50 protein-coding genes, 1 tRNA gene and 3 pseudogenes (1 of these 54 cut by a window edge) are annotated in these 56,785 nt (G+C 69.3%); 31 read left to right on the forward strand and 23 right to left on the reverse strand.

The features are described 5' to 3' along the window. Positions 1-317 precede the first annotated feature (317 nt). From ACZ3IC_RS22715 to ACZ3IC_RS22725, 3 genes are all read right to left on the reverse strand, one after another. Positions 318-839, reverse strand: coding sequence for an NUDIX domain-containing protein (locus tag ACZ3IC_RS22715; RefSeq protein WP_467418580.1), 522 nt, complete (start codon positions 837-839; stop codon positions 318-320). Between the two features lie 208 nt (positions 840-1,047). After that, positions 1,048-1,701, reverse strand: coding sequence for a peptidoglycan recognition protein family protein (locus ACZ3IC_RS22720; protein ID WP_467418582.1), 654 nt, complete (start codon positions 1,699-1,701; stop codon positions 1,048-1,050). A 719-nt stretch (positions 1,702-2,420) separates the two neighbouring features. Continuing rightward, positions 2,421-3,314: a DMT family transporter gene (locus ACZ3IC_RS22725; RefSeq protein WP_467418584.1), complete on the reverse strand. Its 894-nt coding sequence runs from the start codon at positions 3,312-3,314 to the stop codon at positions 2,421-2,423. Positions 3,315-3,518: 204 nt separating this feature from the next. On the opposite strand from ACZ3IC_RS22725, the gene ACZ3IC_RS22730 reads away from it, so the two are divergent. Continuing rightward, entirely contained in the window at positions 3,519-5,174 is a 1,656-nt protein-coding gene (locus tag ACZ3IC_RS22730) for an FAD-binding dehydrogenase (protein ID WP_467418586.1), read from the forward strand. Positions 5,175-5,481: 307 nt separating this feature from the next. Here the strand turns inward: ACZ3IC_RS22730 and ACZ3IC_RS22735 are convergent, their stop codons facing one another. Then, positions 5,482-5,931 (reverse strand): ASCH domain-containing protein, encoded by a 450-nt coding sequence (locus tag ACZ3IC_RS22735; protein ID WP_467418588.1) that lies wholly within the window; start codon positions 5,929-5,931, stop codon positions 5,482-5,484. A 230-nt stretch (positions 5,932-6,161) separates the two neighbouring features. On the opposite strand from ACZ3IC_RS22735, the gene ACZ3IC_RS22740 reads away from it, so the two are divergent. Both ACZ3IC_RS22740 and ACZ3IC_RS22745 read left to right on the forward strand, forming a co-directional pair. Then, entirely contained in the window at positions 6,162-6,827 is a 666-nt protein-coding gene (locus ACZ3IC_RS22740; protein ID WP_467418781.1) for a molybdopterin-dependent oxidoreductase, read from the forward strand. Then, a pseudogene (locus ACZ3IC_RS22745) lies at positions 6,769-7,454 on the forward strand (cytochrome b/b6 domain-containing protein). The gene ACZ3IC_RS22740 and the pseudogene ACZ3IC_RS22745 overlap by 59 nt, the downstream one beginning before the upstream one ends. Here the strand turns inward: ACZ3IC_RS22745 and ACZ3IC_RS22750 are convergent. After that, on the reverse strand, positions 7,443-8,840 hold the full coding sequence (locus ACZ3IC_RS22750; protein ID WP_467418590.1) for a GntT/GntP/DsdX family permease: 1,398 nt from the start codon (positions 8,838-8,840) through the stop codon (positions 7,443-7,445). The pseudogene ACZ3IC_RS22745 and the gene ACZ3IC_RS22750 overlap by 12 nt on opposite strands. A gap of 11 nt (positions 8,841-8,851) precedes the next feature. Further along, on the reverse strand, positions 8,852-9,361 hold the full coding sequence (locus ACZ3IC_RS22755) for a gluconokinase (protein WP_467418591.1): 510 nt from the start codon (positions 9,359-9,361) through the stop codon (positions 8,852-8,854). Between the two features lie 144 nt (positions 9,362-9,505). Between ACZ3IC_RS22755 and ACZ3IC_RS22760 the strand changes: the two genes are divergently transcribed. The 3 genes from ACZ3IC_RS22760 to ACZ3IC_RS22770 all read left to right on the forward strand — a co-directional run bounded on the left by ACZ3IC_RS22760 (position 9,506) and on the right by ACZ3IC_RS22770 (position 12,382). Further along, the gene (locus tag ACZ3IC_RS22760; protein ID WP_467418593.1) at positions 9,506-10,207 is read left to right on the forward strand and encodes a FadR/GntR family transcriptional regulator; all 702 of its coding nucleotides are present in this window, start codon (positions 9,506-9,508) and stop codon (positions 10,205-10,207) included. Positions 10,208-10,667: 460 nt separating this feature from the next. Further along, positions 10,668-11,753, forward strand: coding sequence for an S-(hydroxymethyl)mycothiol dehydrogenase (locus ACZ3IC_RS22765; RefSeq protein WP_467418595.1), 1,086 nt, complete (start codon positions 10,668-10,670; stop codon positions 11,751-11,753). After that, on the forward strand, positions 11,753-12,382 hold the full coding sequence (locus ACZ3IC_RS22770) for an MBL fold metallo-hydrolase (RefSeq protein WP_467418597.1): 630 nt from the start codon (positions 11,753-11,755) through the stop codon (positions 12,380-12,382). The genes ACZ3IC_RS22765 and ACZ3IC_RS22770 overlap by 1 nt, the downstream gene beginning before the upstream one ends. A 9-nt stretch (positions 12,383-12,391) precedes the next feature. On the opposite strand, the gene ACZ3IC_RS22775 is transcribed toward ACZ3IC_RS22770, so the two are convergent. Continuing rightward, positions 12,392-13,327 carry a pseudouridine synthase gene (locus tag ACZ3IC_RS22775; protein WP_467418598.1) on the reverse strand — a complete coding sequence of 312 codons (936 nt, stop codon included), beginning with the start codon at positions 13,325-13,327 and terminating at the stop codon, positions 12,392-12,394. 276 nt (positions 13,328-13,603) lie between these two features. Then, a tRNA-Leu gene (locus ACZ3IC_RS22780) sits at positions 13,604-13,688 on the reverse strand. A gap of 181 nt (positions 13,689-13,869) precedes the next feature. On the opposite strand from ACZ3IC_RS22780, the gene ACZ3IC_RS22785 reads away from it, so the two are divergent. From ACZ3IC_RS22785 to ACZ3IC_RS22795, 3 genes are all read left to right on the forward strand, one after another. Continuing rightward, entirely contained in the window at positions 13,870-15,195 is a 1,326-nt protein-coding gene (locus ACZ3IC_RS22785; RefSeq protein WP_467418600.1) for a M20/M25/M40 family metallo-hydrolase, read from the forward strand. 186 nt (positions 15,196-15,381) lie between these two features. Then, positions 15,382-15,615, forward strand: coding sequence for a chaplin (locus ACZ3IC_RS22790; protein ID WP_467418601.1), 234 nt, complete (start codon positions 15,382-15,384; stop codon positions 15,613-15,615). A 138-nt stretch (positions 15,616-15,753) separates the two neighbouring features. Further along, on the forward strand, positions 15,754-16,485 hold the full coding sequence (locus ACZ3IC_RS22795) for a chaplin (RefSeq protein WP_467418603.1): 732 nt from the start codon (positions 15,754-15,756) through the stop codon (positions 16,483-16,485). A gap of 67 nt (positions 16,486-16,552) precedes the next feature. Here the strand turns inward: ACZ3IC_RS22795 and ACZ3IC_RS22800 are convergent, their stop codons facing one another. Further along, on the reverse strand, positions 16,553-16,741 hold the full coding sequence (locus ACZ3IC_RS22800) for a DUF5703 family protein (protein WP_030918345.1): 189 nt from the start codon (positions 16,739-16,741) through the stop codon (positions 16,553-16,555). 47 nt (positions 16,742-16,788) lie between these two features. Between ACZ3IC_RS22800 and ACZ3IC_RS22805 the strand changes: the two genes are divergently transcribed. After that, positions 16,789-17,448, forward strand: a complete 660-nt coding sequence (locus ACZ3IC_RS22805) for a hypothetical protein (RefSeq protein ID WP_467418605.1) — start codon at positions 16,789-16,791, stop codon at positions 17,446-17,448. A gap of 63 nt (positions 17,449-17,511) precedes the next feature. Here ACZ3IC_RS22805 and ACZ3IC_RS22810 read toward each other — a convergent pair whose 3' ends face one another. Together ACZ3IC_RS22810 and ACZ3IC_RS22815 are read right to left on the reverse strand one after the other, a co-directional pair. Beyond that, positions 17,512-19,851 (reverse strand): ATP-dependent DNA helicase, encoded by a 2,340-nt coding sequence (locus tag ACZ3IC_RS22810; RefSeq protein ID WP_467418606.1) that lies wholly within the window; start codon positions 19,849-19,851, stop codon positions 17,512-17,514. Further along, positions 19,848-20,831, reverse strand: coding sequence for an aldo/keto reductase (locus ACZ3IC_RS22815; protein WP_467418608.1), 984 nt, complete (start codon positions 20,829-20,831; stop codon positions 19,848-19,850). The genes ACZ3IC_RS22810 and ACZ3IC_RS22815 overlap by 4 nt, the downstream gene beginning before the upstream one ends. Positions 20,832-20,971: 140 nt before the next feature. On the opposite strand from ACZ3IC_RS22815, the gene ACZ3IC_RS22820 reads away from it, so the two are divergent. Beyond that, positions 20,972-22,021, forward strand: a complete 1,050-nt coding sequence (locus ACZ3IC_RS22820; protein ID WP_467418610.1) for an LLM class F420-dependent oxidoreductase — start codon at positions 20,972-20,974, stop codon at positions 22,019-22,021. A gap of 335 nt (positions 22,022-22,356) precedes the next feature. After that, the gene (locus ACZ3IC_RS22825) at positions 22,357-23,145 is read left to right on the forward strand and encodes a ferritin-like domain-containing protein (protein ID WP_467418612.1); all 789 of its coding nucleotides are present in this window, start codon (positions 22,357-22,359) and stop codon (positions 23,143-23,145) included. 25 nt (positions 23,146-23,170) lie between these two features. On the opposite strand, the gene corA is transcribed toward ACZ3IC_RS22825, so the two are convergent. Continuing rightward, the gene (gene corA, locus ACZ3IC_RS22830) at positions 23,171-24,166 is read right to left on the reverse strand and encodes a magnesium/cobalt transporter CorA (RefSeq protein WP_467418614.1); all 996 of its coding nucleotides are present in this window, start codon (positions 24,164-24,166) and stop codon (positions 23,171-23,173) included. A 59-nt stretch (positions 24,167-24,225) separates the two neighbouring features. Here corA and ACZ3IC_RS22835 point away from each other — a divergent pair, with 59 nt between their 5' ends. The 4 genes from ACZ3IC_RS22835 to mshC all read left to right on the forward strand — a co-directional run bounded on the left by ACZ3IC_RS22835 (position 24,226) and on the right by mshC (position 27,833). After that, positions 24,226-24,936, forward strand: a complete 711-nt coding sequence (locus ACZ3IC_RS22835) for a histidine phosphatase family protein (protein ID WP_467418615.1) — start codon at positions 24,226-24,228, stop codon at positions 24,934-24,936. A 105-nt stretch (positions 24,937-25,041) separates the two neighbouring features. Further along, entirely contained in the window at positions 25,042-25,632 is a 591-nt protein-coding gene (locus ACZ3IC_RS22840; RefSeq protein WP_467418617.1) for a DUF3090 domain-containing protein, read from the forward strand. Then, complete coding sequence (locus ACZ3IC_RS22845; RefSeq protein ID WP_467418619.1) at positions 25,596-26,450, forward strand: SCO1664 family protein; 855 nt, start codon at positions 25,596-25,598, stop codon at positions 26,448-26,450. Before ACZ3IC_RS22840 ends, ACZ3IC_RS22845 begins: the two co-directional genes overlap by 37 nt. A 153-nt stretch (positions 26,451-26,603) precedes the next feature. Then, positions 26,604-27,833, forward strand: coding sequence for a cysteine--1-D-myo-inosityl 2-amino-2-deoxy-alpha-D-glucopyranoside ligase (gene mshC, locus ACZ3IC_RS22850; protein WP_467418621.1), 1,230 nt, complete (start codon positions 26,604-26,606; stop codon positions 27,831-27,833). A 344-nt stretch (positions 27,834-28,177) separates the two neighbouring features. Here mshC and ACZ3IC_RS22855 read toward each other — a convergent pair whose 3' ends face one another. Beyond that, the gene (locus tag ACZ3IC_RS22855) at positions 28,178-29,260 is read right to left on the reverse strand and encodes a PAC2 family protein (protein WP_467418622.1); all 1,083 of its coding nucleotides are present in this window, start codon (positions 29,258-29,260) and stop codon (positions 28,178-28,180) included. A 254-nt stretch (positions 29,261-29,514) separates the two neighbouring features. On the opposite strand from ACZ3IC_RS22855, the pseudogene ACZ3IC_RS22860 reads away from it, so the two are divergent. Further along, positions 29,515-29,889, forward strand: a pseudogene (locus tag ACZ3IC_RS22860) (fuconate dehydratase); the annotation flags it as partial. Positions 29,890-30,015: 126 nt separating this feature from the next. Here the strand turns inward: ACZ3IC_RS22860 and ACZ3IC_RS22865 are convergent. The 6 genes from ACZ3IC_RS22865 to ACZ3IC_RS22890 all read right to left on the reverse strand — a co-directional run bounded on the left by ACZ3IC_RS22865 (position 30,016) and on the right by ACZ3IC_RS22890 (position 36,082). Beyond that, positions 30,016-30,687 (reverse strand): FadR/GntR family transcriptional regulator, encoded by a 672-nt coding sequence (locus ACZ3IC_RS22865; RefSeq protein WP_467418624.1) that lies wholly within the window; start codon positions 30,685-30,687, stop codon positions 30,016-30,018. Between the two features lie 51 nt (positions 30,688-30,738). Continuing rightward, on the reverse strand, positions 30,739-30,966 hold the full coding sequence (locus ACZ3IC_RS22870) for a hypothetical protein (protein ID WP_467418626.1): 228 nt from the start codon (positions 30,964-30,966) through the stop codon (positions 30,739-30,741). Between the two features lie 89 nt (positions 30,967-31,055). After that, on the reverse strand, positions 31,056-32,666 hold the full coding sequence (locus ACZ3IC_RS22875) for a glycerol-3-phosphate dehydrogenase/oxidase (RefSeq protein WP_467418628.1): 1,611 nt from the start codon (positions 32,664-32,666) through the stop codon (positions 31,056-31,058). Positions 32,667-32,671: 5 nt separating this feature from the next. Continuing rightward, a complete protein-coding gene (glpK, locus tag ACZ3IC_RS22880; protein ID WP_467418629.1) occupies positions 32,672-34,207 on the reverse strand; it encodes a glycerol kinase GlpK in 1,536 nt (511 codons plus the stop codon). 56 nt (positions 34,208-34,263) lie between these two features. Further along, the gene (locus ACZ3IC_RS22885; RefSeq protein WP_467418630.1) at positions 34,264-35,055 is read right to left on the reverse strand and encodes an MIP/aquaporin family protein; all 792 of its coding nucleotides are present in this window, start codon (positions 35,053-35,055) and stop codon (positions 34,264-34,266) included. 262 nt (positions 35,056-35,317) lie between these two features. Then, positions 35,318-36,082 carry an IclR family transcriptional regulator gene (locus ACZ3IC_RS22890; protein ID WP_467418631.1) on the reverse strand — a complete coding sequence of 255 codons (765 nt, stop codon included), beginning with the start codon at positions 36,080-36,082 and terminating at the stop codon, positions 35,318-35,320. A 239-nt stretch (positions 36,083-36,321) separates the two neighbouring features. Between ACZ3IC_RS22890 and metH the strand changes: the two genes are divergently transcribed. From metH to ACZ3IC_RS22905, 3 genes are all read left to right on the forward strand, one after another. Beyond that, a complete protein-coding gene (metH, locus tag ACZ3IC_RS22895) occupies positions 36,322-39,834 on the forward strand; it encodes a methionine synthase (RefSeq protein ID WP_467418632.1) in 3,513 nt (1,170 codons plus the stop codon). A gap of 120 nt (positions 39,835-39,954) precedes the next feature. Continuing rightward, positions 39,955-40,656 (forward strand): HAD family hydrolase, encoded by a 702-nt coding sequence (locus ACZ3IC_RS22900; RefSeq protein ID WP_467418633.1) that lies wholly within the window; start codon positions 39,955-39,957, stop codon positions 40,654-40,656. Positions 40,657-41,021: 365 nt separating this feature from the next. Next, positions 41,022-42,623: an ABC transporter substrate-binding protein gene (locus ACZ3IC_RS22905; protein ID WP_467418634.1), complete on the forward strand. Its 1,602-nt coding sequence runs from the start codon at positions 41,022-41,024 to the stop codon at positions 42,621-42,623. Positions 42,624-42,693: 70 nt separating this feature from the next. Here the strand turns inward: ACZ3IC_RS22905 and ACZ3IC_RS22910 are convergent, their stop codons facing one another. Further along, positions 42,694-43,365 carry a response regulator gene (locus ACZ3IC_RS22910; protein WP_467418635.1) on the reverse strand — a complete coding sequence of 224 codons (672 nt, stop codon included), beginning with the start codon at positions 43,363-43,365 and terminating at the stop codon, positions 42,694-42,696. Between the two features lie 9 nt (positions 43,366-43,374). Then, positions 43,375-44,220, reverse strand: a complete 846-nt coding sequence (locus ACZ3IC_RS22915; RefSeq protein WP_467418783.1) for a RecB family exonuclease — start codon at positions 44,218-44,220, stop codon at positions 43,375-43,377. A 173-nt stretch (positions 44,221-44,393) separates the two neighbouring features. Between ACZ3IC_RS22915 and ACZ3IC_RS22920 the strand changes: the two genes are divergently transcribed. The 3 genes from ACZ3IC_RS22920 to ACZ3IC_RS22930 all read left to right on the forward strand — a co-directional run bounded on the left by ACZ3IC_RS22920 (position 44,394) and on the right by ACZ3IC_RS22930 (position 47,419). Beyond that, on the forward strand, positions 44,394-45,644 hold the full coding sequence (locus ACZ3IC_RS22920) for a site-2 protease family protein (protein WP_467418636.1): 1,251 nt from the start codon (positions 44,394-44,396) through the stop codon (positions 45,642-45,644). A 61-nt stretch (positions 45,645-45,705) separates the two neighbouring features. Then, on the forward strand, positions 45,706-46,611 hold the full coding sequence (locus ACZ3IC_RS22925; protein ID WP_266362854.1) for a tRNA (adenine-N1)-methyltransferase: 906 nt from the start codon (positions 45,706-45,708) through the stop codon (positions 46,609-46,611). 229 nt (positions 46,612-46,840) lie between these two features. Next, on the forward strand, positions 46,841-47,419 hold the full coding sequence (locus tag ACZ3IC_RS22930; protein ID WP_467418638.1) for a hypothetical protein: 579 nt from the start codon (positions 46,841-46,843) through the stop codon (positions 47,417-47,419). Positions 47,420-47,458: 39 nt separating this feature from the next. Here ACZ3IC_RS22930 and ACZ3IC_RS22935 read toward each other — a convergent pair whose 3' ends face one another. Continuing rightward, entirely contained in the window at positions 47,459-47,770 is a 312-nt protein-coding gene (locus ACZ3IC_RS22935) for a ferredoxin (RefSeq protein WP_467418640.1), read from the reverse strand. A gap of 241 nt (positions 47,771-48,011) precedes the next feature. Here ACZ3IC_RS22935 and arc point away from each other — a divergent pair, with 241 nt between their 5' ends. The 6 genes and pseudogenes from arc (at position 48,012) to prcA (ending at position 53,835) form a co-directional block, all read left to right on the forward strand. Continuing rightward, complete coding sequence (gene arc / locus ACZ3IC_RS22940) at positions 48,012-49,778, forward strand: proteasome ATPase (protein WP_467418642.1); 1,767 nt, start codon at positions 48,012-48,014, stop codon at positions 49,776-49,778. 237 nt (positions 49,779-50,015) lie between these two features. Next, positions 50,016-51,527: a depupylase/deamidase Dop gene (dop, locus tag ACZ3IC_RS22945; protein WP_467418644.1), complete on the forward strand. Its 1,512-nt coding sequence runs from the start codon at positions 50,016-50,018 to the stop codon at positions 51,525-51,527. Between the two features lie 118 nt (positions 51,528-51,645). After that, entirely contained in the window at positions 51,646-51,864 is a 219-nt protein-coding gene (locus tag ACZ3IC_RS22950) for a ubiquitin-like protein Pup (RefSeq protein WP_016325855.1), read from the forward strand. Positions 51,865-51,961: 97 nt separating this feature from the next. Continuing rightward, positions 51,962-52,152, forward strand: a pseudogene (locus tag ACZ3IC_RS22955) (endonuclease domain-containing protein); the annotation flags it as partial. Beyond that, positions 52,104-52,949: a proteasome subunit beta gene (prcB, locus tag ACZ3IC_RS22960; RefSeq protein ID WP_467418646.1), complete on the forward strand. Its 846-nt coding sequence runs from the start codon at positions 52,104-52,106 to the stop codon at positions 52,947-52,949. The pseudogene ACZ3IC_RS22955 and the gene prcB, both read left to right, overlap by 49 nt. Positions 52,950-53,007: 58 nt before the next feature. Beyond that, positions 53,008-53,835, forward strand: a complete 828-nt coding sequence (prcA, locus tag ACZ3IC_RS22965; RefSeq protein ID WP_467418648.1) for a proteasome subunit alpha — start codon at positions 53,008-53,010, stop codon at positions 53,833-53,835. A 52-nt stretch (positions 53,836-53,887) separates the two neighbouring features. On the opposite strand, the gene ACZ3IC_RS22970 is transcribed toward prcA, so the two are convergent. Further along, positions 53,888-54,928: a LacI family DNA-binding transcriptional regulator gene (locus ACZ3IC_RS22970; protein WP_467418650.1), complete on the reverse strand. Its 1,041-nt coding sequence runs from the start codon at positions 54,926-54,928 to the stop codon at positions 53,888-53,890. A gap of 132 nt (positions 54,929-55,060) precedes the next feature. Here ACZ3IC_RS22970 and ACZ3IC_RS22975 point away from each other — a divergent pair, with 132 nt between their 5' ends. Beyond that, positions 55,061-56,320, forward strand: coding sequence for an MFS transporter (locus ACZ3IC_RS22975; RefSeq protein WP_467418652.1), 1,260 nt, complete (start codon positions 55,061-55,063; stop codon positions 56,318-56,320). 9 nt (positions 56,321-56,329) lie between these two features. After that, a protein-coding gene (pafA, locus tag ACZ3IC_RS22980; protein WP_093541264.1) for a Pup--protein ligase crosses the window boundary here: on the forward strand, positions 56,330-56,785 show its 5' end (the start). It continues 906 nt past the right edge of the window; only the first 456 of its 1,362 coding nucleotides appear in the window; the start codon lies at positions 56,330-56,332; the stop codon falls past the right edge of the window.

Consider the following 56,785-nt stretch of genomic DNA (forward strand, 5'->3'; position numbering starts at 1 on the left):
TGGAAGCCTCAAGAACTCCCATCATCGCAGGTCACAAGGCACTTCCTTATTTCTCGAAGAGTCATCCACAGCCATCAGATCGGTGGATCGAGGCTTAGACCGACCGGCAAATGGGAGGCGGCGTCGCGGTGCTGGGCACGCGCATCTGCGGCGTTGTCGTCAGTCAACAACTCCCCCATAGCCTTAAAGGCATGGGGGGACCCCCTTCGCGTTGCCTCCCCTCCTCCGCCTTGCAGCTGCACGCACCCAGCACCGCTCCTTCTCCCACCCCCCATTTGCCGGTCGGTCTTAGACCGTCGGGTGATCGGAGCCCCGGCTCAGGAGACTGCCCCGCCCGTCCGGAAGGCGCGCAGCCGGTGGTACGTCTCCAGGCCGTCCGGCACCCACTCCCAGTCGCCGAGCCGCCGCTCCAGCTCCGCATCGGTGAGAAAGGTGTGCCAGGCGACCTCCTCCACCTGCGGGTTCACCGGCAGCTCGCACCGCACCTGGTAGACGTGACTCCACCAGGAGTGCTCCGCGCTCTCGTAGAGGAACTTGAACAGCGGCTGGGGACGGGAAAGTCCGCAGACGCCCAGCTCCTCCTCGGCCTCCCGCAGCGCCGCCTCGTCGTAGGACTCGCCGGCCCCGACCACCCCGCCGACGAACATGTCGTAGTGGGACGGGAAGAGCAGTTTGGTGGGGGTCCTGCGGTGTACGAAGAGTCGGCCCCCGGCATCCCGGGCCTCGATGAAGACGCAGCGATGGCGAAGGCCCCGCGCGGTCGCCTCACCGCGCGGGGCCTGCCCCACGACCACGTCGTTCTCGTCGACGATGTCCAGGATCTCGTCAGAAGGATTCATCGGATTCCTCCGTGGATACTCCGCCCTTCAGGGCGGAGAGGAAGCGGACTCCTGCGGAGCAGGGCAAGGAGCGGAGTTTCACGTCCCTCATCCAACATCAGTCGTCAGTCAGTCAGCAAAGCACAGCCGCAGCCATCAGCCAGCCATCAGCCTCAGCCATTCGCCGGCGGTCCGGGCCCCCTTGGGTGTCCCGCTTCCTGATGGGACGTCAATGAATGTCGAGCCGGAGGTTTCGCAGGCTCGCGGGAAGGCCGACGCCGGCAGGTGCCAAAGGGAGCCTGTTCTGGAGGTCGGCAGCGATGTTCCGGATCGCGGGGAGCCGCGCGAACAGCGCCTCCCCGGGGCAGTCGGTGGCATAGCCGTCGCGATGGCCGGAGATGGCGTCGAATTCGGCCGAAGCTCCCTTGGTGTAGAGGCTCTTGTCATTCGTGGACGTGAGCCGCACCCTGCTGGTGGGGTCGACACCGCTCAGGCCGAGCTTCCAGGCGGCGAGGGCCGCGATCGCGTGTTCCATGGCTGCCGGTACCGGCGTCCCTCGATCGAAGGTGCCGATCGCCGCGATCCCCGTGGTGCCCTGGTTGAACCCGAGGGTGTGGGAGCCGATAACGGGGCGGTCGGCACCGCCGGCACGGCCTTCGTAGATGGTGCCGCACTTGTCGACGAGGAAGTTGTAGCCGAGGTCGCCCCATCCCCGGTCACGGGTCTGGCCCGTATACAGATTGCGCAGGGTGCGCGGGACGCTCGCGCAGCCGTAGTCGTTGGGAGTGTCGGTGTGATGGACGAAGACCGCTGTCACCCCTCTCGCGTAGTGGGCATGGGCATCGCGCTTGGTCTCGTCGGCCCGCCACTGCGTACGCGACACGATGGCGGGCCGCGGCGCTCCACGAGGGAATGCCACTGACGTCGCTCCGAGGGTCGGGAACGGCCGCGCGGAATCGGCAGCCGGCTCCGCAACCGCTCCGGCAGGCCTCACGACGAGAGTGCCTTCCGGCGCCGTCTGGCCGACGGCACCGGCCGTCGTCACCCCGGACGGAGCCGCCATGAGAGGTACTGCCATAGGAGTCGTGACCCACAGCGCTAGTCGATACAGACGCACGGGGAAACCTTCCTCGTCTTTCGCCGAGGGGACGGCGGGAGCACGTACGCCCAACAGCATTGCGGTGGGAGGTTCGCTGCGCGCGTCGAGTTAGTGCAGTGAGGCGAGTTGGTGCAGTGGGGCGAGCTGGTCGGCACTCCTGCCAACCGCCGCAAGGGGTGTGCGGGTGAGCCCTGCCGCTCGACCGCACACCCCTTGCGCCCCGGAGAAACGTCGCTGATCACTGCCTCATGATGTACGAGGCGGCGTCCGGGAGCAGGAAGGCGACCCCAGGCCGTCTATCCGCCCGAACTCGGCGACGGCGAACTCCGCGACGCGCTGCCAGTCCTCCTCGGAGGTCACGTCGTGATGCAGGAAGCGGGCCGGGCCTTCGCCCCGAGCCCGGCGGCGGCGGCGCCCTCCTCGTCGAACACATCGGTGATCACCACGTTCGCGCCGCCCGCCCAGGCGAGGCGGGCGGCCTCCTGTGACCAGGAATACGCCGCTCAGTTCGGCTGGAGACTCTTCTCCCGCCGCCCGCCCACGGGCCCCTCCGGCATCGCCGGATGCAGTCCCAGCAGCACGATCCCGGTGACGATCGCCGCGAGACCGGCCGCCTGCCAGGCCAGTGCGCCGGTGCCGGTGCGCAGCTGGTCGCCGAGGAAGCCGACACCGCAGGCGATCCCGGCCAACGGCTGGGCGGCGGTCAGCGGGGGCAGTGAGACCCGCAGCGGGCCCGTCTCGAACGCGCTCTGCACCAGGAGCAGACCCGCCACCCCCAGCACCGCCACCGCGTACGGCTGCCACGCCGTCATCACCGCCGCCCAGCCGTCGTCGGACAGCCGCTGCCCGGTGACCCGGGTGAGGGCGTCCTGGAGTCCGTACAGCAGTCCGGCCGCCACCGCGAGCAGTGCCGGGGCGACCCCGGACTGCGAACGCTTGGCGAAGGCGGTGAGCAGCAAGGCGGTGCCTACGACCACGCCGACCACCAGCCAGTGCCGCAGCGGATCGGACACCGCGTCGCCGCCCTGCGGCCGGCCCGCGAGCAGGAAGGCGGTGACCCCGCCTGCCAGGAGCCAGAGCCCGGACCAGCCCTGTCGGCCGAGCCGCTGCCCGGTGCGATGGCGCGACAGGGCCATCGCGAAGAGCAGATTGGTCGCGAGCAGGGGCTCGACGACGGACACCTCGCCCTTGCCCAATGCCAGGGCGCCCAGCGCCATGCCGCAGACCATCAGCCCGATCCCGGCCAGCCAGCTCGGCACCCGCATCAGGTCCAGCAGCAGCCGGGGGGAGAGGTAGTCGCTCCTCGGGGCGTGCGAGGCGGCGGCCTGCTGGAGGACGAAACCGAAACCCAGACAGCAGGCGGCACTCATGGCGAGCACGAGGACCAGCACCGACACGCTTCTACCTCAAGTCAGGCCGGAAATAGGTGATTTGTTTCGACGATAGCGCCTGTGCCCGCGGGTGGCGGCCCAAGAGCCGCCGACCGGGTGGTTGACGCCGCAACGGCCCGTACCGAAGATCTGACGCACGAGTAACTTCCGGCGTCCGAGCCGGACCGTCACCGTGGCCGTGACCGGATCGCCCCGACAAGGATGGAACCCATGGCGTACGACGCTGATGTGATCGTTATCGGGGCAGGGCTCGCGGGTCTGGTGGCCACCGCCGAACTGGTCGACGCGGGCCGCTCGGTGATTCTGCTCGACCAGGAGCCCGAACAGTCCATCGGTGGCCAGGCGCACTGGTCCTTCGGCGGTCTCTTCCTCGTCGACTCGCCCGAGCAGCGCCGGATGCGGATCAAGGACAGCCATGAGCTGGCCCTCCAGGACTGGCTCGGTACGGCGGGCTTCGACCGCGAGGAGGACCACTGGCCGCGGAAGTGGGCCGAGGCCTACGTCGACTTCGCGGCCGGCGAGAAGCGCTCCTGGCTGCATGCCCAGGGACTGCGGATCTTCCCCGTCGTCGGCTGGGCGGAGCGCGGCGGCTACGACGCCAACGGCCACGGCAACTCCGTGCCCCGCTTCCACATCACCTGGGGCACCGGCCCCGGCGTAGTCGCCCCCTTCGAGCGCCGGGTCCGCGCCGGCGTCGCCAAAGGCCTCGTCCGACTCGGGTTCCGCCACCGGGTCACCGGCCTCGGCCGCACCGCGGGCACCGTCGACACGGTGACCGGCGAGGTCCTGGAGCCGAGCACGGCCGCGCGCGGCACCGCGAGCAGCCGCGTGGCGAGCGGCACCTTCGAGCTGCGGGCCCAGGCGGTGATCGTCACCTCCGGCGGCATCGGCGGCAACCACGACCTCGTACGCAAGCAGTGGCCCCAGCGGCTCGGCACCCCGCCCGCGAAGATGCTCTCCGGCGTCCCCGCCCATGTCGACGGACTCATGCTCGGCATCACCGAGGAGGCGGGCGCCCACCACATCAACCGCGACCGGATGTGGCACTACACCGAAGGCATCGAGAACTGGAACCCGATCTGGGCCGCGCACGGCATCCGGATCCTGCCGGGACCGTCCTCGCTCTGGCTGGACGCCCGCGGCAAGCGGCTGCCGGTCCCGCTCTTCCCCGGCTTCGACACCCTCGGCACCCTCGAACACATCATGAGATCCGGCCACGACCACACCTGGTTCGTTCTCGACCAGAAGATCATCGGCAAGGAGTTCGCCCTCTCCGGCTCCGAGCAGAACCCCGACCTGACCGGAAAGTCGGTCCGCGACGTGATCGGCCGGGCCCGCGCGGACGTACCGGCTCCGGTGAAGGCGTTCATGGACAACGGGGCCGACTTCGTCGTGGAGAAGGACCTTGCCGCACTGGTCCGGGGCATGAACGCGCTCACCGACGAGCCGCTGATCGACGAGGCCGAACTGCGCCGCGAGATCACCGCCCGCGACCGCGAGATCGCCAACCCCTTCACCAAGGACCTCCAGATCACCGCGATCCGCGGCGCCCGCGCCTATCTCGGCGACAAACTGATCCGTACGGCCCCGCCGCACCGCATCCTCGACCCCAAGGCCGGTCCGCTGATCGCCGTACGGCTCCACATCCTGACCCGCAAGTCGCTCGGTGGACTGGAGACGGACCTCTCCTCCCGGGTGCTCACCGAGGACGGCACACCCCTGTCCGGTGTGTACGCGGCGGGGGAGGCGGCCGGTTTCGGCGGCGGCGGGGTGCACGGCTACCGCTCACTGGAAGGGACCTTCCTGGGCGGCTGCATCTTCTCCGGCCGGGCGGCGGGCCGGGCGGCGGCGCGGGCCGTCGGGTAGCGCCGTCCGCGCCCGGCAGGATCGCAGTACGGCGCGACCCACTGCGTGGCACTGCCGCTGCTCCCGGGCCGCCCGGCAGTGGTTCCCGATGCCGGGGAACACCACCACCCGGGACGAGGTGGACGAGGTGGACGAGCTGGGCGGAGCGATGCGCGCCACCTGCGCCACGTTCGCCCGCACCGGCCGCACCCGCACCGGCCGCGCCCGCACCTTCCGCGCCCGCACCGGCCGTCCCGGCACTGTCGCCCTGCCACGAGATCCCCGCCCCGCGGCCGTAGGACACCGGCCGGCCCCTCGTACCGTCCGCCTACTGTTCTGCCGCGCCCACGACGGGGTCCAGCAGTTCGACGACCCGGAACCGCTCGGCGACGACCATGGTGTCGTCGTCGACGGTGAAGTCCGGGTCGCCGAGCGCCTCCCGCATCTCCTTGCTGTGCCAGAACTTCTCGTGTCCCGCACGCCACTCGGCCACCGATGAGTCGCCCTCGCCCTCGTCGATCACATGCTGAAGATCGACGTCGCCGAGGCGCAGTACCCGTACCTCCGTCACCTCCAGCACCGCGGTCTCCCGACCGGCGGAGTCGATCAGAGCGGACCGCTCACCCACCGGAGGCAGCTCCTCCTTCTCTGCCTCGTACTCCGCGAGCAGACCTGTCGTCGACACCTTCACACCGGCGAGCACCGCCCCCACCAGCTGATCGCGCAGCGGCCCGGGAAAGACGAGGAGAAAGGGCTTGAGAGGCTCACGGTTCGACATGACGCCAAGTCTGACACGCGCCACCGGACGCGGCACCGGGTGCGGTGCGGGGACGTGCACCCGATCGGGGCCGTCAACTGTAAGGAGAATGAAAAGAGTTGACACGGTTGTGGGCGGGTGCCCGCGACCCGACCTTGGTGACCTGCCATCGAACATGTTCAAATAGCCGGGTGAACAATGGCCCTCCCGATCCCGAAGGCAAACCCCTGGGCCGCCGTGTCGTCCTGACCATGCTCGGTCTCGGCGCCGCCGGAGTCGTCGCGGCGCCCGTGCTGCAGCGCACGCTGGAATCCGGGCTGGGCGCGGTCGCCGACAAGGACCCCACCGGCCTGACCGGCCAGCTTCCCAATGGCGGCGGCTTCCGCTACTACTCGGTTGCCGCGTCCGTACCGAAGAAGAGTGCCAACGACTACCGGCTGACCGTCGACGGGCTGGTCGACCACCCGGCCACGTACACCCTGGACGACCTGAAGGCGCTGCCGCAGACCCGTATGGTCCGCGACGTCCAGTGCGTCACCGGCTGGCGGGTGCCCGAGACCCCCTTCGAAGGGGTGCGGCTCTCGGCGCTGCTGGACGCGGCGGGCGTACGGCCCGGGGCGAAGGCCATCCGCTTCACCTGCTTCGACGGCACCTACAGCGAGAGCCTCACCCTCTCGCAGGCCCGCCGCGCCGATGTGCTGGTCGCGCTGCGCATGCAGGACCAGCCGCTGTCCCACTCCCACGGCGGACCGGTCCGGCTCTATGTGGCCCCGATGTACTTCTACAAGTCGGCGAAATGGCTCTCCGGGATCACCGTCACCGACTCCGTACGCCCCGGCTACTGGGAGGAACTCGGTTATGACGTCGACGCCTGGGTCGGCCGGTCCAACGGCCGCGACGACGCCCCCACCACCTGAGCCCGCGGAGCGCGTGCAGCGCTTCAGCGCTGCGGAGCGCTGGGTGCACCGCATCACGGCGACGCTGATGCTGCTGTGTGTGGCGAGTGCGGCCTGTCTGTACGTACCCCAGCTCGCCGAGCTCGTCGGCCGCCGCCATCTCGTGGTCACCGTGCACGAGTGGACCGGGGTGCTGACCCCCGTACCGTTCCTGGTCGGCCTGATGTCACGGGCGTTCCGCGCCGATGTGTCCCGGCTCAACCGGTTCGGGCCGCACGACGTCAGTGGCTGCGGGCCGTGTGCCGCCGCGACCACCGGCCGCAGGCCCGTCCGGCGGGAAAGTTCAACGCCGGGCAGAAGCTGTACGCGGCCTGGATCGCGGGCGCGGTGCTGGTGATGACCGGAACCGGAGCGCTCATGTGGTTCACCGGCCTCACGCCGTTGATGTGGCGCACGAGTGCGACCTTCGTCCACGACTGGCTGGCGCTCGCGATCGGGATCGTGCTGGCCGGGCACATAGCGATGGCGCTCGCCGACCCGGAGGCACGCCGTGGCATGCGCACCGGGTCGGTCGAGCGCCATTGGGCACGGTCCCAGCATGCGCTGTGGGGGGAGGGCCATGCGGGCAGCCGCTCGCTAGAGGACTAGCGACAGCAGCAGGATGAAGACCATGGAGACCACGGAGATGATGGTCTCCATCACCGACCAGGTCTTGACTGTCTGACCGACGCTCATTCCGAAGTACTCCTTCACCAGCCAGAACCCGGCGTCATTGACATGGCTGAAGAAGAGCGAGCCCGCGCCGATGGCGAGGACCAGCAGGGCGGCGTGCGTGGTCGACATGTCGGCGGCCAGCGGGGCGACCAGACCGGCCGCCGAGATGGTGGCCACGGTCGCCGAACCGGTCGCGAGCCGGATCGCGACGGCGATCAGCCAGCCCAGCAGCAGCGCCGGGATCGACCAGTTCTTGGAGAGGTCCAGGATCATCTGGCCCACACCGGCGTCTATGAGGGTCTGCTTGAAGCCGCCGCCCGCCCCCACGATCAGCAGCACACCCGCGATCGGGGCAAATGACTTCTCGACGGTGGTGGACAGCCGGCCCTTGGAGAAACCGGCCGCCCGGCCCAGCGTGAACATGCCGACTATGACGGCCGCGAGCAGTGCGATCAGCGGCGAGCCGATCACATCGGTGACCCGCTGGACGGGGTTCTCCGGGTCGTCCACGACGATGTCGACCAGGGCCTTGATCAGCATCAGCGCCACGGGCAGCAGAATTGTCGCCAGGGTGGCACCGAAGCTGGGACGACGGTCCAGCTCCTCCGAAGGACGCTGCGGAATCATGTTCTCCGGAGCCTCGATGTCCACCCAGCGCGCGGCGTAGCGGGAGTAGACCGGCCCCGCGATGATCACGGTCGGGATCGCGACCAGCACACCCAGCGCGAGCGTGACGCCGAGGTTGGCATCGAGGGCGTCGATCGCCACCAGCGGGCCGGGGTGCGGCGGTATCAGCCCGTGCATCACGGAGAGACCGGCCAGCGCCGGGATACCGATGCGCATCAGGGAGTGGTTGCCGCGCTTGGCGACGAGCAGCACCACCGGGATCAGCAGCACGATCCCGACTTCGAAGAACAGCGGCAGACCGATGATCGAGGCGATCAGGACCATCGCCCACGGCATGACCCGCCCGCTCGCCCTGGCGAGGATCGTGTCGACGATCTGGTCCGCGCCGCCGGAGTCGGCGAGCAGCTTGCCCAGAATGGCGCCGAGCGCGATGAGGACACCGACACCTGCAACGGTCGAGCCGAGGCCGGAGGTGAAGCTGGCGATCGTCTTGGCCGGTGCCGCGCCGGCGAACGAGCCGAGCGCCAGCGAGCCGATGGTCAGCGCAAGGAACGCGTGCATCTTGAACTTGGTGATGAGCAGAACGATGACGGCGATGCCCGCCAGCACTGCGATGCCCAACTGCGCGTTGCCTGCCGAAGTGATCGGTTCGACGGCGTCCGCTGCCAGCGTCTCGACGCTGAGACTGGTCACGGTGGTGATCCTTAGCTATCGAGCCGGCGCAGCGCGGCGACGGCTCGCTGGGTGATTTCTTCAGGGGTGCCGGACACATCGACCGAGACGCCGGCCTCGTCGTCCTGCAGCGGCTGCAGGGCGGCGAACTGCGATTCCAGCAGCGCGGTGGGCATGAAATGGCCCTTGCGTTCCGCCATGCGCTCCTCGATCAGAGCCCGGTCGCCGGTCAGATGGAGGAAGACCGCACCCGGAGCCCCGGCCCGCAGCCGGTCCCGGTAGACCCGCTTGAGCGCCGAGCTGCTCACCACCCCGCCGAGCCCCGCCCGGCCGTGCGCCCACTGGCCGATCGCATCGAGCCAGGGCCACCGGTCGGAGTCGTCCAGCGGGATACCGGCCGACATCTTGGCTATGTTCGCCGTGGGATGGAAGTCGTCGCCCTCGGCGTACGGAACGCCGAGTTCGGCGGCGAGCAGGGGCCCGATCGTGGTCTTGCCGGTGCCTGCTACGCCCATCACCACGACGACGTGGGGGGTGCTCATTGGTGGTGCCTCGCTGTCTTCTTCGACGTCTTCCTCGACATCGCTCCGTCGCGCTACTGAAACGTATACGTACGACTTATTCAAGGTGTTGTGACGTAAACGTCGTACTTTCTCTGCCCGGAGGGTGCCCCGTAGGCTGTGCTCATGACCACACAGGGCCCTGGGCTGCATACACATGTGCTGGACACCCTGGGTCTGGAGATCGCCGCGGGGGAGCACCGGCCGGGCGAGGTACTGCGTACCGACGAGCTGGCCCAGCGCTTCGACGTCTCGCGCACGGTCGTACGCGAAGTGGTCCGCGTTCTCGAATCCATGCACCTGGTCGAGTCCCGGCGCCGGGTCGGCGTGACCGTACAGCCGACCGAGGCGTGGAATGTCTACGATCCGCAGGTCATCCGGTGGCGGCTGGCCGGCGCCGACCGCCCGCGCCAGCTGCGCTCCCTGACGGTGCTGCGCTCGGCGATCGAACCGGTCGCGGCCGGCCTGGCCGCCCGTAACGCCACCCCGGAACAGTGCGCGGCCCTCACCGAGTGCGCGCTCGGCATGGTCGCCACCTCGCGCGGCCAGCAGCTGGAGGGCTATCTGGAGCACGACATCGCGTTCCACCGGATCGTGCTCAACGCCTCCGGCAACGAGATGTTTGCCCGGCTCGGCGATGTCGTCGCCGAGGTCCTGGCGGGCCGCACCCACCACCAGGTGATGTTCGAGGACCCCGACCCTGCCGCGGTCACCCTCCACGTCCGGCTCGCCGAAGCGGTGCGCGAGGGCGACACGGCGGCGGCGGAGCGGCTGACGAAGGAGATCGCGGTGGGCGCCCTGCACGAGTTGGACGTGCTCGCGCCCTGAGGTCCGTACCGCAACGCCGCCGCGCGTACGTGCTCGCCCCCTGAGGTCCGTCCCTACGGTGCCGACGTACGCACATGCCGCAGCCGGGCCGCGGCGGAGCATCCGCCCCGGAGTCCTCGCCGACCTGGCGGTCCTGGACCGGGACCCGTATACGGGTCCGCCCGAGGAGATCGGTCACGCGTCCTTCAGACGTACGTGGGCGGCAGGCGGGTCCATGAGGCCTGAGGCGTACGGCGGCCCCGCGGAACGATCCCGCGGGCCACCGGCGTCACCGGGTCCGATCGCCGACCTCGGCAGCACCTCGTCGACGTTCGCGTCATCCGACCGACGGCGGTACATCCCGCCGGGTGGACGGCGGCCGTTCCCCCGCCGACGCGGAGCGCCGCCGTGACACCCTCACGGGGCGTACGGTTGTTCGCGTTCGATCTTCACAAAATGACGGAAACAGGGAGACCACGGTATGTCGCAGCAGGTGCAAGGAGTCATCGCACCGGGGAAGAACGAGCCGGTACGGGTCGAGACGATCGTGATCCCGGACCCGGGCCCCGGCGAGGCCGTGGTGAAGATCCAGGCGTGCGGCGTCTGCCACACCGATCTGCACTACAAGCAGGGCGCCATCAACGACGACTTCCCGTTCCTGCTCGGCCATGAGGCATCGGGCGTGGTGGAGTCCGTCGGCGAGGGCGTCACGGACGTCGAGCCCGGCGACTTCGTCATCCTCAACTGGCGTGCCGTGTGCGGGCAGTGCCGTGCGTGTCTGCGCGGCCGCCCCTGGTACTGCTTCAACACCCACAACGCCAAGCAGAAGATGACGCTGCTCGACGGCACGGAGCTGTCGCCGGCGCTCGGGATCGGCGCGTTCGCCGAGAAGACCCTGGTCGCCGCCGGTCAGTGCACCAAGGTCGACCCGGGGGTCTCCCCGGCCGTCGCCGGGCTGCTCGGCTGTGGTGTGATGGCGGGCATCGGCGCCGCCATCAACACCGGACAGGTCGGCCGCGGAGACTCGGTCGCCGTCATCGGCTGCGGCGGTGTCGGTGACGCGGCGATCGCGGGCGCGCGGCTGGCCGGCGCGGCGAAGATCATTGCCGTGGACATCGACGAACGCAAGCTGGAGACGGCGAAGACGATGGGCGCCACCCACACCGTCAACTCCCGCTCCACCGACCCGGTCGAGGCGATCCGCGCTCTGACCGACGGCAACGGCGCGGATGTCGTCATCGAGGCGGTCGGCCGCCCGGAGACGTACAAGCAGGCCTTCTACGCCCGCGACCTCGCCGGCACCGTCGTCCTGGTCGGCGTCCCGACCCCGGAGATGCGGCTGGAACTGCCGCTCATCGACGTCTTCGGCCGCGGCGGCTCGCTCAAGTCCTCCTGGTACGGCGACTGCCTGCCCTCGCGCGACTTCCCGATGCTCATCGACCTGCACCAGCAGGGCCGGATCGACCTCGGCGCGTTCGTCACCGAGACCATCGGGCTCGGCGACATCGAGCAGGCCTTCGCCCGGATGCACGAGGGTGACGTGCTGCGCTCGGTGGTGGTCCTCTGATGGCCGCCCGCATCGACCACCTCGTCACCTCCGGCACCTTCGCCCTCGACGGCGGGGAGTGGGACGTCGACAACAATGTCTGGATCGTCGGCGACGACACCGAGGCGATCGTCATCGACGCCGCCCATGACGCCGCCGCCATCGAGGCCGCACTGAACGGCCGTACGCTGCGCGCCATCGTCTGCACGCACGCGCACAACGACCACATCGACGCGGCCCCGGCCCTCGCCGCCAGCACCGGTGCACCGGTCCTGCTGCACCCCGACGACCGGCCGCTGTGGCAGCAGACCCACCCGGACCGCGCCCCGGACGGCGAACTGGCCGACGGCCAGGAGTTGGAGATCGCCGGAACGACGCTCCAGGTCCTGCACACCCCCGGTCATGCCCCGGGCGCCGTCTGCCTGTACGCCCCCGAGCTGTCCACCGTGTTCACGGGTGACACGCTCTTCCAGGGCGGGCCCGGCGCCACCGGGCGGTCCTTCTCCCACTTCCCGACGATCGTCGCGTCGATCAGGGACCGGCTGCTCACCCTGGAGCCGGAGACCACCGTCCGTACCGGACACGGCGATTCCACCACCATCGGCGCGGAGGCCCCGCAACTGGACGAGTGGATCGCCCGCGGCCACTGAGTCCGCGGCTCACCGATCCGGCCACGCCGACAGCCGCAGCCCGCTCTCGAAGCGGCGCCGCCCGCCCGTGACCGGATCGGTGAACTCCAGCACCCGGGCGAGGAGCTGGAGAGGGTGCGACCAGTCGTCGGTCGCACCCTCTGCCCGGACCACCGGGTAGACGGGGTCGTGGACGAGCGGCAGCCCCAGGCTGTTCATATGGACCCGCAGCTGATGGGTGCGCCCGGTAACAGGCAGCAGCCGGTAGCGGCCCAGACCCTCCCGGTGCTCCAGCAGCTCGATCCGGCTCTCGCTGTTCGGCTCGCCCGGCTCCTCGCGGGTGGCTATGACCCCGCGCTCCTTGACGATGCGGCTGCGTACGGTCCGCGGGAAGGCCAGGCCGGGGTCGTACGGGGCCACCGCCTCGTACTCCTTGCGCACCAGACGGTCCCGGAACAGCGTCTGGTAAGCGCCCCGCTCCTCGGGCCGTACGACGAAGAGGACGAGGCCCGCGGTCAGCCGGTCCAGCCTGTGCGCGGGCTGCAGCCCGGGCAGGTCCAGCTCGCGGCGCAGCCGGGCCACCGCCGTCTCGGTGACGTGCCGGCCGCGCGGTGTCGTCGCCAGGAAGTGCGGCTTGTCGGCGATCACGAGATGTGCGTCCCGGTGGACGACACCGACGGGGAACGGCACCGGTTCCTCCGGCGCGAAATCCCGGTGGAACCAGATGTACCGGCCTGCGGTGTACGGCTCGTCGGCGGACACCGGGCCCTGTACGGAGACGAAGCGGCCCTCGGCGAACATGGCGTCCACCCGCGCCGCCCCGATCGCGCCCGAGAATCGCGCCAGCAGATGATCGCGGACCGTCGCCCACCGGCCGCCGGGATCCTCGGGGAGCCGCAGCCGGACCGGATCGATTCCGTCCCGCTGCGGCAGCGGCGCCGACGGGGGCTTCGCACGTCCCCTCACCGGGGTGCGCCGACCGGTACAGCGGTGTGCATGGTGCGGCTCCTCGCATCGTCTCCAAGGGCCACCCACAACTGCCCGAACGGCATCCTTCCACAGCGCCGGTACGCGACCTCAGCGCTCGGCAGCGTCGCCTTCCCTGCGGTCACCGAACAGACCCGTCATGGTCGAGTCGCCGCCCTGCTGCGGCCCGCGCGTGACCGCGCGGGTGGCGGCGGGTTGCCACTAAGCGCAACGCAGAATGCCGATCAGGGTTGATCCTGATCGGCATTCTCTCTGTGTCCGAGGGGGGACTTGAACCCCCACGCCCGATAAAGGGCACTAGCACCTCAAGCTAGCGCGTCTGCCATTCCGCCACCCGGACAAGGTGTCTGTCTCGCGGGCCCGGCCCGTTCCGACGTGGAAAACAATAGCAAACATTCGGGGGTGCTCGATCACGCCAGGGGCGTGTGAAGGGCGCATGACGCGATGTGGGGGCCTTGGGTGTGCGGGCCCGGCGCGGGAGGATGAGCGGGAGCACCACAGCGACAGCGGAAGGAAGCAGTGTGAGCGAGACCAACGCGGCCCGAACCGTCTCGGGCGAGGACGAGGTCGTGGACCTCTGTCGTGAGCTGATCCGGATCGACACCAGTAACTACGGAGACCACTCGGGACCGGGGGAGCGGGTCGCCGCCGAGTACGTCGCGGAGAAGCTCGCCGAGGTCGGGCTGGAGCCGCAGATCTTCGAGTCCCACAAGGGCCGGGCCTCGACCGTGGCCCGGATCGAGGGCGAGGACCCGTCCAGGCCCGCGCTGCTGATCCACGGCCACACCGATGTGGTTCCGGCCAATGCTCACGACTGGACGCACCACCCGTTCTCGGGCGAGGTCGCGGACGGCTGCGTGTGGGGCCGCGGGGCGGTCGACATGAAGGACATGGACGCGATGACCCTCGCGGTAGTCCGCGACCGGATGCGCAGTGGCCGCAAGCCCCCGCGCGATATCGTGCTGGCCTTCCTCGCGGACGAGGAGGCGGGCGGTACGTATGGTGCGCGGTACCTCGTGGACAAGCACCCCGGCCTCTTCGAGGGCGTCACCGAGGCGATCGGCGAGGTCGGCGGCTTCTCTTTCACGGTGAACGAGAAGCTGCGGCTCTATCTCGTCGAGACGGCCGAGAAGGGCATGCACTGGATGCGGCTCACCGTGGACGGCACCGCCGGTCACGGCTCGATGACCAATGGCGACAACGCGATCACCGAGCTCTGCGAGGCGGTCGGACGGCTCGGGCGGCACAAGTGGCCGGTCCGGGTGACCAAGACCGTACGGTCCTTCCTCGATGAACTGTCCGACGCGCTCGGCACCCCGCTCGACCCGGAGGACATGGATGCCACGCTCGCCAAGCTGGGCGGCATCGCCAAGATGATCGGCGCCACGCTGCGCAACTCCGCCGCTCCCACCATGCTCGGCGCCGGCTACAAGGTGAACGTGATTCCCGGCCAGGCCACCGCCCATGTCGACGGCCGTTTCCTGCCCGGCTTCGAGGACGAGTTCCTGGCCGATCTGGACCGGATCCTCGGCCCGCGGGTGAAGCGCGAGGACCTGCACGGAGACAAGGCACTGGAGACCAGTTTCGACGGTTCCCTCGTCGACGCAATGCAGGTCGCCCTCAAGGCTGAGGACCCGATCGCGCGTGCCGTTCCTTACATGCTCTCCGGTGGTACCGACGCCAAGTCCTTCGACGACCTCGGCATCCGCTGCTTCGGATTCGCCCCGCTGAAGCTGCCGCCGGAGCTCGACTTCGCAGGAATGTTCCACGGTGTGGACGAGCGCGTGCCGGTGGACGGTCTGCAGTTCGGCGTGCGGGTGCTCGACCGTTTCATCGACAACTGCTGAGGCTCCGCCGCCCTTCCGTCGGCTCTCCGTTGAGATTCCGCTGCTTCTCCGCGTCAACATTCGCCAGCGTGTGCGCATTTGACCGGATCGAGTGAAAGGAACCATGCGCTCGTAGCCCGATTACCTCTTCCTCGTTACAAGTGATGCGGTCCGCGGCTGGGACCGCATTGCGAACTAGGAGGAATAATGATCAAGAAGGTCGTCGCTGCTGCGGCTGTCACTGGTGGTCTGGTGCTCGCGGGTGCGGGCATGGCCGTCGCGGACTCCGGTACCCAGGGCGCCTCTATGGGCAACCCCGGTCTGATCTCGGGCAACGTCATCCAGGCGCCCGTGCACGTGCCGGTGAACGCGTGTGGCAACACGATCTCTGTGGTCGGGGTGTTGAACCCCACCTTCGGCAACTACTGCTTCAACGTCTGACGTTGTGCGTCAACCCGTAAGGGTTTGAATCCGGTCGGCCCCGGAGTGCACGCCATGCACTCCGGGGCCGCTGGGTAATTTGCCCCCGCACGGTCAAGTTCGGGGGTTTTCCGGAAGGTAGAAGGCAGGAATCAACGTATGCGACAGGTCACGCGTAAAGGCCTGATCACCATGGCGGCTGCGGGCGGCGTGCTCGCGTTGAGTGGAGGTTATGCGCAGGCCGACGCGGGAGCGGCCGGCGGCGCATCGAATTCCCCGGGGGTGCTTTCAGGGAATTCGGTCCAGATCCCGGTCGACGTACCGGTCAACGTCTGCGGTAACTCCGTGAGCGTCGTGGGACTGCTCAACCCGGCCGCAGGAAACACCTGCGGAAACGGTTCGCGCAGCGCCACTTCGGGCAAGCACGCCTCGGGAAGTCAGGTGCCCGGCGACCGGACCCAGGCCCATCGGGCGGGAAGCGGCAAGCACCGGGCCGTCACGAGCGACACCGGGAGCGGGGCAACGGCCGAGGGGATCGCGAAGGGCTCGCCCGGTGTGCTTTCCGGCAACAACATCGCGGTGCCCATCGACATCTCCGTGAACGCCTGCGGGAACAGCATCACCGTCGGCGGACTGCTCAACCCCGCCTTCGGCAACGACTGCGGAAATGATCCGGACGTCGTCAAGCCGCCGGTCGGCACTTCCGTCACCGAGCACAAGCCCCCGGCACCCGGACCGCGGACCGTACCGAATACGCCCGAGACACAGAGCGTCACAGAGCTCGCACACACCGGAGCGGGCGGTCTCGACCTGCTGATCCCGGCGAGCGCGGGCCTGCTTCTGGCGGGTGCGGGCACGGTGCTGTACCGCCGCGCCCGGATGGCCGCATAGCGGACCGGCGCGGCGACGCAAGCACGGCGTAGGGAGCGGGCCCCGCAACTGCGGGGTCCGCTCCGTCTCACCAGGTGGCCCGGAGTTGGCGGATGATCCGTCGCCGCAGCCGCACCCTGCGGCTGCCGTCACGGCGCAGCGTCAGTCGGTCCAACTCCCAGTGCCCGTACTCGGCATGGTCGGTCAGCAGGCGGGCCGTCTCCTTCCGGGACACCCCGCGCGGTACGTACACATCGACAAATTCGTATTCCGGCATCGCATCTATTGTGCGGGCAGAGCCCGTGTACGGATAGCGTCTGCACTATGTCTGATGCTGCGCAGCCCACCGCTGCTGAGGTACGCGCCGCCGCCGAAGCGATCAAAGCCGCGCTCGACCATCACCTCGAGGCGGTCGAACGCCGGACGGGGGACGACGATCCCGCTGTCTATGGCGCGTTCAACGCACTGGCCGCTGCCGCCGAGTTCTACGACGAGCTGCTCTATGACCGCTACGACGAAGTGACCCCCTTCGAGATCCCGGGGGCGGAGGACTCCCTGCCGCCGTACACCGGCCCCGAGGAGCCGAACGCGCTCAGCGTGCTGATCCGGCGCGACTACGCGGTGGTGGAGCCGCCGCGGCTGCTCGCACAGGCCCAGCGGATCGCCGACCTCGATCCGGACGACCGCGACGGCGGGAGCGCCGCGGCGGTCGGCTCCAGCGTCCATGCGGCGCTCGGAGTGCTCTTCGGTGAGTACGAACCGGACGAGATCGCGTCCCGGCACACGGAGTTCGGTCTGGAGGAGGGCGACTCCACGCTCTGGGTCACGGCGGCGGAGGAGCTTCCTGAGGCGGGTGAGTGGCTCGGCGCGCCGTTCGACGAGGTGGACCCGCAGCTGGTGGTCTGCCGCTTCGACGTCAGCGCCGTCTTCGACGAGGACGAATCGGACGAGGAGCCGGTCGGGCTGGTGGCGGACAGCTTCTGATCCGCCTGCCGGGCGGGCTCGGAACCGAGCCCGCCCGGCAGTGGAGGACAGGGCGCGACCCGGTCACTGGGCCGGTGTCTCCAGCAGGTTGCGCAGCCGCGTCGTGCGATCCTGGACGGGGGACTGGGTGACCGCGCGCTGGAGCGCCTGATCCACTCCGTGCACGACGGACAGATGCCGCTCCCCGCGGCTGAAGGCGGTGTACACCCAAGGGCGGCTGAGCCCCTGCGCGGCGTCGCCCGGCAGCACGACGACCACTGCGGGCCACCGCATCCCGGCCGCCTGATGGGCGCTGAGGGCCCAGCCATGGCGTACGGACGACTCCACCCGCTCCTGCGGCACGACAACCTCCGTGCCCTCGCAGTCCAGGTGCAGGCCCTCGGCGTCGGCCGAGACGACCACCCCGGGCACGGTCCTGCCGGGCGTCGGGACATGGACGACGCGGTCGCCCGGGTCGAAGCCGCCGAACCGCCCCGGGCCGGGGTTGAGCCGCTGCTTCAGCGCCGCGTTCAACACCCGGGTGCCCGCGGAGCCGCCGTGGCCGACGGTGATCACCTGCGTGTCGGCCGACGGTACGCCGATGGCGCGCGGCACGGAGTCGGCGACCAGCTGCACGGTGCGGTGCACCGCCTCGCCCGCGTCGCGCACGGGGACGATCACCACCTCCTTGCCGGGCGCCGCGACCTGGTTCAGCTCACCGATGCCGATGCCGGAGACCAACTCGCCGATCGGTCCCGGATCCGGCGTACGGGACACGATCTGCGGGCAGGCGCGGGCCGCGAGCACATCCGCGAACACTCGCCCCGCGCCTGCCGAGCCCAGCACGCCCGGGTCGCCGCTGAGCACCAGCCGGGTGCCGTCGGCCAGGGACTCCGCGAGGATCGCGGTGGTCTCGACGTCCAGCTGCGGGGCGTCCAGCACGACGAGCAGGTCGACGGCGATTGCCCCCTCCTCGTCCCGTCCGGGGCCCTCCGCGCCGGCGAGCAGCCCGGCGAGTGTGACGGCCGTCGAAGGATCGCCGGTCGCCTCGGCCAGTCGGCGCCTGCCGTCGACGCTGTGCACGGCGCCCAGGGCGCGCAGTCCGAGGCCGCGGGCCGCGGTGATCAGGGCGGCGGGTTCGGCCCTGGCCGCCTCACCGCCGGTGTGCGCCACGAGGCCATGGGCCGCGACCGCGCGGATCAGCTCAGCCGCCGACGGGGAGCCCGCGGCCGAGGCCGCCTCTGTCCAGTCAGCGTCCTTCTCGCAGGTATTGACCAGCCGGGCCAGACCGTCGGCGAGGCTCTCCTCGGCGAGTGCGTACCGGTCGAGACCGAGCAGCACCTGCACTGGTTCCCGCCCGGACGGGTCCTTGGCGCTTTGCCCGGCGTCCTCGCCGGGTTCTGCGGGGGCTTCCGACTCCTGGTCGTCCTGGCCTTCCTGGAAGACCAGGACGATGCCCTCGGCGACGGCGTGCTGAACGGCAGCATCGGGGTCGGTCACCGAGCGCTCGGCGAGCGCGGCACGTACCGCCGTCGCGTCGAGCGCCGTATGGCCCTGGAGCGCGGCCCGCTCCAGCAGCCAGCCGACCAGGGCCGCGGCCCGTCGCTCGTCGTCCGGACCGCACTCGGTACCCAGCAGGGCGCGGGCGAATCCGTCGGCCTGCTCGGGCCTGACTCCCGGCACGGCCAGCAACTGCCAGGGGTCCTCGCGCAGGGCATCGGCCGCCTGCGCACCGAGGGCCTCGGTCGCCGGACCCGCCAGCGCTCCGGGGGCTCCGCCCTCGGCCAGTACGGCGGCCACCGCGGCCACGGCTTCCGGCGAGGCATCCTGCCGGGCCGGGGCCGACTCGGGTGCGCGGGTGCGTACCGGCGCGGGCGTGGGGGCAGCCCGGCGGGGGGCGGCGGGTACGGGCGAGTCGAAGAACGCGGTGGCCGGCTTCTCACCGCTCTCCACGGCACGCACGGCCGCCAGCAGGTCGGCCGCCTGACCGCTCAGCTTCGCGCCGGCGGCGATGGGGCCTTCCTTCTCGGCCTTGCGCTTCTCGATCCGCTCCCGGAGTTCACGCTGGGCGGCCAGCTCGGCCTCGGCCTCGGAGAGCGGTGCGGTGTCGGCGGCCGCCCCGTCCATGTCGGCCGCGTCGTCGGCTGCGACTGTCCCGTCGGTGTCCGTCGTGCCGTCGGTGTCGGCGGCTGTTTCGGTCGGCTTGTCGGTCCTGGGGGAGTTCATGTCGCCTGTCCCGGTGGTTCCGGAGCCGTTGGCTTGCGTCTCCGCGGCGTCGGCGTCGGCCGTCGTCGATCCCTCGTCCGTCCCGTGACCCTCGTCCTGCGCGGACAAGGCGGGCACGGCGGTGGAGGGGTCCGCGACGACGCCGGTGTCGTCGGCGGCCGGGGGGCCGGGGGTTTCCCCCCGGGGAAGCGCAGTCACAGCGTGCTCCAGTCCTGGTCGGGATAGCGGTGCACGGGCGCCGACACATCGTCGAGCGCCTGGCAGATCTCGTCAGGAAGACTAAGCGCCTCCACTGACAATGCCTCCGTGAGCTGCTGCGCGTTGCGCGCACCGACGATCGGGGCCACCACCCCGGGCCGGTCCCGCACCCAGGCGAGAGCCACCTGGAGCGACGTCGTGGCCAGGCCGTCAGCCGCTGTCGCCACCGCGTCCACGATGCGGCTCGCGGGGTCGTCGAGATACGGCTCTACGAACGGAGCCAGCAGCTCCGAGGCGCCGCGTGAGTCCGCCGGAGTGCCCGTCCGGTACTTCCCGGTCAGGACCCCCCTGCCCAGTGGGGAGGAAGGCAGCAGCCCCACACCCAGATCGAGCGCGGCCGGCAGTACCTCGCGCTCCACGCCCCGCTGCAACAGCGAGTACTCCATCTGGGTGCTCGCCAGCCGGGTGCGCACCCCGGGCGAGGCGAGCTGCCAGGTCGCCGCCTTGGCCAGTTGCCAGCCGCAGAAGTTCGACACCCCCGCGTACCGGGCGCGGCCGGTGGACACCGCCAGGTCCACCGCCTGAAGGGTCTCCTCCAGCGGAGTAACCGGGTCGAAGGCGTGGACCTGCCACAGATCCACAAAATCCGTACCGAGCCGCTCCAGCGAGGCGTCCAGCGCGGCCAGCAGATGCCCGCGCGAGCCGTTGAAGCGGCGGTACGGGTCCGCCACGCCGCCCGCTTTCGTGGCGATGACCAGATCGTGCCGTGGCACCAGGCCCTCGGTGAGCCGGCCGAGCAGATACTCGGCCTCCCCACCGCCGTACACATCAGCAGTGTCGACCAGCGTGCCGCCCGCCTCCCAGAAGGCTTTCAGCTGTTCGGCAGCGTCGTGCTGGTCGGTGTCCCGGCCCCACGTGAGGGTGCCGAGCCCGATCCTGGACACTCGAAGGCCAGTGCGGCCGAGATGCCTCTGCTCCATGGGCGCTGAGATTACTGGCCAGAGCCCCACTCGGCGGAAGCCTGTGGACAACCCGGCACCACGTCGCCCCTGCCGGAACCCGTTGCCGCGCGCTAGAGTCCGGAGCTCAGGGACGTTACTGATCAGTAAGGGGAGCGGCTATGCGGCTCGGCATCAATCTCGGTTACTGGGGCGCGGGAATGGACGGCGACAACCTCGCCGTCGCCCAGGAGGCCGACCGGCTCGGTTACGACGTCTGCTGGGCGGCCGAGGCATACGGCTCCGACGCGCCGACCGTGCTCTCCTGGGTCGCCGCCCAGACCGAATCCATCGACGTCGGCTCCGCGATCATGCAGATCCCGGCCCGCCAGCCCGCGATGACGGCGATGACCGCCGCCACCCTCGACTCGCTCTCCGGCGGCCGCTTCCGGCTCGGCCTCGGCGTGTCGGGACCGCAGGTCTCCGAGGGCTGGTACGGCGTCAAGTTCGACAAGCCGCTGGCCCGCACCCGGGAGTACGTCGAGATCGTCCGCAAGGCGATGACCCGTGAGCGGCTGTCGTACGAGGGACAGCACTGGACGCTCCCGCTGCCGGACGGCCCGGGCAAGCCCATCAAGCTCACCGTCCACCCGCAGCGTGAGCACATCCCGCTCTACATCGCCGCGATCGGCCCGAAGAACCTGGAGCAGACCGGCGAGATCGCCGACGGCGCGCTGCTGATCCTCCCCTCCGCGGAGCACCTCGAGGACACCGCCGTGAAGTACCTGCGGGCGGGCCGCGAGAAGGCCGGCAGGACCATGGAGGGCTTCGACGTGTGCCCGACCCTGCCGCTCGCCGTCGGTGACGACGTCAACGGTCTCGCGGACATGTTCCGTCCGTACACCGCGCTGTACGTGGGTGGCATGGGCAGCCGCAAGCAGAACTTCTACAACCAGCTCGCGCAGCGCATGGGGTACGAGAAGGAGGCGGTCGAGATCCAGGACAAGTATCTGTCCGGCGACAAGAACGGTGCCGCTGCCGCTGTGCCGCACCAGCTCATCGACCAGACCACGCTGCTCGGTTCGGTCGAGCGGATCGCCGAGCGGATGCAGGCGTACGCCGCGGCGGGGGTCACGACGCTGACTCTGGCCCCGGCCGGGTTCACGCTCGATGAGCGGATCACGGCTCTGCGGGCCGGTACGGATGCGCTGGAGCGCTCCGGGCTCGCGTAAGCGCGGCGGTCCCAGGGCCCGGGATTCCTGGGGCTTCCTGGACGGTGCTACGGCCGTGGTGGGGGCTCGGGGGTCCTCCCCGCCACGGCCGTCACGCGGAACAACGTGTTCGGGGCCGTGCGGTTACGCCTGTGGGCGTGCGGTTCGGTGCGGGTCACCGGAGCGAGGGATCCGTCCCCGAACGCCGGACGGGCCGGGGATGTCGCCGGGCGGGCCGAGAGTCCTCCAAGCCCCTCGCAGCCCCGTCCGGCGTAGCCGAAGGGCGTTCCTGTTGCCCGGGTGGGCGTGTCGCATTTGACTGTCGATCGGCGGATGCCGGTACGGAGGTGGCAGTGATGCTCTCGCCAAGGAACCTGTTCCAGGAGATTCTCGACGAAGACGAGTCGTTCCGGCTGTTCTGTTCCATCGCGGCCAGCGGCGAGTCCCAGGGCGGCTGGGAGAACGGCCGTATCGCGGCCCTCGTGCCCGAGAGCCAGCGGGCCCTGGCCCCCAAGATCGCGCGGCACGGAGCCGACGAGGACAAGCACGGCCGGATCTTCAACTCATTGCTGAAGAAGCGCGGGCTGCAGCCGGTCGAGGTTCCGCAGGAGACCGACTACACGATGCTGCTGGAGAAGCACGGCATCGGCCTCGCCCATGAGCAGCTGGGGCGCGACGAGCCGCTCTCCGAGCGTGACATCATCACCTATCTCGCCCACAGCCGGGTCACCGAACAACGCGCCTCCGAGCAGATGGCGCTGCTGCGCAAGTACTTCGCCGACCACCCCGACCTCGGCCACGCGGTGAAGATGATCTCGAACGACGAGGACAATCACCTGGCGTACTGCCACGAGGAGTTGCTCCGCTTCGCCCGCCTCGGACATGGCCGTACGATCCAGCGCATCCTGCGCGCGTGCGCGCTCGCCGAGATCCGGGTGTACCGCGACGTCAGCCTCGCCGTGATGGACCACATGGGCCGCATCCTGCACTGGCCCCGGGCCAAGGCGGCGGTGCTGGCCGCCGGGATCCATGGGGCCTACGCGTACGAACGGCTCGTGGGGTGGCGGCGCATGGTGAGCCTGGAGTCGCCCGAGCGGCGCGACGCGCTGGGCGGTCCCGCGACGCAGGCGCCGGAGTTCGTCTGATCCGGGCGCCGTGCCGGGCCGTCCGTCAGAGCCAGCCGCGGCTCTTGAACAGCCGGTACAGGCCGAAGACCGCGGAGCCCATCAGCACGATCACCGCCGGATAGGCCCACACCCAGCCGAGCTCCGGCATGTGCTCGAAGTTCATGCCGTAGATCCCCGCCACCATGGTCGGTACGGCGGCCATCGCCGCCCAGGCCGAGATCTTGCGCATGTCGTCGTTCTGCCGCACACCCACTTGGGCCAGATGCGCCGAGAGGATGTCGGAGAGCAGCCGGTCCAGCCCGTCCACGGACTCGTTGGCGCGGGTCAGATGGTCGCTCACATCGCGGAAGAACGGCTGCGAGTGCTCGTGGACGAACGGCACGTCCGCGCTCGCCAGACGGGCCATGGGGGCGCTCAGCGGTCCTGCGGCACGGCGGAATTCCATGATCTGGCGCTTGAAGGTGTAGATGCGGGACGCGGTGTTCTTGGTGTCCCCGCTGCCGGTCGGCGCGAACACCTCGGTCTCCAGCTCCTCCAGGTCGACCTGGAGTTCGCCCGCCACCTCCATGTAGTGGTCGACGACGGCGTCGCTCATCGCGTACAGCACCGCGGTCGGCCCGTGCTTGAGCACCTCCGGCTCGGACTCCAGACGGCGGCGTACCGCGGCGAGCGGCGCACCCTCCCCGTGCCGGACCGTCACGACGAACGAATCGCCGATGAAGGCCATCAGCTCGTCGGTGGTGACCGTGTCGCTCAGGTGCTCGTACACCACCGGCTTGATGACCGCGAAGAGCGAGTCGTCGTACATCTCCAGCTTGGGCCGCTGGTGCGCACTCAGGGCGTCCTCCACGGCCAGCGGATGAAGTCCGAATTCGCTGCTGACGCGTTCGATCTCCCTCTCCGTCGGCTCGTACAGCCCGATCCAGAGAAACGCGTCCCCGGTGGCCCGTGCCTCCGCGAGGGCATCGGAGAGGTCGGCGGGGCCCTCGGCACGGCGCCCGTCCCGGTAGATGGCACAGTCCACAATCACGGCGCGCATTCTTCCCTGCTCCGGTCCCTGACGCACTTCATCGACGGCAGCGGCTTACGCTGGCCCGTATGCCCACCCTGATCCTCGTACGCCATGGACGCTCCACCGCCAACACGGCCGGGGTCCTCGCGGGACGCACCCCCGGTGTCGCGCTCGACGAGCGCGGCGCCGCACAGGCCGCGGCGCTGCCCCAACGGCTGGCCGAGCTGCCCCTCGCCGCTGCCGTCAGCAGCCCCCTGCAGCGCTGCCGGGAGACCCTGCGACCGCTGCTCGACGCCCGGCCGGACCTGGTGCTGCACACCGAGGAGCGGATCAGCGAGTGCGACTACGGCGACTGGTCGGGGCGCAAGCTGGCGGAACTCACCGACGAACCACTGATGAGTGTCGTGCAGCAGCATCCGTCGGCCGCGGCGTTCCCGGGCGGTGAGTCCCTGCGCGCCATGCAGGCGCGCGCCGTCGACGCCGTACGGGACTGGAACGCACGAATCGAGGCCGAGTACGGAGATGACGCCGCCTACGTGATGTGCTCGCACGGCGACATCATCAAGGCCCTCGTCGCCGATGCGCTCGGCATGCATCTCGACCTCTTCCAGCGGATCCATGCCGACCCCTGTTCGGTCACCGCGATCCGCTACACCAGGCTGCGGCCCTTCCTGCTGCGGCTCGGCGACACGGGTGACCTCGCCGCGCTGGCGCCGCGCGAGCATGCCGCCGGAACGGACCCGGAACGGTCCACGGCGGCGGACGCGGCGGTCGGGGGCGGCGCTGGGGCGCCGTGATCGCATTGCGCAGTAGGGTGGACGCGCCGTAGGCGCCATTCCCGGGGGAATCCCCCGGACCCCGACTGCCCCTTATCCGCCGTCAATTCTCAAGGGAGACAGGACGTGTCCCGTCAGGTGTTCCTCTACGACCCCCCGGACCGTTTCGTGGCCGGTACGGTCGGGTTGCCTGGACGTCGTACGTTCTTCCTGCAGGCCTCCTCAGGCGGACGTGTCACCAGCGTGGCCCTGGAGAAGACCCAGGTCGCCGCGCTCGCCGAGCGCATCGACGAACTGCTCGACGAGGTGGTGCGGCGGACCGGCGGAAACTCTCCGGTGCCTGTCGTGGCACCCATGGATGTCACCGACACCGCACCCCTCGACGTGCCCGTCGAGGAGGAGTTCAGGGTCGGCACGATGGCGCTCGCCTGGGACGGCGAGGAACAGCGCATGATCGTCGAGGCGCAGGCGCTGGTCGAGCTGGACGTGGACTCCGACGAGGATCTCGCGGAGGCCGAGGAGCGGCTGCTGCAGGACGAGGAGAACGGTCCGCCGATGCTCCGGGTCCGCCTCAGCGGCGCACAGGCCCGGGCTTTCGCCAAGCGCGCCCTGGACGTCGTCAACGCCGGGCGCCCGCCGTGCCCGCTGTGCAGCCTGCCGCTCGACCCGGAAGGACACGTATGCCCGCGCCAGAACGGGTACCGTCGCGGAGCCTGACCGGCACCGAGCTGGTCACCCTGCTCACCGAGGGCCGGCTCACCGTCCGCGGTCAGGTCCGTGGGGCGTCCAACGCGGTGCTCTACTGCACGGTCGCCCACGAGGGCGAAGAGGTGACATGCGCCTATAAGCCCGTGGCCGGGGAACAGCCCCTGTGGGACTTCCCCGACGGCACGCTCGCCCGGCGTGAGGTGGCCGCGTACGAGATCTCCGAGGCGACCGGGTGGGGGCTCATACCGCCCACCGTGCTGCGGGACGGGCCGTACGGCGAGGGCATGTGCCAGCTGTGGATCGAAGCGGCGCCGGAGAGCGACGAACCCTCAGAGGACGGTCAGCCCCCGCTCCTCGCCCTCGTCGAGGACGAGGAGCCCGAGGAGGGCTGGAAGGCCGTCGCCCGCGCCGAGGTCGGGGAGGGCGAGACTGCCCTGCTGGTCCACGCGGACGATCCGCGACTGCGGCGGATGGCCGTCCTCGATGCGGTGATCAACAACGGTGACCGCAAGGGCGGCCATCTGCTGCCCGCACCCGATGGCCGGCTCTACGGCATCGACCACGGCGTGACCTTCAACGCCGACGACAAGCTGCGCACCCTGCTGTGGGGATGGGCGGGGGAGCCGTTGACGGCCGAGGCCGTCGAGGTCGTGGACCGGCTGGCTGCGGAGCTGGCGCCGGGGACCGGGCTCGTCACCCGGCTGGGCGAGCTGATCACCGCGGTCGAGATCGAGGCGTTGCGGGGGCGCGTGGAGGGGCTGAGGGCGTCGGGGCGGCATCCGGAGCCGAGCGGTGAGTGGCCGTCGATCCCCTGGCCACCGGTATGACGAAGTCAAGCCACTCCAGCGATTGAGGAGCGGGGTAAGAGAGCTGAGCCTCCGTACCCCAGCAGACGAACCCACGCCGCGCAAGACCGCCTCTTCGGCCAAGATCCGGCATCCGGTTCGTATCCGGAACATGCATCCGGTTACGCTCGTGGCATGCATGCCTGGCCCGCTTCTGAGGTCCCCGCCCTGCCTGGCAAGGGCCGCGACCTTCGGATCCACGACACCGCGACCGGCGGACGGATCACTCTTGACCCCGGTCCCGTCGCCTGTATCTACGTCTGCGGCATCACGCCGTACGACGCGACCCACATGGGTCATGCGGCGACCTACAACGCGTTCGACCTCGTTCAGCGCGTGTGGCTCGACACCAAGCGGCAGGTTCACTATGTCCAGAACGTGACCGATGTGGACGACCCGTTGCTGGAGCGGGCCGTGCGCGACGGTCAGGACTGGACCGAGCTCGCCGAGCGCGAGACGGCCCTGTTCCGCGAGGACATGACTGCCCTGCGCATGCTCCCGCCGCAGCACTACATCGGTGCCGTGGAGGCGATACCGGGCATCGTTCCGCTCGTCGAACGGCTCCGGGACGCCGGCGCCGCCTACGAACTCGACGGGGACGTGTACTTCTCCGTCGAGACCGACCCGCACTTCGGCGGGGTCTCGAACCTCGACGCCGAGGCGATGCGGCTGCTCTCCGCCGAGCGCGGCGGCGACCCGGAGCGCCCCGGCAAGAAGAACCCGCTCGACCCGATGCTCTGGATGGCCGCCCGTGAGGGCGAGCCGAGCTGGGACGGGGCCTCGCTCGGCCTCGGCCGGCCCGGCTGGCACATCGAATGCGTCGCCATCGCTCTGGACCACCTCGGCATGGGCTTCGACATCCAGGGAGGGGGGTCCGACCTCGCCTTCCCGCACCACGAGATGGGTGCCTCGCACGCCCAGGTGCTGACCGGCGAGCACCCGTTCGCCCAGGCGTATGTGCACGCCGGAATGGTTGCCCTGGACGGCGAGAAGATGTCCAAGTCCAAGGGCAACCTGGTCTTCGTCTCGACGCTGCGCCGCGACGGCGTGGACCCGGCGGCGATCCGCCTCGCCCTGCTGTCGCACCACTACCGGTCCGACTGGGAGTGGACCGACCAGGTGCTCGCCGACGCGGTGGAGCGGCTCGGGCGATGGCGATCCGCCGTCTCCCGGCCCGACGGGCTGCCTGCCGAGGCCCTGGTCGAGGAGGTCCGCGAGGCCCTTTCCGACGACCTGGACGCACCGGCCGCCCTGGCCGCCGTTGACCGCTGGGCCGAGCGCCAGAACGCCGAGGGCGGTACGGACGAGGGCGCACCCGGCCTCGTCTCGCGCACCGCCGACGCGCTGCTGGGCGTCGCGCTGTAGTGCCGCGCGCGGGGACGCCCCGCTGATCTCCCTCCGATGAGCCGGCCTTGGACTTCTCGAACGAAGCTCAGGGCCGGTTCCGTTTTGTTCGTGCTCAAGTGCTCGAATTTGCGCCAGAACGCTCTATGCAATTATCAACGCGCATCAGAACGGCGGCAGTTGCAGCTTTGCCGGGGCCTGCTCCCCGTCTTCGCGGGGCCCGCCTGCCGCCCAGGCCGGAGCCGCCGAACCGGACACTGACCACGGGGACTGGGCCGCGGCGCGGTTCACCTGTTCCTGAACGGCCCGGGACAGCACAGGAGCGCCGGGCGGGTACGTCCCCGCCCGGCGCTCCACCGGTCCCCTCAATCCTCCGAGGAATCCTCCGACGAACCCTGTGGGCCGTCGTCGCCGTCGCTGTCCTCGTTTTCCTTGCCGGCCGGTGGTTGCCGATCCGGCCCGCTCGCGGGCGGCGAGCCGGGCGCCGTCTCGCCCCCGGTCTCCGGCCGGACCGGCTTCGGCGGACGGGTGCGGCCGCTGGAGGTGTCGCGCAGATACGAGGCGTCGCTGCTCTCCGTAGCGTGTCCGCCGGGCGCCTGGCCCGGACCGACGTCCCTGCGGCGCAGATAGCGCTCGAACTCCCGGGCGATGGCCTCGCCGCTCGCCTCGGGAAGCTCCGCGGTGTCCCGGGCCTCCTCCAGCGTCTGCACGTACTCCGCCACTTCGCTGTCCTCGGCGGCCAGTTGGTCGACGCCCAGCTGCCAGGCGCGCGCGTCCTCGGACAGTTCGCCCAGCGGGATGCGCAGTCCGAGGAGGTCCTCCAGGCGGTTCAGCAGCGCGAGGGTGGCCTTCGGGTTGGGCGGCTGCGACACGTAGTGCGGCACCGCCGCCCACAGGCTCACCGCGGGCACGCCCGCGTGCGTGCAGGCCTCCTGGAGGATGCCGACGATGCCTGTCGGACCCTCGTACCTGGTCTCCTCCAGGTCCATGGTCCGCGCCAGATCCGGGTCGGAGGTGACCCCGCTGACCGGCACCGGGCGGGTGTGTGGGGTGTCGCCGAGCAATGCGCCCAGGATCACCACCATCTCCACGCCCAGCTCATGGGCGAAGCCCAGGATCTCGTTGCAGAACGAGCGCCAGCGCATGGACGGCTCGATGCCTCGGACCAGGACGAGATCGCGGGGCTTTTCCCCGCCGATGCGGACCACGGAGAGCCGGGTGGTCGGCCAGGTGATCTTGCGTACCCCGCCGTCCAGCCAGACCGTCGGCCGGTTGACCTGGAAGTCGTAGTAGTCCTCGGCGTCCAGCGCCGCGAACACCTCGCCCTTCCACTCCCGGTCCAGGTGCGCGACCGCGGTGGAGGCGGCGTCACCTGCGTCGTTCCACCCCTCGAACGCGGCCACCATGACCGGGTCGATCAGCTCGGGAACTCCCTCGAGCTCGATCACCCAGGCCTCCTTCCGAAGTTCACTTGCGTACGCACCAACCTTACGGCTTCCGGCCACTCTCGCCGCAGCCCCTGTGCAGAGCTGGGTGAACCTGTGTCACGGGGGCGCATCGGCGGTCGAATCAGCATCATTCTCTGAATACATCCGAGCTGTGTCCCGTCAATTTCGACCCAACCCTGGACGTTGGGGCCTTCGTGACGCTATACATCGGATGACCAGAGCAGAGGTCCGATGTTATTCCCCTGGGGGCGCACATAAGCGAGACCGTCACGGATTTCGAGGTCCACGACATCCGTTTTCCGACCTCGGAACAACTGGACGGCTCGGACGCCATGAACCCCGACTACTCGGCTGCCTATGTCGTACTGAGTACCGCCCCCCTGCACAGCGCCGACGGCTCGGACCGTGACGACACCGGCATCGAAGGACATGGCTTCTGTTTCACCATCGGGTGCGGCAACGAGGTGATGGCCGCCGCCATCGAAGCGTTGCGCCCGTACGTGGTGGGGCGCCCGGTGCCCCGTACCGCGGCCGACCTCGCCGCACTGCACCGCGAGCTCACCCACGACTCCCAACTGCGCTGGCTCGGCCCCGAGAAGGGTGTGATGCACATGGCGGCCGGCGCGGTCCGCCCCGGCGAGGTGCTCGGCCTCGCCGGCACCGCGGCCAGCGGCAACACGGCATTGGGCGAGGCCCTGGCCGGAATGCGAAAGGCGGGTCGCGGCACGGCCTCGGTACGCGGAAGGGTCATGGCGCTACAGCGTCGACCGCAACCACTTCTCCACGCTCGCCACATGCACCGTCGCCCACGCCCGTGCGGCCTCCGCATCCCGGTCCCGCAGCGCCGACACGATCGCCCGGTGCTCAAGGAGCGTGCGGCTGACCGCGTCCTCCTGCGTCAGACCGCGCCAGACCCGCGCCCGTGTCGTCGGCCCCGACAGCCCGTCGAGCAACGAGCAGAGCACCGAATTCCCGGACGACTGCACGATGCCGCGGTGGAACTCCAGATCGCAGGCGACCAGCTCCTCCACCGAGGGCTGCGCGCCGAGGGCGTCCAACTGCGCACTCAGTACGTCCAGTTGGGCCTCGTTGATGCGGGTGGCTGCCATTGCCGTCGCGGCCGGTTCCAGAATCCGGCGGACCGCGAGGAATTCCAGCACCGTGTCATCGCGGTGGAAGTCCACCACGAAGCTCAGCGCCTCCAGCAGCAACTGCGGATCGAGGCTGGTCACATAGGTGCCGTCGCCCTGTCGCACATCGAGGATGCGGATCAGGGACAGGGCGCGCACCGCCTCCCGGAGCGAGTTGCGGGAGAGCCCCAGCTCCGCCGCGAGTTCGCTCTCCTTGGGGAGCCGGTCGCCGGGCCGTAGCGCACCCGAGACGATCATCCCCTTGATCTTCTCGATCGCCTCGTCGGTGACAGCCATGACGGTCCTCCTGGATCCGGACTGGAATCAGACATCCGATGTATCTCTTCATTATGCGGGTCGGAAGAGGCGGATGAACCAGGTCTGCCGCAGACTGTCCCGGTACGCGACCACCGCGCGGTCATCGGTCGCCCGGGGCCGGCCCCGGAGCGCGGACGGCGCCTCATGCCGTACCACCGGAGCGATGTCCTGTGCGAGCCGTTGCAGCGTCCCGGTCTGCTCGGGTCGGCTCAGCGCGAAGCCGTCCACACCGATCGACTGGAAGTCACGCCCGTACACCTCGTGCCGACAGAGGATTTTGTCCGCCGGACATACGGATGGGGCGGCTCCCCCCGAGGAAGCCGCCCATCCGCATGTGTACGACCCCGTCAGCTCCGGTCGCCGAGCATGGACTCGACATCGGCCCGGATCTGGTCCGTCGCCAGGCCACGGATCGTCAGAGTCGTCCGGCGGCGAAGCACATCGTCCGCCGTCTCGGCCCACTCGTGATCACGCGCGTAGGCGACCTGTGCCCAGATCTCCGGCGCGTCCGGGTGGATGCGCTCGGCCAGCGCCGGGTTCTCGTTCGCCAGGCGTGCGATGTCGAAGGAGAGCGAGCCGTAGTGCGTGGCGAGATGCCGGGCCGTGTCGGCGGCCATGCGCGGACCGGGCGTACCGCCGTCGACCAGCAGCCGGTGCGCCACCGCGTTCGGATTGGCGATGCCGGGCAGCGGGAGCTTCTTCGGCAGGCGCGAGATCGGCTCCATGTCCTCTGCGAGCGGGTGCCCGGGGAGCGCGGCCAGCTTGTTCATCACCGTACGGCCGATGTGGCGGAACGTCGTCCACTTGCCGCCCGCGACCGACAGCATCCCGCCGCGGCCCTCCGTCACGACCGTCTCGCGCTTGGCCTTGGACGTGTCGCCCGGGCCACCGGGCAGCACCCGCAGACCCGCGAAGGAGTAAGTGATCAGATCGCGCGACAGCTGCTGGTCCTTGATGGAGAACGCAGCCTCGTCCAGGATCTGTGCGGTGTCCTTCTCGTTGACCGCGACGTCCGCCGGATCGCCCTCGTACTCCTCGTCCGTCGTACCGAGCAGCAGCATGTCCTCCCACGGCAGGGCGAACGTGATGCGGTACTTGTCGATCGGGGTGGCCAGCGCGGCCTTCCAGGGACGGGTGCGCTTCAGCACCAGGTGCGCGCCCTTGGACAGACGTATCGAAGGCGCCGCGTTCGGGTCCTCCATCTTGCGCAGGTGGTCGACCCACGGGCCGGTGGCGTTCAGTACGAGGCGGGCGTCGACGCCGAACTCCGTGCCGTCCGTGCGGTCCGCCAGGTCGGCGCCCGTCACCCGCCCCTTGGTGAACCGCAGGCCGGTCACCGCCGCGTGGTTCAGGACGACCGCGCCCGCGTCCACGGCCGCGCGGACCGTCATCAGCGCCATCCGGGCATCGTTCATCTGGTCGTCGCCGTAGACCGCGACGGCCTTGAGATTGTCCGTACGCAGCTCCGGCACATCGCGCTGCGCCTTCGCCGGACTGATCACATGCCCGACTCCGTCACCGAACGCGGAGAGCGCCGAGTACGCGAATACACCGGCGCCGAGCTTGGCCGCGCCGTGCGGGCCGCCCTTGTAGACCGGCAGGTAGAAGGTGAGCGAATTGGCGAGGTGCGGGGCGACCTGACGGGACACCGCGCGCCGCTCGAAGTGGTTCTCCGCGACCAGCTTCACCGCGCCGGTCTGCAGGTAACGCAAACCGCCGTGGAGCAGCTTCGAGGATGCGGAGGAGGTGGCGCCGGCGAAGTCACCGGCGTCCACCAGGGCCACCCGCAGCCCGGACTGCGCGGCGTGCCAGGCGGTGGAGATGCCCAGGATGCCGCCGCCGATCACCAGGAGGTCGTACGCCGCGTTGGACAGCTGCTCCCGAGTCTCGGCACGGCTCGGAAGGGAGCCGGAGGCCGGGTGTGTCCCGAGTGCCGGGACGCTCTGCAGGGTGGTCATGGTGATTACTCCTCGACTGTGCTGTCTTCGATCCAGCCCATGGTCCGTTCCACGGCCTTGAGCCAGCTCTTGTACTCGCGGTCGCGGGTGTCCGCGGCCATGCGGGGTGTCCACTCGGCGGCCCGGCGCCAGTTGGCGCGCAGCGCGTCGGTGTCCGGCCAGAAGCCGACGGCGAGACCGGCGGCGTAGGCGGCGCCGAGGCAGGTCGTCTCGGCGACCATGGGCCGCACCACGGGTGCGTCAAGGAAGTCGGCGAGCGTCTGCATCAGCAGGTTGTTGGAGGTCATGCCGCCGTCGACCTTCAGGGCGGCGAGCTCGACACCGGAGTCCTTCGTCATGGCGTCGGTGATCTCGCGGGTCTGCCAGGCGGTGGCCTCCAGGACGGCACGGGCGATGTGCGCCTTGGTGACGTACCTGGTCAGACCGGCGATGACGCCGCGGGCGTCGGAGCGCCAGTACGGGGCGAACAGACCCGAGAAGGCGGGCACGAAGTACGCACCGCCGTTGTCCTCGACCGAGGAGGCCAGAGTCTCGATCTCGGCCGCGGACTTGATCAGGCCCATCTGGTCGCGCATCCACTGCACCAGCGAGCCGGTGACGGCGATGGAGCCTTCCAGGGCGTAGACCGGCTTCTGGTCGCCGATCCGGTAACCGACGGTCGTCAGCAGTCCGTTGTACGAGTTGACGGGCGTCTCACCGGTGTTCATCAGCATGAAGGTGCCGGTGCCGTACGTGGACTTGGCCTCGCCCTCGGAGAAACAGGTCTGGCCGAAGAGGGCCGCCTGCTGGTCACCGAGCGCGGAGGCGACCGGGACACCGTCCAGGACGCCGCCCTTGGCGGTGCCGTACACCTCGGCGGAGGAACGGATCTCGGGCAGCACGGCCGCCGGGATCTCCATGGACGCGAGGATCCTGCTGTCCCAGGCCATGGAGTGCAGGTTCATCAGGAGGGTGCGCGAGGCGTTCGTGACGTCGGTGACATGGACGCCGCCATCGGTGCCACCGGTCAGGTTCCAGATGACCCAGGAGTCCATGGTGCCGAAGAGGATGTCGCCGCGCTCGGCGCGCTCGCGCAGCCCCTCGACGTTGTCGAGCAGCCAGCGGACCTTGGGGCCCGCGAAGTACGAGGCGAGCGGCAGACCGGTCTCGCGGCGGAAGCGGTCCTGGCCCACGTTGCGGCCGAGCTCCTTGCAGAGCGCGTCGGTGCGGGTGTCCTGCCAGACAAGGGCGTTGTGGACGGGCTCACCGGTGTTCTTGTCCCAGAGCAGTGTGGTCTCGCGCTGGTTGGTGATGCCGATCGCCTTCACATCGGCGGCGGTGATGCCCGCCTTGACGATGGCTCCGGCGACGACCTCCTGGACGTTTTCCCAGATCTCGGCCGCGTTGTGCTCGACCCAGCCCGGCTTCGGGAAGATCTGCTCGTGCTCCTTCTGGTCGACGGAGACGATCCGGCCGTCCTTGTCGAAGACGATGCAGCGGCTGGAGGTGGTGCCTTGGTCGATGGCCGCGATGAACGGGCCGGTGGTGTGTGCGTCGGTCACGGTGTGCTCCCGGAAGTCTGTGTGGTCTTGAGGGCTACGGCTCTGTACGCCACGGCTCAGGCGAAGGCGACGTTGTAGAGCCCGCCCGCGATCGTGCCGCCGATGAGCGGTCCGACGACCGGGATCCATGCGTAGCCCCAGTCGGAACCGCCCTTGTTCGGCAGCGGCAGCAGCGCGTGCACGATACGCGGACCGAGGTCGCGAACCGGGTTGATTGCGTAACCCGTCGGCCCGCCGAGCGAGAGACCGATACCGACGACGACCAGAGCGGTGACCAGAGCGCCGAGCGTGCCCAGGCCGTTGCCGTCGTTATTGAGGCCCTGGGTGAGGATCGCCAGGACGAGCACGACGGTGGCGATGACCTCGGTGGCGAGGTTCTGCACGGCATTGCGGATCTCGGGGCCGGTGGAGAAGATGCCCAGCACCGGGCCCGCCTTCGGGGCCGCGGCCTGGTCGACCATGGCCTCTTCACCCGGTCGGCCGCCCAGGATCTCCGGATCGGTGAGATGCGCCCGGAACTGCCCGTAGTACGTCAGCCAGACCAGCACCGCGCCGATCATCGCGCCGAGCAGCTGGGAGCCGAGGTACAGCGGTACGTCGCTCCACTCGGTGCCGCCCTTGATCGCGAGACCGATCGTGACTGCGGGATTGAGATGCGCGCCGGAAACGCCACCGGCCAGATAAGCGCCGGTCAGCACGGCGAAACCCCACCCGAAGGTGATGGCGAGCCAGCCGGCGTTCTGTGCCTTGGAGCGTTTCAGAGTGACGGCTGCACAGACACCGCCGCCGAGCAGGATGAGTACGGCGGTACCTATGGTCTCGCCGATGAAGATGTCGGAGCTGGACACCCGCGACTCCTTTGTCCTTCGTCCAGGGAAGCCGAACCCCGGGTCCCTCCGGTGGTCCGCGCCCACATGGGAGGGCGTTTTCCGGCCCTTGGCGCTGTCACACCCTAACGCCTATTTCCGTTAGGCGTTCGACAATGCCGACCGCTGAACGGCAGTGTTTCCCCCAGGTGAAGAGGGCGTCAAGGGTTGTGTGGCCTATAACTCGATCGTTACCGACAGCCCGCCGCGACGGGCCGCCGGTGACGACCGCCCGCCACGGCGGTCAGAAGCGCCGAGCGCCCAGATCCCTGGAGACCGCGCGGGCGCAGTCCCGCACTGCGGCGATCAGCTCGGGGCGCAGCTCCCCGTCAGCGCAGACCCGCTCCACCGCGCCCGTCACGGCCACCGCGCCGACCGGCATCCGCCGTCGGTCGTGGATCGGGGCGGCCACCGCGGCCACGCCCTCCCAGGTCTCCTCCACGTCCGCCGCCCAGCCGCGGGCCCGGATCAGGTCGAGCATCGCCTCGAACTCCTCCGGGTCGGTGACGGTGTGCGGCGTGAAGGACTGCCGCTCGGCCTCCAGGGCCTCGGTGTGTGCCACCGGGTCGTACGCCGACAGCACCTTGCCCAGGGCCGTGGAGTGCAGTGGCTGCATCGCCCCGACCTCCAGGACCTGCCGGCTGTCGTCGGGCCTGAAGACGTGGTGGACGATGAGGACACCCTGCTGGTGCAGTACCCCCAGATGGGCGCTCTCGCCACTGGAGCGGGCCAGGTCGTCCGTCCAGACGAGCGCGCGTGCCCGCAGCTCGTGGACGTCCAGATAGCTGTTGCCCAGACGCAGCAGCTCGGCGCCCAGCTGGTAGCGGCCGGACGCCGTGTCCTGCTCGACGAAGCCCTCGTGCTGGAGCGTGCGCAGGATGCCGTGTGCGGTGCCCTTGGCCAGGCCCAGCGAAGAGGCGATGTCCGACAGCCCCAGTCGGCGCTCGCCGCCTGCCAGCAGGCGCAGCATCGCCGCCGCCCGCTCCAGTGACTGGATGTTTTTGGCCATCGCGCCGTACTCCTCCACCTCGGTTCGACAATGCTGAACACTATCGGCCGATGCCGACCCGTGCTCGAGCGCGCAGGAAATCTGCGGCACCCCTCCGATTCGGACATCCCCCCGCACAGCATGCCGTCCGTTCCGTGGGACGGAGTGACGGCCCCGGGCGCCGCCCGGCTACGCTGGCCTGGTGCGCCTTCCACCGAAGACGCAAAGCCGACAGCCGTCGCATCCCAGGGAGCACATCCATGGCCTCGTCGCCGACCCCTTCCGCCGACAGCCGGAACCGAGCCGAAGCCCTCCGCGAGGCGCTCGCCACCCGGGTGGTGGTGGCAGACGGTGCCATGGGCACCATGCTCCAGGCACAGGACCCGACCCTCGAGGACTTCCAGAACCTCGAAGGCTGCAACGAGATCCTGAACGTTACGCGCCCCGACATCGTGCGCTCCGTGCATCAGGAGTACTTCGCCGTCGGCGTGGACTGCGTCGAGACGAACACCTTCGGGGCCAATGCCTCGGCCCTGGGCGAGTACGACATCCCCGGCCGGATCCACGAGCTCTCCGAGTCCGGCGCGCGCATCGCCCGCGAGGTCGCCGACGAATTCACGGCGTCCACCGGACAGCAGCGCTGGGTGCTCGGCTCCATGGGCCCGGGTACGAAGCTGCCGACGCTGGGGCACGCTCCCTACACCGTGCTGCGCGACGGCTTCCAGCAGAACGCCGAGGGGCTGATCGCCGGCGGCGCCGACGCACTCATCATCGAGACGACGCAGGACCTCCTCCAGACCAAGGCCGCCGTGCTCGGCGCGCGCCGCGCCCTGGAGGCGATGGGCACCGACCTCCTGCTGCTGTGCTCGCTGGCATTCGAGACCACCGGCACCATGCTGCTCGGCTCCGAGATCGGAGCCGCGTTGACCGCGCTGGAACCGCTCGGCGTCGACATGATCGGCCTGAACTGCTCGACCGGCCCCGCGGAGATGAGCGAGCACCTGCGCTACCTCACGCGCCACTCCCGTATCCCGCTGCTCTGCATGCCGAACGCCGGACTGCCGGTCCTGACCAAGGACGGGGCACACTTCCCCCTCAGTCCCGAGGGGCTCGCAGACGCCCAGGAGACGTTCGTCAAGGAGTACGGCCTCTCGCTGGTCGGAGGCTGCTGCGGTACGACCCCGGAGCACCTGCGGCAGCTCGTCGACCGGGTCCGCGGCTCCGCTCTCACCACCCGCGAGCCCCGTCCCGAGCCCGGCGCCGCCTCCCTCTACCAGACCGTCCCATTCCGTCAGGACACCTCGTACCTCGCGATCGGTGAGCGTACGAACGCCAACGGATCCAAGAAGTTCCGCGAGGCCATGCTGGAGGGCTGCTGGGACGACTGCGTGGAGATGGCCCGCGACCAGATCCGCGAGGGCGCCCACATGCTCGACCTCTGCGTCGACTACGTGGGCCGCGACGGTGTGGCGGACATGGAGGAGCTGGCCGGCCGCTTCGCCACCGCCTCCACCCTCCCGATCGTGCTCGACTCCACCGAACTGCCCGTCCTGCGGGCCGGTCTGGAGAAGCTCGGCGGCCGTGCCGTCCTCAACTCCGTCAACTACGAGGACGGCGACGGACCCGAGTCCCGCTTCGCCAAGGTCACGGCGCTGGCCGCCGAGCACGGCGCCGCGCTGATCGCCCTGACCATCGACGAGGAGGGCCAGGCCCGTACGGTCGAACACAAGGTCGCCGTCGCCGAGCGGCTCATCGAGGACCTGACCGGCAACTGGGGCATCAAGGAGTCGGACATCCTGGTCGACACCCTGACGTTCACCATCTGCACCGGTCAGGAGGAGTCCCGGGGCGACGGCATCGCCACCATCGGGGCCATCCGTGAACTGAAGAAGCGTCACCCCGACGTACAGACCACGCTCGGTCTGTCCAACATCTCCTTCGGACTCAACCCGGCCGCCCGCGTCGTCCTGAACTCCGTCTTCCTCGACGAGTGCGTCAAGGCCGGTCTCGACTCCGCGATCGTGCACGCCTCCAAGATCCTGCCGATCGCGCGCCTCGACGAGGAGCAGGTCAAGGTCGCGCTCGACCTCATCTACGACCGACGCGCCGAGGGCTACGACCCCCTCCAGAAGCTCATGGAGCTCTTCGAGGGCGTCAACATGAAGTCCATGAAGGCGGGCAAGGCCGAAGAACTCCTCGCCCTGCCGCTCGACGAGCGCCTCCAGCGCCGCATCATCGACGGCGAGAAGAACGGCCTGGAGACCGACCTCGACGAGGCCCTCCGGACCCGCCCGGCCCTCGACATCGTCAACGACACCCTCCTGGAGGGCATGAAGGTCGTCGGCGAGCTCTTCGGCTCCGGTCAGATGCAGCTGCCGTTCGTGCTCCAGTCCGCCGAGGTCATGAAGGCCGCGGTGGCCTACCTGGAGCCGCACATGGAGAAGTCCGATGCCGAGGGCAAGGGCACCATCGTGCTCGCCACCGTGCGCGGCGACGTCCACGACATCGGCAAGAACCTCGTTGACATCATCCTGTCCAACAACGGCTTCAACGTCGTGAACCTCGGCATCAAGCAGCCCGTCTCCGCGATCCTGGAGGCGGCCGAGGAGCACCGCGCCGACGTCATCGGCATGTCCGGTCTCCTGGTGAAGTCCACCGTGATCATGAAGGAGAACCTGGAAGAGCTGAACCAGCGCAAGCTGGCTGCCGACTACCCGGTGATCCTCGGCGGCGCAGCGCTCACCCGCGCCTACGTCGAGCAGGATCTCCACGAGCTCTACGAGGGCGAGGTCCGCTACGCCCGCGACGCGTTCGAGGGGCTGCGCCTGATGGACGCGTTGATCGCGGTCAAGCGCGGCGTCCCCGGTGCCGCCCTCCCCGAACTCAAGCAGCGCCGCGTCCCCAAGCGGGACACGGCGGTCCTGGAGGTCGACGAGCCCGAGGAGGGCGTCCGCTCCGACGTCGCCGTCGACAACCCGGTCCCCACCCCGCCGTTCTGGGGCACCCGGGTCGTCAAGGGCATCCAGCTCAAGGAGTACGCGTCCTGGCTGGACGAGGGCGCGCTCTTCAAGGGCCAGTGGGGCCTCAAGCAGGCCCGCGCCGGCGACGGACCGACGTACGAGGAACTGGTCGAGACCGAGGGCCGCCCGCGCCTGCGCGGCTGGCTCGACAAGCTCCACACCGAGAACCTGTTGGAAGCCGCCGTCGTCTACGGCTACTTCCCGTGCGTCTCCAAGGGCGACGACCTGATCCTGCTCCACGAGGACGGCTCCGAGCGCACCCGCTTCACCTTCCCGCGCCAGCGCCGCGGCCGCCGCCTCTGCCTCGCGGACTTCTTCCGCCCCGAGGAGTCCGGCGAGCGGGACGTGGTAGGCCTCCAGGTCGTGACCGTCGGCTCGAAGATCGGCGGTGAGACCGCCAAGCTGTTCGAGGCCAATTCCTACCGCGACTACCTGGAGCTGCACGGCCTGTCCGTACAGCTGGCCGAGGCCCTCGCCGAGTACTGGCACGCCCGGGTCCGCTCAGAGCTCGGTTTCGGCGGCGAGGACCCGGCCGATGTCGAGGACATGTTCGCGCTGAAGTACCGCGGCGCGCGCTTCTCCCTCGGCTACGGCGCCTGCCCCGACCTGGAGGACCGGTCGAAGATCGCCGAGCTGCTCCAGCCCGATCGGATCGGTGTGCAGCTCTCGGAGGAGTTCCAGCTGCACCCGGAGCAGTCCACCGACGCGATCGTCATCCATCATCCGGAGGCGAAGTATTTCAACGCGCGGTAAGACGGCGTTCGACGCGCGGTAGCGGGACAAGTCGTACACTGGTCGGTCCAGTGCAGGCCGGTCGTCCTTCCCACGGGAAATGGCGGCCGGCCTTCTCGTCCCTTACGGAAGGTGTGCCGGATGACCAGCACGGTTCCCGCGTCCATGACCCGCACGGCCGAAGGCGCCGCGCTGCAGGCCGTCCTGCTCGACATGGACGGCACCCTCGTCGATACCGAGGGCTTCTGGTGGGACGCAGAGGTGGAGGTCTTCGCCGAGCTCGGGCACCAGCTCGACGAGGCCTGGCGGGACGTGGTGGTCGGCGGGCCGATGACCCGCAGCGCCGGCTACCTCATGGATGTCACCGGCGCGGACATCACCCTCGCCGAACTCACCGTGCTGCTCAATGACCGCTTCGAGCGGCGCATCGGCCGCGGTGTGCCGCTGATGCCGGGCGCGGCACGGCTGCTGGCCGAACTGGCCCGGCACGAGATGCCCACAGCCCTGGTCTCCGCCTCGCACCGGCGGATCATCGACCGGGTGCTGGACTCGGTGGGCCACCACCACTTCTCCCTCACCGTCGCGGGCGACGAGGTCTCCCGGACGAAGCCGCACCCGGAGCCCTATCTCACCGCCGCGTCCGGCTTCGGGGCGGAACCCGAGCGCTGCGCGGTCATCGAGGACACCGCGACCGGTGTCGCGGCCGCGGAGGCGGCGGGCTGCCGGGTGGTCGCCGTACCGTCCGTCGCGCCGATCGCCCCCGCGTCCGGCCGAGTGGTCGTGGGTTCGCTCGAAGAAGTCGATCTCGCGTTTCTCCGGGGCTTGGTCAAAGGAATGCAGTGATCCGCACATCGAGAGTGTTTTGTGAATAAACAGAAAAACTCTCGGCGTCGGATGGTGCTTTTTCTGTCGCACACAGGTGTGTGTAAGTCGGGCGCACGCAAAGCAAAGAAAGGCGCTCGGGCGTGAGATTTGTCACCGGAATCGCGTTCGAACGCTATTCAAGATCCCCTGCGGCGTCCGTCTTGGGCTGTTGGAGTGTCCCGGTTGATGGTGATCTGTGTGAGACCTTCCCCTGCCGGGGAAATCGACTCGCCGCTATTTCCCATCACCGCCTGATTGCGCATCGGGACACCTCTGGTCCGGCATTGCCGACGACGCCTACTAATGTCGCTCTCTCAGTGCCCGAATGAGGGAGAGCGTCCAAGATGAACCGCAAGACTCTGGTGCTGCCGGCCGTCGTCGGCCTGCTCGCGCCCGCACTCGCCGCCTGCGGCGCGTCGGGCGACGGGAGCGACGGCGGAGCCGCCATCGTTGTCGGCACCACGGACCAGGTCGTCGCCTCGAAGGACAACCCCGCACCGCTCGACCCCGCCATCGGCTACGAAGCGGGCGTATGGAACGTGCTCCGGCAGACCGTGCAGACCCTGATGCATGTGCCGCGCGGCGGCGGCGAGCCGGTGCCGGAAGCCGCTGAGAGCTGTACCTTCACGGACACCCAGAACGAGAGCTACCGCTGCAAGCTGCGCGCGGGCCTGAAGTTCGCCAGTGGCGAGGCGATCACTGCCGATGACGTGAAGTACTCCATCGACCGTGTCATCCGCATCAACGCAGCCAACGGCCCCGCCGCCCTGCTCGCCAACATCGACACGGTCGAGACGCAGGGCGAGCGCGAGGTCATCTTCCATCTCCGCACGCCGGACGCCACGTTCCCGTACAAGCTCGCCACCCCGGTCGCCGGGATCGTGCCGCGGAGCAAGTACGCGGCGAAGTCCGCGCGTACCGGATTCCAGGTGGACGGTTCCGGCCCGTACACCATGAAGCCGGAAGTCGAGCGCAACCAGGTCGTCAAGGTCCTCTTCACAAAAAACCCCCACTACAAGGGGGATCTGAAGATACGGAACGACGAGGTCGAGCTGGCTCTCTTCCCCGACGCGAAGGCGATGGAAAAGGCTTTCGACGACAAGAAGATCGACATGATGACCCACGCCATGTCGCCGGAGCGGTCCCGGCAGATGCTCGAAAACCCCAAGAGCGGCATCAAGCTCACCGAGATTCCCGGTCTCGGCGTCCGCTTTCTCGGCTTCAATACCGATGACCCGGCCGTGAAGAACAAGGCCGTCCGCCAGGCCATGGCCCAGGTCGTCGACCGCGGTGAGATCGCGAGCAAGGTGTACGGCACCACGGCCGACCCGCTGTACTCGCTGATCCCGTCCGGTATCACCGCGCACACCAACTCGTTCTACAACAAGTACGGCGAGCCCAGCACCGCTAAGGCCGCCGAGATCCTGCGCGCCGCGGGCATCGACACCCCGGTGAAGCTCACCCTGAACTACACGACCGACCGCTTCGGCACCGCCACAGCCACCGAGTTCAAGGCCCTGAAGAAGCAGTTCAACGACACCGGGCTGTTCGACGTCACCGTCAAGGGCACTCCCTGGGCGGAGTACCGCCCTGCGCAGCTGCGCGGCGACTACGCCGTCTACGGCATGGGCTGGTCCCCCGACTTCCCGGACCCCGACAACTACATGGCGCCGTTCCTCGACAAGGACAACTTCCTCAACTCGCCCTACGAGTCGGCCCTGGCTCAGGAGACGCTCATCCCGCAGTCCCGCCGCGAGACCGACCGCAGAGCCTCGGCCAAGACCTTCAAGCAGCTCCAGGACATCGTTGCCACCGACGTACCCGTACTGCCGATCTGGCAGGGCAAGCAGTACGTCGCCTCCCGCGAAGGCCTTACCGGCGTCGAATGGGCGGTCAACTCCTCCGCCCACCTCCAGCTCTGGGAGCTGGGCGACGGCACCGCCTGAGCACGGACGACAGAGCCCCGGCCGCACCCGGTCGGGGCGTCGCCCCTGCTCGGAGCGTTTCCAGGTCCGCTCACTGGGCGCCGGGGCGCACCAGGCCGCTCTCGTACGCGTACACCGCCGCCTGCACCCGGTCGCGCAGACCGAGCTTGGTCAGCACATGGCCGACATGCGTCTTCACCGTCGTCTCGCTGACGAACAGATCCGCGGCGATCTCCGCATTCGACAGACCGCGCGCCACCAGCTTCAGCACCTCGACCTCACGGTCCGTCAGCGTGTGCAGGGTGTCGGGTACCGGCTCCTCGCCGGAGGGCAGATGGTCCGCGTACTTGTCGAGCAGCCTGCGGGTGACGCTCGGGGCGAGCATCGCATCGCCCGCCGCGACCACACGGATGGCCTGCACCAGCTCATTGGCCGGAGCGTCCTTCAACAGGAAGCCACTGGCGCCGGCGCGCAACGCCTCCACCACGTACTCGTCGAGATCGAACGTGGTCAGTACCAGCACCTTCGCCGGCCCGTCCCGGCCCGGACCGGTGATCTGACGGGTCGCCTCGACGCCGTCCATCCGCGGCATACGAATGTCCATCAGCACCACATCGGGCTGCAGCGCCCGCACCTGGTCGAGAGCCTGGAGGCCGTCACCCGCCTCGCCCACCACCGCGAGATCACCCTCCGCCTCCAGAATCATCCGGAAGCCGGTGCGCAGCAGCGGTTGGTCATCGACCAGTAGGACGCGGATAGCCACAGGGTCTCCTTAAGGTCCTTCGAGGGCCACAGGCCGGCCGGCCTCAGCATGGACCGGGTCCATTCTGCCCTGGACATCCTGCTCCGACTCCGCCGGGCGTACCGACAACGGATATACCGGGGGAGTGCCGCCGAATTCTGGACAGACCGACTTGTGGTCGCACCAGCCGCACAGCTTCGTCGGCCGGGGCCGCCACTCGCCCGTCTTTGTCGCCAGCCGGATCGCGTCCCAGAGCGCCAGCAGCTTCCGCTCGACCCGCTCCAGATCCGCCACCACCGGGTCGTACGTCATGATGTCCCCGCTGCCGAGGTAGACGAGCTGGAGCCGGCGCGGGACCAAGCCCTTCAGCCGCCAGATCACCAGGGCGTAGAACTTCATCTGGAAGAGCGCGCCCTCCGCATACTCCGGGCGCGGCGCCTTCCCCGTCTTGTAGTCGACGATCCGGACCTCGCCCGTGGGCGCCACATCGATCCGGTCGATCACCCCGCGCAGCCGCAGTCCCGACTCCAGCTCCGTCTCGACGAACAGCTCCCGCTCGGCGGGCTCCAGACGCGTCGGATCCTCCAGCGAGAACCACCGCTCCACCAGGCTCTCCGCCTCCGAGAGCCAACGCGACAATCGCTCGCCCCCGGCATCCTCCGCGAACAGCTCCGACAGCTCCGGCTTCGACTCCAGCAACCGGTCCCACTGGGCGGGGATGAGCGCCGTGGCCCGGCCGGTCGTACGTTCCGCCGCCGGGTTGTCGAAGAGGCGCTCCAGTACCGCGTGCACCAGCGTGCCCCGGGTGGCTGCCTCGCTGGGCTTCTCCGGCAGTTTGTCGATGACCCGGAAGCGGTACAGCAGAGGACACTGCATGAAATCGCTCGCCCGCGACGGCGACAGGGACGAAGGCGGCTGAGGAGGCCGCGGCAGGGAGGTCATGTCGACGACCCTACGGCCCGCCACTGACAGCCGGCGGCATACCATCGACCACACAGCCTCGCACACTGCGTGATCGTGCCGAAAACGGCACCGACCGAAGGGACCCCGTGGACGAGAGCGGCGACAACGGGCGGCCGCAGCCCGGTGCAGGGGGAACGGCCCCCGGCGCCGGCCCCGAGAAGGGCGAACCGCGGCGTCCCGAAGAGCCCGGCGGCGGCCTGCTCATGGGCCGTCTCTTCGGCGTGCCCGTGTACGTCGCGCCCAGCTGGTTCCTCGTGGCCGCACTGATCACCTGGGTCTTCGGCGGTCAGCTCGAACGGGTACTGCCCGAGCTCGGCGCGGCTCGCTACCTGGTCTCCCTCTTCTTCGCGATCGCCTTCTACGCCTCCGTACTCGTCCACGAACTCGCCCACACGGTCGTCGCGCTGCGCTACAAACTGCCGGTGCGCCGCATCCAGCTCCAGTTCTTCGGCGGCGTCTCCGAGATCGAGAAGGAATCCGAGACCCCCGGCCGCGAATTCGTTCTCGCCTTCGTCGGCCCTCTGCTCTCCCTGGTGCTCGCCGGAGTCTTCTACGCCGGGAGGATGTTCGTCGCAGCCGGCACCGTGCCAGGTGTCCTTCTCGCCGGACTGATGATCTCCAACCTCCTGGTGGCCGCCTTCAACCTGCTGCCCGGCCTCCCGCTCGACGGTGGACGCATGCTCCGCGCCGTCGTGTGGAAGATCACCGGCCGGCCGATGAGCGGCACCGTCGCCGCCGCCTGGGTCGGCCGCGCCCTCGCCGTCGTCACCCTCATCGGCCTCCCGCTGCTCACCCACACCGGCTCCTTGGGGAACGACCCCGGCGACCTGGGCGGCATGGACACCGTCACCGATGCGCTGCTCGCCGCCATCCTCGCCGCCATCATCTGGACCGGAGCGGGCAACAGCCTGCGCATGGCCCGCCTGCGCGAACACCTTCCCGGACTGCGCGCCCGCACTCTCACCCGGCGTGCCGTCCCGGTGGAGGCCGCCACCCCGCTCTCCGAGGCCCTGCGCCGCGCCAACGAGGCGGGCGCACGCGCTCTCGTCGTCGTCGACGGACACGGCGAACCCAAGGGCGTCGTCCGCGAAACGGCCATCGTCTCCATCCCCGAACACCGTCGCCCCTGGGTGGCCGTCAGCACCCTCGCCCAGGACCTCACCGAGGGCATGAAGATCTCCGCCGAGCTGGCCGGCGAAGCGCTTCTGGACCGGCTCAAGGCCAGCCCCGCCACCGAATACCTCGTCCTTGAGGAGACCGGCGAGATCTACGGTGTGCTGTCCACCGCCGATGTCGAACGGGCGTTCGTCGCCGCCCTGGCCCGACCCGCCGCCTGACCGCCCGGCATCCGCCCGGACTCGCGGTCGGAGCCCGGGGAATCACCGGTACGCTGGTCACATGTCTGAACCGACCGGTGCCGCCCGCCGACGCGGGCCCTTCAAGGTCGGGGACCAGGTCCAGCTCACCGATCCCAAGGGACGCCACTACACCTTCACGCTCGAAGCCGGAAAGAACTTCCACACCCACAAGGGTTCTTTCCCGCACGACGAGCTGATCGGTGCCCCCGAGGGCAGTGTTGTCCGAACCACGGGAAACGTCGCCTATCTCGCGCTGCGCCCCCTGCTCCCCGACTACGTCCTGTCCATGCCCCGCGGCGCCGCCGTGGTCTACCCCAAGGACGCGGGGCAGATCCTGGCCTTCGCCGACATCTTCCCCGGCGCCCGCGTCGTGGAAGCCGGCGTCGGCTCCGGCTCACTCTCCACCTTCCTGCTGCGCGCCATCGGCGACCAGGGCATGCTGCACTCCTACGAGCGCCGCGAGGACTTCGCCGAGATCGCCCGGCAGAACGTGGAGCGCTACTTCGGCGAACCGCACCCCGCCTGGCAGCTCACCGTCGGCGACCTCCAGGACAACCTCTCGGACACCGACGTCGACCGTGTCATCCTCGACATGCTCGCCCCCTGGGAGTGCCTGGAGGCCGTCTCCAAGGCACTCGTGCCCGGTGGCATTCTCTGCGCGTACGTCGCGACCACCACCCAGCTCGCGCGGACCGTCGAGTCCATCCGTGAGATCGGCTGCTTCGCCGAACCGCAGCCCTGGGAATCGATGATCCGCAACTGGCACGTCGAGGGCCTGGCCGTCCGCCCGGACCACCGCATGATCGGCCACACCGGATTCCTCGTCACCGCCCGCCGCCTGGCCGACGGTGTGGAGGCCCCGCTGCGCCGCCGCCGCCCCGCCAAGGGCGCCTATGGCGAGGACTACGACGGTCCAGGCAGCCAGAGCGGCTCCTCCCGCGGCTGAGACGCACAACGTACCGGCGCCGCCGCCGAGTTCCCGGACCGACCCGGGAACTCGGCGGCGGCTCCTTTTCGTTGTTGGTACGGATGCGCCATCCGTACCGACCCCACCGTTCCCCTGTTCTGTGAGGTGTGGCACGATGCTGGCCATCCCACGCCACCGCGGACGTCCCAGCGGCGACACCGCCCACCCAGGCATCCTTGAATCACAGGAACCACAGGAGACATTCCGCGTGCAGACCTCCGAGCTCCCGGACCTCGCGCACACCGACACCAAGCCGCTGCACTGGCTCGCCACCGCGACAGCCATGGCCGCTGTCATCGCAGTCGCCGGCACGCTCGAGCCCGACCCCGTGGCCTCTGCCTCGCCCCCCCACCGCACGACCGCGCAGCACGGCACAGCGCCCGTTGCCGCACCCGATCCGGCGCGGGCGGTTTTCCCCCTGGAATGCGGCGGGCTGGAGAACACCGTGGCCAAACAGGCATCCGGCGACCTCGACGGCGACCAGCGCCCCGAGACCGTCGCCGTGGTCCACTGTGCGGCCGGATCCGGTACCCCGCCCAGCGGCGTCTACGTCCTCACACAGGGAAGCGGGGCCGCACCGAGGGTCGTGGCGACCCTGGTGGACCCCGCCCAGGAGATGAGCGTCGGCGATCTCGCCGTGGGTGACGGAATCATCTCCGCCACCTTGCTCGGCTACACCTCGGCCGCCGTCCCGCGCTGCTGCCCCGACCAGCAGGAAGACGTCACCTGGCAGTGGCGGGGCGGCGCATTCGTCCGCGCCGCCCAGACCGCCCCGAGCAGTGTCTGATCGGTCACCGCGCGTGCCCGGACGCCCGAAGCCGCCGGATCAGGCGGTCTCGGGACCGTACACCTCGACCCTGTCCGAAACACGACGTACATGGATGCACTCGCCCGGGCACTCCTTGGCCGAATCGACCACGTCCTGAATGAGCGGCAGGGGCACGGGGGTCGTCGCCCCCTTGTCCTGCAACAGCTCGTCGTCGCCGCTCTTCACGTACGCCAGACCGTCGATGTCCAGCTCGAACACCTCGGGTGCGTATTGCACGCAGATACCGTCTCCCGTGCAGAGGTCCTGGTCGATCCAGACCTCCAGGTCCTGCGTGCCGCTGCCGGTGGGAGCGTCCTGCTGCACGGTCATTTCTCCTGTCGTTCCCTGCGTATCCGAACCAAAAGAAGCCAGCCCTGACGGGTGTTGAACGGTTCGACGATACAACCGGCCGCTTTCCGATGTTGAAGGGTGGGTATTCCCCTGACACGAGGGGGAACGCAAGGGTGAAGATCGGACACGCCCCGCAGTCTTTGTGATCTAGGGGTTTCAATCATCACCCACCCAGGTAGGGTCAGGAAGCGTCCAGCTCCCCTTGGAGGAGGTGAGGACCGTGGCAGCCCACGACGACGACATCAACCGCGGCATCCGGCCCGGGCGGGGGTCCGAAGACCCAGCCGGCCAGGTCGCCTATCTCGAGCAGGAAATCGCCGTCCTGCGACGTAAGCTCGCCGACTCTCCGCGCCATACGAGGATTCTCGAAGAGCGGATCGTCGAGTTGCAGACCAACCTGGCAGGCGTGTCCGCGCAGAATGAGCGGCTCGCCAACACACTTCGCGAGGCCCGCGACCAGATCGTGGCCCTCAAGGAAGAAGTCGACCGGCTCGCACAGCCGCCGGCCGGTTTCGGTGTGTTCTTGCAGAGCAATGAGGACGGCACCTGCGACATCTTCACCGGGGGCCGAAAGCTCCGGGTGAATGTCAGCCCCAGCGTTGAGCTCGACGACCTCCGGCGCGGTCAGGAAGTCATGCTCAACGAAGCGCTCAACGTGGTCGACGCCATGGAATTCGAGCGGGCCGGAGACATCGTCACCCTCAAGGAAATCCTCGAGGACGGCGAGCGGGCCCTGGTCATCGGGCACACCGACGAGGAACGGGTGGTACGGCTCGCCGAGCCGCTGCTGGACATCACCATCCGCCCGGGCGACGCCCTGCTGCTCGAACCCAGGTCCGGCTACGTCTACGAAGTGGTCCCCAAGAGCGAGGTCGAAGAGCTCGTCCTCGAAGAAGTTCCGGACATCGACTACGACAAGATCGGCGGTCTGGGCGACCAGATCGAGCTGATCCGGGACGCGGTCGAGCTCCCCTACCTTCACCCCGACCTGTTCAAGGAACACGAACTGCGGCCGCCGAAGGGCATCCTGCTGTACGGCCCGCCCGGCTGCGGCAAGACACTCATCGCCAAGGCCGTGGCCAACTCCCTTGCCAAGAAGGTTGCCGAGGTCACCGGCCAGCCCGCGGGCAAGAGCTACTTCCTCAACATCAAGGGCCCGGAACTCCTCAACAAGTACGTCGGTGAGACCGAGCGGCACATCCGCCTGGTCTTCCAGCGTGCCCGTGAGAAGGCGGGCGAGGGTACCCCCGTCATCGTCTTCTTCGACGAGATGGAGTCCCTCTTCCGCACCCGGGGATCCGGCGTCAGCTCGGACGTGGAGAACACCATCGTTCCCCAGCTGCTCGCCGAGATCGACGGCGTCGAGGGCCTGGAGAACGTCATCGTCATCGGCGCCTCCAACCGCGAGGACATGATCGACCCCGCGATCCTGCGACCCGGCCGCCTCGATGTGAAGATCAAGATCGAGCGCCCCGACGCAGAGGCCGCGAAGGACATCTTCGCGAAGTACCTCACGCCTTCGCTGCCCCTGCACGCCGACGACCTCGCGGAGCACACGGGCTCCAAGGAAGCCGCCGCGCACGCCATGATCCAGTCCGTCGTCGAGCGGATGTACACCGAGTCCGAGGAGAACCGCTTCCTCGAGGTCACGTACGCCAACGGCGACAAGGAAGTCCTCTACTTCAAGGACTTCAATTCCGGCGCGATGATCCAGAACATCGTCGACCGGGCCAAGAAGATGGCCATCAAGGCCTTCCTCGACCAGGGCCAGAAGGGCCTTCGCGTCTCCCATCTCCTCCAGGCCTGCGTGGACGAGTTCAAGGAGAACGAGGACCTGCCGAACACCACCAACCCGGACGACTGGGCCAGGATCTCCGGCAAGAAGGGCGAGCGGATCGTCTTCATCCGTACGCTTGTCACCGGAAAGCAGGGCGCGGACACCGGTCGCTCCATCGACACGGTGGCGAATACCGGGCAGTACCTGTAGAACGCAGACCGGCTGCGGGTGCCCGGCCGGGCATCCGCAGCCGGTTGTTTTCCGGACAGCTCACGCGACACCGCAGCAATGACGTAATTGATCTCCCCACTAGCACAGAGTCGCTCTAGGCTCTTGCGTACCGCCCGGTCGCGCAGTGCGGGGGCGGGCACCGCACACGCACCGGACAAGCCGCGGTACTTGAGCGCCGCCCCCTCAAGGGGGGCGCCGCCGGGCAAGGAGGGCCGCATGACCGTACGGCGAGTAATGGGCATCGAGACGGAGTACGGGATCTCCGTCCCCGGCCACCCCAACGCCAATGCCATGCTCACCTCGTCCCAGATCGTCAACGCCTACGCAGCGGCGATGCACCGGGCGCGCCGCGCCCGCTGGGACTTCGAGGAGGAGAACCCGCTGCGGGACGCGCGAGGTTTCGACCTCGCCCGCGAGACCGCGGACTCCAGCCAGCTCACCGACGAGGACATCGGCCTCGCCAATGTCATCCTCACCAACGGGGCCCGTCTCTACGTCGACCATGCGCACCCCGAATACAGTTCCCCGGAAGTCACCAATCCGCGGGACGCGGTCCTCTGGGACAAGGCCGGCGAGCGCGTCATGGCCGAAGCGGCCGAGCGCGCGGCCCAGCTGCCCGGCGCCCAGCCGATCCACCTCTACAAGAACAACACCGACAACAAGGGCGCCTCGTACGGCACGCACGAGAACTATCTGATGAAGCGGGAAACCCCCTTCTCCGACATCGTGCGCCATCTGACCCCGTTCTTCGTCTCCCGTCAGGTGATCACCGGAGCGGGACGCGTGGGGATCGGCCAGGACGGCCATGAGCACGGCTTCCAGATCAGTCAGCGAGCCGACTACTTCGAGGTCGAGGTCGGCCTCGAGACCACCCTCAAGCGCCCGATCATCAACACCCGCGACGAACCCCACTCCGACGCCGAGAAGTACCGCCGGCTCCATGTGATCATCGGTGACGCGAACCTCTCGGAGATCTCCACCTATCTCAAGCTCGGCACCACCGCCCTGGTCCTTTCCATGATCGAGGACGGCTTCATCAACGTCGATCTCGCGGTGGACCAGCCGGTGCGCACGCTGCACCACGTCTCCCACGACCCGACGCTGAAGCATCTGATCACGCTGCGCAGCGGCCGTACCCTCACCGCGGTGCAGCTCCAGATGGAGTACTTCGAGCTGGGCCGCAAATACGTCGAGGAACGGTACGGGGCGGACACCGACGAGCAGACCAAGGACGTCCTGATCCGCTGGGAGGACACTCTCAACCGGCTGGAGAACGATCCGATGAGCCTGTCCGGCGAGCTCGACTGGATCGCCAAGCGGGAGCTCATGGAGGGCTACCGCCGCCGTGACAACCTGGACTGGGACGCGCCGCGTCTGCACCTGGTGGATCTCCAGTACGCCGATGTGAGGGCCGAGAAGGGCCTGTACAACCGTCTGGCGGCCCGCGGGAAGATGAAGCGCCTGCTGGACGAGGGCGAGGTCGAGAAGGCCCGTACGAAGCCTCCGGAGGACACCAGGGCCTATTTCCGCGGCCGCTGCCTGGAGCAGTACGCCGACGACGTGGCCGCGGCCTCCTGGGACTCGGTCATCTTCGACCTGCCGGGCCATGACTCGCTGCAACGGGTGCCCACCCTGGAACCGCTGCGTGGCACCCGCAACCACGTCAAGGAGCTCCTGGACCGCTGCCGCACGGCGGAAGAGCTGGTCCAGGTGCTGTCGGGCGGCTGAAAAGGGCGCGATCGGGGAATCATGGGGATGACCCCCCGGACGTCTGGGGTACCGGGCCGATGTCGGACCTGGTGGGTAGGGTCTGATCAAGTGCTTCGAACCGAGCGGGGTGAGCTAAATGGCGACCAAGGACACCGGCGGCGGACAGCAGAAGGCGACGCGTTCCACCGAGGAGGTCGAGGAGCAGGCGCAGGACGCGCAGGCCTCCGAGGACCTCAAGGAGCGCCAGGAGAAGCTGAGCGACGATGTCGACTCGGTTCTGGACGAGATCGATGACGTACTCGAGGAGAACGCAGAGGACTTTGTGCGTTCCTTCGTTCAAAAGGGTGGACAGTAGTTCACGAATGTGAACGCGGGTTGGTAGAGGCGCGCGCGGTACGGGCGAAGTCGGCCCGTACCGCGCGGGCACAAGCGGCGCCGCAGGCCGTGCAGCTGCCCCCGCAGTTCATGTGGATCGCGGCCGCGGGACGGGTAGGGTCCGTGGCGTAACCGCATCGACTGCAATTCGGCCATCAATACGTTGGGAGACGATCCTGACACCTTGCGCAGGGCCGTCGCATACCTGGAGGGAAACGCGTGGAAGCCAACACTCGTAGCACCGGGCGTCTACCAGCTGCCTTCCTGACGCCGGGATCCTCTTCGTTCATGGATTTCCTGTCCGACCATTCTCCCGAGATGCTCCCGGGCAAGCGGAACCTGCCGCCCCTGCAGGGGGCCATCGAGGCGCCGCACGGCACGACCATCGTCGCGGCGACCTTCCCCGGCGGCGTGGTCCTGGCCGGTGACCGGCGGGCGACCATGGGCAATGTGATCGCACAGCGCGACATCGAGAAGGTATTCCCGGCCGACGAGTATTCGGCGGTGGGCATCGCCGGCACGGCCGGACTGGCCGTGGAGATGGTCAAGCTCTTCCAGTTGGAGCTGGAGCACTTCGAGAAGGTCGAGGGCGCCCAGCTCTCCCTGGAGGGCAAGGCGAACCGGCTCTCCACGATGATCCGCAGCAATCTGGCGATGGCCATGCAGGGCCTCGCCATCGTGCCGCTCTTCGCCGGTTTCGACGTCGACCGCGAGAAGGGCCGGATCTTCTCGTACGACGTCACCGGCGGCCGTTCCGAGGAAGTCGGGTACGCGGCCACCGGCTCCGGGGCGATCTTCGCCCGTGGCTCGATGAAGAAGCTCTACCGCGAGGATCTGACAGAGCAGCAGGCTCTCACCCTGGTCGTACAGGCGCTGTACGACGCCGCCGACGACGATTCGGCGACCGGCGGTCCCGATGTGGCCCGGCGGATCTATCCGATCGTCACCGTCATCACCGACGAGGGCTTCCGGAAGCTGGCCGAGGCGGAATCCTCCGAGATCGCCCACTCGATTCTGGAACGCCGGATGGAACAGCCCGACGGCCCGCGCGCCGCGCTGCTCTGACCCCCGTTCCGCTGCTTCTTCGATGCTCTCGTCACTGACAGAAAGGGACGGATAACCGGTGTCGACGCCGTTCTATGTCTCACCCCAGCAGGCCATGGCCGACCGGGCGGAATACGCCCGGAAGGGCATCGCCCGTGGTCGCAGCCTGGTTGTGCTGCAGTACGCCGACGGCATTGTGTTCGTCGGTGAGAACCCGTCCCGTGCGCTGCACAAGTTCAGCGAGATCTATGACCGGATCGGTTTCGCCGCCGCCGGTAAGTACAACGAGTACGAGAATCTCCGCATCGGCGGTGTGCGCTACGCCGATCTGCGTGGATACACCTACGACCGTGACGATGTGACGGCACGTGGGCTGGCCAACGTCTACGCGCAGACGCTGGGCACCATCTTCTCCAGCGCGGCCGAGAAGCCGTACGAGGTGGAGCTGGTGGTCGCCGAGGTGGGCGCCGAGCCGGAGGGTGACCAGATCTACCGGCTGCCGCACGACGGCTCGATCGTCGACGAGCACGGCTCGGTCGCGGTCGGCGGGAACGCCGAGCAGATCAGCACCTTCCTGGACCAGCGGCACCGGGACGGGATGACGCTTGCCGAGGCGCTCAAGCTGGCGGTGCAGGCACTGTCCCGCGATCCCAACGGCAGTGAGCGGGAGATCCCCGCGGAGCGGCTGGAGGTCGCGGTCCTGGACCGTACGAGGCCGCAGCAGCGGAAGTTCAAGCGGATCGTCGGCCGACAGCTGGCGCGGTTGCTGGAGGCGGACGGCGGCTCCGCGCCGACGGATGCCCCCTCCGACATCGAGGACGGCGAGGAGTCCGGGTCTCCCACGGGTACGAGGGATGTCACCAAGTCCACCGACTCCGGTGGGGACGTGGAGTCCTCCGAGGAGTAGTCCAGTGCTTGCCGGTGGCCCGGTTCGCCCTTCCCGGCGGACCGGGGCACCCTCATGACAGCGGACCGTCCGCGGGCGGGGGCGCCGAAGAATCGCGTGCCACCAGGTGCACGGGCAGGCTGCCGGGCTCGGCCGGGTGGCCGTCCAGGACCGCCAGCAGGGCGGCCATGCCGCGTTCGCCGACCTGCTCGGCGGGCAGCTGCACGGTGGTGAGCTCCGGTTCGACGGCCGTGGCCAGGGCCAGATCGTCGAAACCGGTGACGGACAGATCGTCGGGGACCCGGAGTCCGAGTCTGCGGGCAGCCTTGCAGGCGCCTGCAGCGAGGATGTCGTCGTCGCAGACGAGGGCGGTGGGCCGGGGGCCGGAGGCGGCGAGCGCGTGCTCCGCGGCTTCGCGCCCGGCGTGCACGTCGAGCGTCGCCGTGATGGTCCTTACAGAGGTGCCGGACACCGTCCCCAGGGTGTCGTGGAGCGCCCGGGCGCGGACGGCGAACGTCCAGGAATCGACCGCCGACGCGAGGTGGACGAAGCGGCGGTGGCCGAGCGCGAGCAGATGTTCCGCGACCTGCCGCATGCCGTCGGCGATGTCGAGATTGACCCGGGCCGCGACGCCGGTGTCCGCCGGGTCGCTGTCGAGCATGACCAGCGGCAGTCCGGCGCCGCGCAGCGCGTCGAGTGCGCCCGCGGCCATGGAGGAGGCGATCACCCCGTCGAGGGAGGCGCGCGCCGACGCGAAGGGGTCCCTGGCCGGACCCGTGCCTTCCGGGGACGGGTAGAGGACGACCCCGAAGCCGTGTTCGGCGGCGACCGCGGCGGCGCCGGTGTAGACCCGCGCGAAGAATTCGGTGGTGAGAGCGGGGACGACCAGCAGCGCGGTCCTGGTGTGGCCGAGGCGGAGGTTGCGGGCGGCGAGATTGGGCTGGTAGCCGAGGCCCCGGGCAGCGTCCCGTACGCGCCCGGCGGTGGCCTCGGAGACCCTGCCGCGCCACTTGTCCCCGAGCACGAGGGAGACGGTGGCCTGCGAGACGCCTGCGGCGCGCGCGACATCGCGGCTGGTGGGACGGGCCGGAGCGGGCTGTGGTGTGCTGGTCACTCGGGCCTCCGGGCTGGGATGGGCAGGCGCCGTGAGGTGGACCTGCGGACTGGGCACATGGTACGTATGACCCTGAAGTTATACGTAAAACCTTGAGGTGCCGGAAGAGCGCCCGGGCGAGAGGGGCGGGACATGGCCGCGGGATATCTGGACATCCTCCGGGCGCGGCACGCCGCCCGGCTGCTGGTGGGAACGCTGGTGGGGCGGCTGCCGAACGGCACGGCCCATATCGCGATCGTGCTGTTCACCCGGGCCGAGGGCGGCAGCTACACCCTCGCCGGCGCGCTCGCGGCCGTGTACGGGCTCTCCACCGCGGTCGGGCAGCCGCTGCTGGGCCGTGCCGTGGACCTGTACGGCCAGCCGCGCGTCCAGTTCCCGGCCTCCGTGGTGTCGGCGTCGGGTATGGCCATGCTGGCGCTGGTGGGCCTGGGGTCGCTGCCGCTGGCCTACGGGGCGGTGATCGTGGCCGGTGTGTTCACCCCGCCGCTGGAGGGTGGGCTGCGGGCCCTGTGGCCGACCGTTCTGGGCGGCGAGGAGCGGGTGCACCGGGCGTACGCGATGGACGCCGTCGCCCAGGAGGTCATGTTCACCGTGGGCCCGTTGCTGGTGACGGTGCTCGTCTCCCTCTGGTCGCCCGCCGCCGCCCTGCTCGTCATCAATGCGATAGGGGTCCTGGGGGCGCTCTCCGTTGTCCTCTCCGAGCCCTCCCGCGCCTGGCGTTCCGCACCCCGTGAGGCGCACTGGCTGGGCGCGCTGCGCTCGCCGGGGCTGCTGGCGCTGCTCGGCTCGTTCTTCTTCGTCGGGCTCGCCCTCGGTTCGATCACCGTGGCCGGGGTGGCCTATGCCGACGACCACGGCCGGGAGTCGGTGTACGGCTGGCTGATGGCCGCGCTCGGGCTGGGCGCGCTGGTCGGCGGTGCGGTGTACGGGGCGCGGCAGTGGGCCGGGGCTCCGGAGCGCCGGCTGCGGGTCATCGTCGCACTGCTGGCACTGGGCTATCTGCCGCTGATGCTGACCCCGGGGGTGGTCGCCATGACCGCTCTGGCGGCATTGGCCGGAGTTTTCCTGGCGCCTGCGATCGCGTGCTCGTTCATTGTGGTCGACCGGCATGCTCCGCGGGGCACGGTGACCGAGGCGTTCTCCTGGCTCGTGACGACGTTCGGGGTGGGCGCTGCGGTGGGAACGGCCGTGGCGGGCCCGGCCGTCGAGCTGGGCGGGACGGCGTGGAGTTTCGCCGTCGCGGGGGCCGGTGGCGTGGCGGCGCTGCTGGTTCTGCTGGCCACGGGAAAGGCCCTCGCAGTTCCCGGGCATACGGCCGTTGCTGTACAAGGATCGGAAAATGATCGAAACGGTGCTGTCGAACCCGGTTTCAGCTCAGGCCATCAGGCGTAATGTTCAGTCATGGACCGCCGCATTTTCGGGCTGGAGAACGAGTACGGCGTCACGTGCACGTTCAGGGGACAGCGCCGACTGTCTCCTGATGAAGTGGCGCGCTACCTCTTCCGCCGTGTTGTGTCATGGGGCCGCAGCAGCAATGTCTTTCTGCGGAACGGCGCCCGCCTCTACCTCGACGTGGGATCGCATCCGGAATATGCAACCCCCGAATGCGACAACCTGACTGAGCTGGTCACCCACGACAAGGCCGGCGAGCGCATTCTCGAAGGCCTGCTCGTCGACGCCGAACGCCGCCTGCACGAGGAGGGAATCGCGGGCGACGTCTATCTCTTCAAGAACAACACCGACTCGGCGGGTAACTCCTACGGGTGCCATGAGAACTACCTCGTGGCGCGGCATGGAGAATTCTCCCGGCTCGCGGACATCCTCATCCCCTTCCTCGTCACGAGGCAACTGATCTGC

The sequence above is a fragment of the Streptomyces sp. NPDC002958 genome, from assembly GCF_055563255.1.

What these genes read in the sequence shown, in the direction of transcription:
- corA (WP_467418614.1), bottom strand. Translation starts at nt 24,166, where the DNA reads ATGCGCGCCGTGATTGTGGACTGTGCCATCTACCGGGACGGGCGCCGT.
- ACZ3IC_RS22735 (WP_467418588.1), bottom strand. Translation starts at nt 5,931, where the DNA reads ATGTCGAACCGTGAGCCTCTCAAGCCCTTTCTCCTCGTCTTTCCCGGG.
- ACZ3IC_RS22890 (WP_467418631.1), bottom strand. Translation starts at nt 36,082, where the DNA reads ATGGCCAAAAACATCCAGTCACTGGAGCGGGCGGCGGCGATGCTGCGC.
- mshC (WP_467418621.1), top strand. Translation starts at nt 26,604, where the DNA reads ATGCATGCCTGGCCCGCTTCTGAGGTCCCCGCCCTGCCTGGCAAGGGC.
- ACZ3IC_RS22715 (WP_467418580.1), bottom strand. Translation starts at nt 839, where the DNA reads ATGAATCCTTCTGACGAGATCCTGGACATCGTCGACGAGAACGACGTG.
- ACZ3IC_RS22815 (WP_467418608.1), bottom strand. Translation starts at nt 20,831, where the DNA reads ATGGAGCAGAGGCATCTCGGCCGCACTGGCCTTCGAGTGTCCAGGATC.
- ACZ3IC_RS22800 (WP_030918345.1), bottom strand. Translation starts at nt 16,741, where the DNA reads ATGCCGGAATACGAATTTGTCGATGTGTACGTACCGCGCGGGGTGTCC.
- ACZ3IC_RS22825 (WP_467418612.1), top strand. Translation starts at nt 22,357, where the DNA reads ATGCTCTCGCCAAGGAACCTGTTCCAGGAGATTCTCGACGAAGACGAG.
- ACZ3IC_RS22865 (WP_467418624.1), bottom strand. Translation starts at nt 30,687, where the DNA reads ATGGCTGTCACCGACGAGGCGATCGAGAAGATCAAGGGGATGATCGTC.
- ACZ3IC_RS22740 (WP_467418781.1), top strand. Translation starts at nt 6,162, where the DNA reads ATGCTCGGTCTCGGCGCCGCCGGAGTCGTCGCGGCGCCCGTGCTGCAG.
- ACZ3IC_RS22905 (WP_467418634.1), top strand. Translation starts at nt 41,022, where the DNA reads ATGAACCGCAAGACTCTGGTGCTGCCGGCCGTCGTCGGCCTGCTCGCG.
- metH (WP_467418632.1), top strand. Translation starts at nt 36,322, where the DNA reads ATGGCCTCGTCGCCGACCCCTTCCGCCGACAGCCGGAACCGAGCCGAA.
- ACZ3IC_RS22760 (WP_467418593.1), top strand. Translation starts at nt 9,506, where the DNA reads ATGACCACACAGGGCCCTGGGCTGCATACACATGTGCTGGACACCCTG.
- ACZ3IC_RS22925 (WP_266362854.1), top strand. Translation starts at nt 45,706, where the DNA reads ATGTCTGAACCGACCGGTGCCGCCCGCCGACGCGGGCCCTTCAAGGTC.
- ACZ3IC_RS22950 (WP_016325855.1), top strand. Translation starts at nt 51,646, where the DNA reads ATGGCGACCAAGGACACCGGCGGCGGACAGCAGAAGGCGACGCGTTCC.
- ACZ3IC_RS22835 (WP_467418615.1), top strand. Translation starts at nt 24,226, where the DNA reads ATGCCCACCCTGATCCTCGTACGCCATGGACGCTCCACCGCCAACACG.
- ACZ3IC_RS22820 (WP_467418610.1), top strand. Translation starts at nt 20,972, where the DNA reads ATGCGGCTCGGCATCAATCTCGGTTACTGGGGCGCGGGAATGGACGGC.
- ACZ3IC_RS22730 (WP_467418586.1), top strand. Translation starts at nt 3,519, where the DNA reads ATGGCGTACGACGCTGATGTGATCGTTATCGGGGCAGGGCTCGCGGGT.
- ACZ3IC_RS22935 (WP_467418640.1), bottom strand. Translation starts at nt 47,770, where the DNA reads ATGACCGTGCAGCAGGACGCTCCCACCGGCAGCGGCACGCAGGACCTG.
- ACZ3IC_RS22875 (WP_467418628.1), bottom strand. Translation starts at nt 32,666, where the DNA reads ATGACCACCCTGCAGAGCGTCCCGGCACTCGGGACACACCCGGCCTCC.
- ACZ3IC_RS22805 (WP_467418605.1), top strand. Translation starts at nt 16,789, where the DNA reads ATGTCTGATGCTGCGCAGCCCACCGCTGCTGAGGTACGCGCCGCCGCC.
- ACZ3IC_RS22765 (WP_467418595.1), top strand. Translation starts at nt 10,668, where the DNA reads ATGTCGCAGCAGGTGCAAGGAGTCATCGCACCGGGGAAGAACGAGCCG.
- ACZ3IC_RS22915 (WP_467418783.1), bottom strand. Translation starts at nt 44,220, where the DNA reads ATGCAGTGTCCTCTGCTGTACCGCTTCCGGGTCATCGACAAACTGCCG.
- ACZ3IC_RS22845 (WP_467418619.1), top strand. Translation starts at nt 25,596, where the DNA reads ATGCCCGCGCCAGAACGGGTACCGTCGCGGAGCCTGACCGGCACCGAG.
- ACZ3IC_RS22900 (WP_467418633.1), top strand. Translation starts at nt 39,955, where the DNA reads ATGACCAGCACGGTTCCCGCGTCCATGACCCGCACGGCCGAAGGCGCC.
- ACZ3IC_RS22755 (WP_467418591.1), bottom strand. Translation starts at nt 9,361, where the DNA reads ATGAGCACCCCCCACGTCGTCGTGGTGATGGGCGTAGCAGGCACCGGC.
- ACZ3IC_RS22795 (WP_467418603.1), top strand. Translation starts at nt 15,754, where the DNA reads ATGCGACAGGTCACGCGTAAAGGCCTGATCACCATGGCGGCTGCGGGC.
- ACZ3IC_RS22770 (WP_467418597.1), top strand. Translation starts at nt 11,753, where the DNA reads ATGGCCGCCCGCATCGACCACCTCGTCACCTCCGGCACCTTCGCCCTC.
- dop (WP_467418644.1), top strand. Translation starts at nt 50,016, where the DNA reads ATGACCGTACGGCGAGTAATGGGCATCGAGACGGAGTACGGGATCTCC.
- ACZ3IC_RS22975 (WP_467418652.1), top strand. Translation starts at nt 55,061, where the DNA reads ATGGCCGCGGGATATCTGGACATCCTCCGGGCGCGGCACGCCGCCCGG.
- ACZ3IC_RS22790 (WP_467418601.1), top strand. Translation starts at nt 15,382, where the DNA reads ATGATCAAGAAGGTCGTCGCTGCTGCGGCTGTCACTGGTGGTCTGGTG.